The sequence below is a fragment of the Streptomyces racemochromogenes genome (genome assembly GCF_044129415.1).
GTDB lineage: Bacteria > Actinomycetota > Actinomycetes > Streptomycetales > Streptomycetaceae > Streptomyces > Streptomyces racemochromogenes_A.
Window position 1 is genome coordinate 1 of the sequence record NZ_JBBDHD010000032.1, and the last position, 57,671, is coordinate 57,671.

49 protein-coding genes and 6 pseudogenes are annotated in these 57,671 nt (G+C 69.9%); 30 read left to right on the top strand and 25 right to left on the bottom strand.

The features are described from left to right. A partial coding sequence (locus WDV06_RS15035; protein WP_395510240.1) for a phospholipase A2 occupies positions 1–1,456 on the bottom strand: 1,456 nt, incomplete at its 3' end. 228 nt (positions 1,457–1,684) lie between these two features. Between WDV06_RS15035 and WDV06_RS15040 the strand changes: the two genes are divergently transcribed. The 3 genes from WDV06_RS15040 to WDV06_RS15050 all read left to right on the top strand — a co-directional run bounded on the left by WDV06_RS15040 (position 1,685) and on the right by WDV06_RS15050 (position 5,690). Next, entirely contained in the window at positions 1,685–2,908 is a 1,224-nt protein-coding gene (locus WDV06_RS15040; RefSeq protein ID WP_395510241.1) for a hypothetical protein, read from the top strand. 141 nt (positions 2,909–3,049) lie between these two features. Then, positions 3,050–4,507, top strand: a complete 1,458-nt coding sequence (locus tag WDV06_RS15045) for an NF041680 family putative transposase (RefSeq protein ID WP_395510242.1) — start codon at positions 3,050–3,052, stop codon at positions 4,505–4,507. Between the two features lie 631 nt (positions 4,508–5,138). Next, the gene (locus WDV06_RS15050; protein ID WP_395510243.1) at positions 5,139–5,690 is read left to right on the top strand and encodes a DUF4232 domain-containing protein; all 552 of its coding nucleotides are present in this window, start codon (positions 5,139–5,141) and stop codon (positions 5,688–5,690) included. 470 nt (positions 5,691–6,160) lie between these two features. Here the strand turns inward: WDV06_RS15050 and WDV06_RS15055 are convergent, their stop codons facing one another. Beyond that, positions 6,161–6,295: a hypothetical protein gene (locus WDV06_RS15055; protein WP_395510244.1), complete on the bottom strand. Its 135-nt coding sequence runs from the start codon at positions 6,293–6,295 to the stop codon at positions 6,161–6,163. 62 nt (positions 6,296–6,357) lie between these two features. Here WDV06_RS15055 and WDV06_RS15060 point away from each other — a divergent pair, with 62 nt between their 5' ends. The 5 genes from WDV06_RS15060 (at position 6,358) to WDV06_RS15080 (ending at position 10,971) form a co-directional block, all read left to right on the top strand. Next, entirely contained in the window at positions 6,358–6,435 is a 78-nt protein-coding gene (locus WDV06_RS15060; protein ID WP_395510298.1) for a hypothetical protein, read from the top strand. Between the two features lie 23 nt (positions 6,436–6,458). Then, positions 6,459–6,686: a hypothetical protein gene (locus WDV06_RS15065; RefSeq protein ID WP_395510245.1), complete on the top strand. Its 228-nt coding sequence runs from the start codon at positions 6,459–6,461 to the stop codon at positions 6,684–6,686. A 716-nt stretch (positions 6,687–7,402) separates the two neighbouring features. Beyond that, positions 7,403–7,999: an SRPBCC family protein gene (locus WDV06_RS15070; protein WP_395510246.1), complete on the top strand. Its 597-nt coding sequence runs from the start codon at positions 7,403–7,405 to the stop codon at positions 7,997–7,999. 36 nt (positions 8,000–8,035) lie between these two features. Then, positions 8,036–10,348 (top strand): FdhF/YdeP family oxidoreductase, encoded by a 2,313-nt coding sequence (locus tag WDV06_RS15075; protein ID WP_395510247.1) that lies wholly within the window; start codon positions 8,036–8,038, stop codon positions 10,346–10,348. Positions 10,349–10,527: 179 nt separating this feature from the next. After that, entirely contained in the window at positions 10,528–10,971 is a 444-nt protein-coding gene (locus WDV06_RS15080; RefSeq protein ID WP_395510299.1) for a S26 family signal peptidase, read from the top strand. Here WDV06_RS15080 and WDV06_RS15085 read toward each other — a convergent pair. The 4 genes and pseudogenes from WDV06_RS15085 to WDV06_RS15100 all read right to left on the bottom strand — a co-directional run. Next, positions 10,971–11,261, bottom strand: a pseudogene (locus WDV06_RS15085) (helix-turn-helix domain-containing protein); the annotation flags it as partial. The gene WDV06_RS15080 and the pseudogene WDV06_RS15085 overlap by 1 nt on opposite strands. A gap of 54 nt (positions 11,262–11,315) precedes the next feature. Beyond that, positions 11,316–11,741, bottom strand: coding sequence for an SMI1/KNR4 family protein (locus WDV06_RS15090; protein WP_395510248.1), 426 nt, complete (start codon positions 11,739–11,741; stop codon positions 11,316–11,318). A gap of 165 nt (positions 11,742–11,906) precedes the next feature. Beyond that, positions 11,907–12,482, bottom strand: a complete 576-nt coding sequence (locus tag WDV06_RS15095) for a hypothetical protein (RefSeq protein WP_395510249.1) — start codon at positions 12,480–12,482, stop codon at positions 11,907–11,909. 64 nt (positions 12,483–12,546) lie between these two features. Next, positions 12,547–13,827: a tannase/feruloyl esterase family alpha/beta hydrolase gene (locus WDV06_RS15100; RefSeq protein WP_395510250.1), complete on the bottom strand. Its 1,281-nt coding sequence runs from the start codon at positions 13,825–13,827 to the stop codon at positions 12,547–12,549. A 346-nt stretch (positions 13,828–14,173) separates the two neighbouring features. On the opposite strand from WDV06_RS15100, the gene WDV06_RS15105 reads away from it, so the two are divergent. Next, positions 14,174–15,136, top strand: a complete 963-nt coding sequence (locus WDV06_RS15105) for a sensor histidine kinase (protein WP_395510251.1) — start codon at positions 14,174–14,176, stop codon at positions 15,134–15,136. Beyond that, a complete protein-coding gene (locus WDV06_RS15110) occupies positions 15,133–15,765 on the top strand; it encodes a response regulator transcription factor (protein ID WP_395510252.1) in 633 nt (210 codons plus the stop codon). Before WDV06_RS15105 ends, WDV06_RS15110 begins: the two co-directional genes overlap by 4 nt. 901 nt (positions 15,766–16,666) lie before the next feature. Here WDV06_RS15110 and WDV06_RS37330 read toward each other — a convergent pair. Both WDV06_RS37330 and WDV06_RS15125 read right to left on the bottom strand, forming a co-directional pair. Beyond that, positions 16,667–17,731, bottom strand: a pseudogene (locus WDV06_RS37330) (IS630 family transposase). A gap of 81 nt (positions 17,732–17,812) precedes the next feature. Beyond that, entirely contained in the window at positions 17,813–19,147 is a 1,335-nt protein-coding gene (locus WDV06_RS15125; protein ID WP_395510255.1) for a NucA/NucB deoxyribonuclease domain-containing protein, read from the bottom strand. Positions 19,148–19,344: 197 nt separating this feature from the next. Here WDV06_RS15125 and WDV06_RS15130 point away from each other — a divergent pair, with 197 nt between their 5' ends. Further along, positions 19,345–20,607, top strand: a complete 1,263-nt coding sequence (locus WDV06_RS15130) for a hypothetical protein (RefSeq protein WP_395510256.1) — start codon at positions 19,345–19,347, stop codon at positions 20,605–20,607. 249 nt (positions 20,608–20,856) lie between these two features. Further along, on the top strand, positions 20,857–21,912 hold the full coding sequence (locus WDV06_RS15135) for an alpha/beta hydrolase (RefSeq protein WP_395510257.1): 1,056 nt from the start codon (positions 20,857–20,859) through the stop codon (positions 21,910–21,912). A gap of 765 nt (positions 21,913–22,677) precedes the next feature. Here WDV06_RS15135 and WDV06_RS15140 read toward each other — a convergent pair. Both WDV06_RS15140 and WDV06_RS15145 read right to left on the bottom strand, forming a co-directional pair. Continuing rightward, positions 22,678–23,733 carry an SMP-30/gluconolactonase/LRE family protein gene (locus WDV06_RS15140; protein WP_395510258.1) on the bottom strand — a complete coding sequence of 352 codons (1,056 nt, stop codon included), beginning with the start codon at positions 23,731–23,733 and terminating at the stop codon, positions 22,678–22,680. Between the two features lie 105 nt (positions 23,734–23,838). Continuing rightward, positions 23,839–24,696 (bottom strand): NmrA family NAD(P)-binding protein, encoded by an 858-nt coding sequence (locus WDV06_RS15145; RefSeq protein ID WP_395510259.1) that lies wholly within the window; start codon positions 24,694–24,696, stop codon positions 23,839–23,841. A 162-nt stretch (positions 24,697–24,858) separates the two neighbouring features. Between WDV06_RS15145 and WDV06_RS15150 the strand changes: the two genes are divergently transcribed. Beyond that, positions 24,859–25,401 (top strand): winged helix-turn-helix transcriptional regulator, encoded by a 543-nt coding sequence (locus WDV06_RS15150; RefSeq protein ID WP_395510300.1) that lies wholly within the window; start codon positions 24,859–24,861, stop codon positions 25,399–25,401. A gap of 242 nt (positions 25,402–25,643) precedes the next feature. Here WDV06_RS15150 and WDV06_RS15155 read toward each other — a convergent pair. Then, a pseudogene (locus tag WDV06_RS15155) lies at positions 25,644–26,148 on the bottom strand (transposase); the annotation flags it as partial. Between the two features lie 142 nt (positions 26,149–26,290). Here WDV06_RS15155 and WDV06_RS15160 point away from each other — a divergent pair. Beyond that, the gene (locus WDV06_RS15160; protein ID WP_395510260.1) at positions 26,291–26,599 is read left to right on the top strand and encodes a hypothetical protein; all 309 of its coding nucleotides are present in this window, start codon (positions 26,291–26,293) and stop codon (positions 26,597–26,599) included. 802 nt (positions 26,600–27,401) lie between these two features. Here the strand turns inward: WDV06_RS15160 and WDV06_RS15165 are convergent. Then, a complete protein-coding gene (locus tag WDV06_RS15165; RefSeq protein WP_395510261.1) occupies positions 27,402–28,250 on the bottom strand; it encodes a ribosome-inactivating family protein in 849 nt (282 codons plus the stop codon). 456 nt (positions 28,251–28,706) lie between these two features. On the opposite strand from WDV06_RS15165, the gene WDV06_RS15170 reads away from it, so the two are divergent. Then, positions 28,707–29,810 (top strand): helix-turn-helix domain-containing protein, encoded by a 1,104-nt coding sequence (locus WDV06_RS15170; RefSeq protein ID WP_395510262.1) that lies wholly within the window; start codon positions 28,707–28,709, stop codon positions 29,808–29,810. Between the two features lie 382 nt (positions 29,811–30,192). On the opposite strand, the pseudogene WDV06_RS15175 reads toward WDV06_RS15170, so the two are convergent. Further along, positions 30,193–30,297: pseudogene (locus WDV06_RS15175) on the bottom strand (site-specific integrase); the annotation flags it as partial. Between the two features lie 110 nt (positions 30,298–30,407). On the opposite strand from WDV06_RS15175, the gene WDV06_RS15180 reads away from it, so the two are divergent. From WDV06_RS15180 to WDV06_RS15195, 4 genes are all read left to right on the top strand, one after another. Next, entirely contained in the window at positions 30,408–30,611 is a 204-nt protein-coding gene (locus tag WDV06_RS15180) for a cold-shock protein (RefSeq protein ID WP_395510263.1), read from the top strand. Between the two features lie 1,158 nt (positions 30,612–31,769). Next, positions 31,770–32,849: a polyprenyl synthetase family protein gene (locus WDV06_RS15185; protein WP_395510264.1), complete on the top strand. Its 1,080-nt coding sequence runs from the start codon at positions 31,770–31,772 to the stop codon at positions 32,847–32,849. Between the two features lie 91 nt (positions 32,850–32,940). Continuing rightward, a complete protein-coding gene (locus tag WDV06_RS15190) occupies positions 32,941–34,008 on the top strand; it encodes a terpene synthase family protein (protein ID WP_395510265.1) in 1,068 nt (355 codons plus the stop codon). 109 nt (positions 34,009–34,117) lie between these two features. Continuing rightward, on the top strand, positions 34,118–35,272 hold the full coding sequence (locus WDV06_RS15195) for a Rieske 2Fe-2S domain-containing protein (RefSeq protein ID WP_395510266.1): 1,155 nt from the start codon (positions 34,118–34,120) through the stop codon (positions 35,270–35,272). On the opposite strand, the gene WDV06_RS15200 is transcribed toward WDV06_RS15195, so the two are convergent. The 5 genes from WDV06_RS15200 to WDV06_RS15220 form a co-directional block, all read right to left on the bottom strand. Then, positions 35,238–35,693: a hypothetical protein gene (locus WDV06_RS15200; protein ID WP_395510267.1), complete on the bottom strand. Its 456-nt coding sequence runs from the start codon at positions 35,691–35,693 to the stop codon at positions 35,238–35,240. The genes WDV06_RS15195 and WDV06_RS15200 overlap by 35 nt on opposite strands. Before the next feature lie 461 nt (positions 35,694–36,154). Continuing rightward, complete coding sequence (locus WDV06_RS15205; protein ID WP_395510268.1) at positions 36,155–36,844, bottom strand: hypothetical protein; 690 nt, start codon at positions 36,842–36,844, stop codon at positions 36,155–36,157. 1,011 nt (positions 36,845–37,855) lie between these two features. Continuing rightward, on the bottom strand, positions 37,856–39,361 hold the full coding sequence (locus WDV06_RS15210; protein WP_395510269.1) for a serine/threonine-protein kinase: 1,506 nt from the start codon (positions 39,359–39,361) through the stop codon (positions 37,856–37,858). After that, positions 39,358–41,448, bottom strand: a complete 2,091-nt coding sequence (locus WDV06_RS15215) for a WD40 repeat domain-containing serine/threonine protein kinase (protein ID WP_395510270.1) — start codon at positions 41,446–41,448, stop codon at positions 39,358–39,360. The genes WDV06_RS15210 and WDV06_RS15215 overlap by 4 nt, the downstream gene beginning before the upstream one ends. Positions 41,449–41,670: 222 nt before the next feature. Further along, entirely contained in the window at positions 41,671–42,522 is an 852-nt protein-coding gene (locus WDV06_RS15220) for a helix-turn-helix domain-containing protein (RefSeq protein WP_395510271.1), read from the bottom strand. Between the two features lie 471 nt (positions 42,523–42,993). Here WDV06_RS15220 and WDV06_RS15225 point away from each other — a divergent pair, with 471 nt between their 5' ends. After that, complete coding sequence (locus tag WDV06_RS15225; protein WP_395510272.1) at positions 42,994–43,419, top strand: DUF3592 domain-containing protein; 426 nt, start codon at positions 42,994–42,996, stop codon at positions 43,417–43,419. Between the two features lie 19 nt (positions 43,420–43,438). On the opposite strand, the gene WDV06_RS15230 is transcribed toward WDV06_RS15225, so the two are convergent. Both WDV06_RS15230 and WDV06_RS15235 read right to left on the bottom strand, forming a co-directional pair. Next, entirely contained in the window at positions 43,439–43,627 is a 189-nt protein-coding gene (locus WDV06_RS15230) for a hypothetical protein (RefSeq protein ID WP_395510273.1), read from the bottom strand. 58 nt (positions 43,628–43,685) lie between these two features. Continuing rightward, complete coding sequence (locus WDV06_RS15235) at positions 43,686–43,919, bottom strand: hypothetical protein (protein ID WP_395510274.1); 234 nt, start codon at positions 43,917–43,919, stop codon at positions 43,686–43,688. Positions 43,920–44,084: 165 nt separating this feature from the next. Here WDV06_RS15235 and WDV06_RS15240 point away from each other — a divergent pair, with 165 nt between their 5' ends. From WDV06_RS15240 to WDV06_RS15260, 5 genes and pseudogenes are all read left to right on the top strand, one after another. Beyond that, entirely contained in the window at positions 44,085–44,624 is a 540-nt protein-coding gene (locus tag WDV06_RS15240) for a hypothetical protein (protein WP_395510275.1), read from the top strand. Between the two features lie 325 nt (positions 44,625–44,949). Continuing rightward, positions 44,950–45,186: pseudogene (locus WDV06_RS37335) on the top strand (IS5/IS1182 family transposase); the annotation flags it as partial. A gap of 181 nt (positions 45,187–45,367) precedes the next feature. Further along, positions 45,368–47,131 (top strand): S8 family serine peptidase, encoded by a 1,764-nt coding sequence (locus WDV06_RS15250; protein WP_395510276.1) that lies wholly within the window; start codon positions 45,368–45,370, stop codon positions 47,129–47,131. An 8-nt stretch (positions 47,132–47,139) separates the two neighbouring features. Next, positions 47,140–47,409, top strand: coding sequence for a hypothetical protein (locus tag WDV06_RS15255; RefSeq protein ID WP_395510277.1), 270 nt, complete (start codon positions 47,140–47,142; stop codon positions 47,407–47,409). A gap of 473 nt (positions 47,410–47,882) precedes the next feature. Beyond that, positions 47,883–48,578, top strand: a complete 696-nt coding sequence (locus WDV06_RS15260) for a hemerythrin domain-containing protein (protein WP_395510278.1) — start codon at positions 47,883–47,885, stop codon at positions 48,576–48,578. 1,074 nt (positions 48,579–49,652) lie between these two features. On the opposite strand, the gene WDV06_RS15265 is transcribed toward WDV06_RS15260, so the two are convergent. From WDV06_RS15265 to WDV06_RS15275, 3 genes and pseudogenes are all read right to left on the bottom strand, one after another. Beyond that, positions 49,653–50,018, bottom strand: a complete 366-nt coding sequence (locus WDV06_RS15265) for a hypothetical protein (protein WP_395510279.1) — start codon at positions 50,016–50,018, stop codon at positions 49,653–49,655. Beyond that, positions 50,015–50,578 (bottom strand): DUF6232 family protein, encoded by a 564-nt coding sequence (locus WDV06_RS15270; RefSeq protein ID WP_395510280.1) that lies wholly within the window; start codon positions 50,576–50,578, stop codon positions 50,015–50,017. The genes WDV06_RS15265 and WDV06_RS15270 overlap by 4 nt, the downstream gene beginning before the upstream one ends. A gap of 337 nt (positions 50,579–50,915) precedes the next feature. Then, a pseudogene (locus WDV06_RS15275) lies at positions 50,916–51,570 on the bottom strand (transposase); the annotation flags it as partial. A 2-nt stretch (positions 51,571–51,572) separates the two neighbouring features. On the opposite strand from WDV06_RS15275, the gene WDV06_RS15280 reads away from it, so the two are divergent. Continuing rightward, entirely contained in the window at positions 51,573–51,662 is a 90-nt protein-coding gene (locus WDV06_RS15280; protein ID WP_395510281.1) for a helicase, read from the top strand. Positions 51,663–51,791: 129 nt separating this feature from the next. Here WDV06_RS15280 and WDV06_RS15285 read toward each other — a convergent pair whose 3' ends face one another. Further along, positions 51,792–52,211, bottom strand: coding sequence for a hypothetical protein (locus WDV06_RS15285; RefSeq protein WP_395510282.1), 420 nt, complete (start codon positions 52,209–52,211; stop codon positions 51,792–51,794). Positions 52,212–52,739: 528 nt separating this feature from the next. Between WDV06_RS15285 and WDV06_RS15290 the strand changes: the two genes are divergently transcribed. Both WDV06_RS15290 and WDV06_RS15295 read left to right on the top strand, forming a co-directional pair. Further along, positions 52,740–53,156 (top strand): hypothetical protein, encoded by a 417-nt coding sequence (locus WDV06_RS15290; RefSeq protein ID WP_395510283.1) that lies wholly within the window; start codon positions 52,740–52,742, stop codon positions 53,154–53,156. A gap of 193 nt (positions 53,157–53,349) precedes the next feature. Further along, positions 53,350–53,826 carry an AbfB domain-containing protein gene (locus tag WDV06_RS15295; RefSeq protein WP_395510284.1) on the top strand — a complete coding sequence of 159 codons (477 nt, stop codon included), beginning with the start codon at positions 53,350–53,352 and terminating at the stop codon, positions 53,824–53,826. Positions 53,827–54,383: 557 nt separating this feature from the next. Here WDV06_RS15295 and WDV06_RS15300 read toward each other — a convergent pair. After that, positions 54,384–56,072: an IS701 family transposase gene (locus tag WDV06_RS15300; RefSeq protein ID WP_395510285.1), complete on the bottom strand. Its 1,689-nt coding sequence runs from the start codon at positions 56,070–56,072 to the stop codon at positions 54,384–54,386. On the opposite strand from WDV06_RS15300, the gene WDV06_RS15305 reads away from it, so the two are divergent. After that, entirely contained in the window at positions 56,032–56,202 is a 171-nt protein-coding gene (locus WDV06_RS15305) for a hypothetical protein (protein ID WP_395510303.1), read from the top strand. The two genes, WDV06_RS15300 and WDV06_RS15305, sit on opposite strands and share 41 nt — an antisense overlap. Positions 56,203–56,504: 302 nt before the next feature. Beyond that, positions 56,505–57,218 (top strand): DUF1963 domain-containing protein, encoded by a 714-nt coding sequence (locus tag WDV06_RS15310; RefSeq protein WP_395510286.1) that lies wholly within the window; start codon positions 56,505–56,507, stop codon positions 57,216–57,218. Positions 57,219–57,671: the final 453 nt, after the last annotated feature.

Below are 57,671 nucleotides of genomic sequence, written 5' to 3' on the forward strand. Positions count from 1 at the left end.
ACTCCTCGAAGATCACCTCGTCCATGCGCGAGCCGGTGTCGACGAGCGCGGTGGCCAGGATGGTCAGCGAGCCGCCGACCACGACCGCCGCCCAGATCTCGCCGATGGCGCGCTGGCATTCCATGTCGTAGCCGGGGGGCTTCGGCGGGCTGTAGATGCCGGTCCTTTCCGGGCCGTCCGCGCAGGCGCGCTGGAGGTCCTGCTGGAACACCGCGTCGACGCGGGCCTTGGGGCTGTCGGTTCCGATTCCGGTGACGCCGGGGACGCCGTTGCGGAAGCCGTCTTCGCCGAGGGTGTCGCGGTAGTTCTGGTAGCCGAAGTCGTGGCGGTTGCAGGCGCTCTTGAAGTGCATGCCGAACTGGCCCAGCGAGTCGCCGATCACGTTGCAGCCGTTGGCCTCCCAGCGGAACTTGTACGGGTCGGGCTCCCCCTTCTGGTGGCTGTGCGCCAAGCGCACCCACGTGCTGGTGGTCTTCTTGTCTCCCTGGTCGAGCTCGGTCAGCTCGTGCAGCCGCTGAAGGGTCTGCGCCACGGGAAGGAGCGATCCGGGAGCGAAGTCCGCCAGCGGGAGCCAGGCGCCCAGCGCACCGCGGCGCGACACCCCGGAGCGGTCGGGCCAGACCCCGTAGATGATTCCGGTCGAGGAGCTGAGGAAGGTGGCGCCGGGGCCGCCGGCCCCTGTCCAGTCGCGGTTGTCGTAGGAGAACTCGGCCACGTCACCGCGCCCCGGAGTGGTCGCCAGCAGTGTCTTGCCGCCGCTGTAGAGGTGCTGCGCGGCGTCTCCCGCGTGCCGCCACCCGTACTTGGGCGTCCATTCCTCGACCTCGGTCCGGTCGGTATTCAGCCGGTACAGGGCGTTGTTCGTGACGGCGAACTCGGCCCCCGGGCCACCGATCCGCTGCCAGGTACCGTCCGCGTACCAGCTGACGTCCCCGCTGCCGCGGGCCGTCGCGAAGACTCCCGCTCCGCCGCCGTAGAGGTGCTCGAAGCTGCCCTCGATCGTCACCCACCCGGTTTCTTGCGTCCACTTGTGGACCGAGCCCAGGTCGGGTGACAGCCCGTACAGGGCGTCGCTGGTGACGGCGAACTCGGCCCCGGGGCCGCCGATGGGCTGCCACTGCCCGTCCTTGTACCGGGCGATGTCGCCCTGGCCGGGCAGGACAGCGAACAATCCGAGCCCTCCGCCGTAAATGCGCTGGGCGCCGTCGCTCTTGACCGGCACCCAGGAGTCCTGGCCGGTCGCCCGGTAGACCGCGGAGCCGTCCTCGGCCAGCGCGTACACGTCGTCGACGGTCGCGACCATGGATCCCACGTGGGAGGCGGATGTCTCCTGGGCAGGGCTCTCGCTCTGCGAGGGGGCCGCGTTCGCGGCGACGCCGATGGCGATGACACCGACGACGAGGAAGCAGAGCAGGCGAATGACGCCGTGGATGCGCTGCCCCCAGCTCGTATTCACAGGCCGTCGAGGGGTCTGTCGGTCATGTGTGGCTTTCACGGTGGTCCCTTCGCCGTGGTGGATTCCGCTGTCCTGGTCGGCGGAAGCGGTGGAACACCACGCTGGAACCTGATCTGATTATCCGTTGGACCGTGAACACGTCAGCGCAGGTCAGAGCAGCCGCGAAGACCGGACATCCGCGAACTTGCGCGAACGTCCGCGAACACAGGGGTCGCTGAAGGGGGAGAAGTGAACCGACCAGGACGCCTGCCCGGGCCGTTGAAGGGCCGCACAGCCGAAGCCAACGCACTCGCACAGTTCCTGCGGGACCTGACGTCCGAGTACACGGTCAGCCGGCTGGAGGAGCGCTACGGCCTGAGCCGGAGTGTGTGGAGCGAGTACCGCTCAGGCCAGAAGATCATTCCGTTCGCTCGGCTCAACCAGATCATCGAGGACCGCTTCGCCCGCGACCCGCGCACCAGGGGACCCAAGCTCCAGGAAGCACGCCGGCTGCACACCGCCGCGACTGCCGCCGCGTCAGCCCCCGGCCAGTTCCCGCCCCGGGACGCGGGCGGCCGTCCGGCAGGAGCGGTCCAGGCCTCCGCATCCTCGGACCCCGCCGTCGATGTTTCCGGTGCTGTTCCGGAGCCGGCCGAACTCCGAGGCGAACCGGCAGGGTTGTCTGCGGACCGGGACGGCCGGCCCGACGCCGACCTCGTGCCCCCCGGCGATGCGCCCGCAGAGCCACCGCAACCCGGCCCACTGCTCTCATCGCCCCGGCCCGCAGGATCCGCCCCGGGCCCGAAGCCGCCGACCGACCGGCTCCGGCGCTGGAGGACGCCCGCACAGTGGGCGGCACTGGCAGCCCTGGCCTCGGTACTCGTCATCGCCAACCAGTCCGACCGATCGACCGGCCAGTCCGACACATCACCACCAGACGTGCCCAAGCCCAGCCGGCCTGCACAATCCGCGGGCCCCGAGCCTCTCTCCAGCAGGACGGCAGAAACCGGCAAGAATCAGCCCAAGCCAGGAACATCACAGGACCCGGCAACGCCCGCCTCCAGAGCACCTGAGTACGTAGTCACCATCGAGAAGCCCGCCGACGGCCCGGTTCCGCGCTGCATCGACGTCTCCGGCCAGGGGCAGCCCGCCCAGGGACACCAGCTGTGGATCGGCATGCGCGTCGACAAGGAGTTCTTCATCCTCAGACCAGTGAGCCAGGACAGCACGGCCGGCGCCGGCCGCTGGAGCGCCAAGTCTGTGACCGTGGGATCCGAAGAGGGAGCCGGCGCCGACTACGCCATCGCGGTCCTGGACGTCACACCCGATCTGTCCACGACTCTGACCGGCATCACGGTTGACGGCCAGCCTGACAGCCTCTGGCGCATCGCGTTCCCCTCCTACCCCGCCGGAACGGTGATCAAGGCGGAGAGACCGCTCCATCGGAACGCTTCCGAGCAGGCCGGCTGCTAGCTTGATCTTTAACGTTCGAGGTCGAACGATGCCTCGTGCTTGATCACTCGGTTCGGTATCCGCCGCGCACGGAAGCGGCCTTCGTCTGGATGATGTGCTCCGACCAAGGAAACACTCACATCCAGCGCGAAGGCCGTGGGGATGAGTCTGCTGCATCGTGATGCCCGGCGGGAGCCGCTGGCGGAACTGTCACGCTTCCGAGGCGAGTTCTACTGCTGTCTCACTGCCCGTTCGGATGCACTGTTCGATCTGGCAGATGCGGTTCTGTGTGGTGACGGGCCGGTGAGATCACTGGCCGAGCTGTCGCTCGTGGGCGAGCACCGCCGCGGTCACGGAGGCCTCTATGCGGCGCTCGCCCGTGGCCGGGTCGAGGCGGATCGGATGCGGCGGGCTCTGGCCGCGGTGCCGCTTCCTCGGGCTGTCGACAGCCGGCTGGTCCTGGCCGTCGATGTCACCTGCTGGCTGCGGCCCGACGCGCACACCTCGCCCGAGCGGATCCTGTGCCACACCTATGGCCGGGGCAAGGACCAGCACATCCCCGTCCCCGGCTGGCCGTATTCGATCGTCTGCGCGTTGGAGCCGGGCCGCAGCTCGTGGACCGCGCCGCTGGACGCGCTTCGCCTGGTGCCCGGGGACGACACCGCCACGGTCACCGCCCGGCAGCTGCGTGAACTCATCGAGCGGCTGATCACCGCAGGTCAGTGGCAGGTCGGCGAACCGGACGTCCTGGTCATCGCGGACGCGGGATACGACGCACCCCGCCTGGCCCACCTCCTGCGGGACCTTCCGGTCCAGGTCCTGGCGCGGATGCGATCGGACCGCGTCCTGCGCCGGCCCGCACCCCAGAGGCAGCCCCACACCATGGGCCGTCCGCCCCGGCACGGCGGCGAGTTCGTCTTCGGGCAGCCCGACACCTGGAACACCCCGGACACCGAAACCATCACCTGCACCCGCCTCTACGGCACCGCCCGAGCACGCTCATGGGACCGACTCCACCCCAAACTCACCCACCGCTCCTCCTGGGCCGCAGCCGATGGCACCCTCCCGCTCGTCGAGGGGACGGTGATCCGCCTGGACATCGACCACCTGCCCAGCGGAGCCACACCGAAGCCGGTCTGGCTGTGGTGGTCCGGCACCGACGCAGACCCCGCCGGCGTCGACCGCCTCTGGCAGGCCTACCTGCGACGCTTCGACATCGAGCACACCTTCCGCCTCTTCAAACAGACCCTCGGCTGGACCTGCCCGAAGATCCGCACCCCGGAGGCGGCGGACCGCTGGACCTGGCTGATCCTGGCGGCCTACACCCAACTCCGCCTCGCCCGACCGCTGGCGGCAGATCTCCGTCGGCCGTGGGAGAAACCGGCACCCGTCGAACGCCTCACGCCCGCCCGCGTCCGCCGGGACTTCCGGCACATCCGCCCGAAGACCACCTGCCCGGCCGACGCACCGAAACCTTCCCGCCCTGGCCCCGGCAGGCCACCAGGCCTCAAGAACACCCGGCCCACCCCACGACACGACGTGCACACAGTCCGCAAAACCGACACCACGAAACCGAAAGCGAAGAAGTCCACGACCTCTCGCCCACGCCGCACAGGTTAAAGATCAAGCTAGCCGTCCAGCTGCAAGACGTCGAAGACAACGAAGTAGGCCGGCCACCGGACGGCCAGCCCGGCAGCACCGCGGGCGCGGCGGCCCGTCGCTGCAAGGCCGTAAACGACAACCGGCCTTCCTCGGCGTCCCAGACGACCAGCGTCTGTACCACCACCGCGCCGCCCGGGCCGGCCGGGGTGAACAGCAGGGCCCGGTGCCCGTCCAGCTTCTGCTCGTACGCCACCCCGGCCCGCACGGCAGCCGGGCCGGGCACCGACTCGGCGGCCTGCGCCAGCATGGGCTCCACTGGGGGCCTGAGCATCATCCCGGGGGCCTCCCTTCGGTCACCTTTCGTATTCCAGGGGTCGGACAGGCCGGCTCGGGGCAGCCCGGCCAAGGGCCCTGGCATCATCCATCCGACGGGAGCCACGGACCCGTCGTAGGCGCTCTCGGGCCCCGCTGTCCCGTGCCACTGGATCTTGACCGTTTGCCATCGGAGTTTGACCGTTCCGTCACAGGTAGTCGCCACACGGAACCCTGCTGCTCTCCCGCCCATATCTTCACTCACGTACCACGCGTACCGCGGGGCAACAACCGACGACCGAAACCCGCGGACGAGACAACTCAGGGGGACGACAGCATGCGTCACAGCAACGGCATTCGCAGGGCGGCTCTGGCGACGACGGCGGTCACGGCCGTCGCGGCGGCGGTGACCGGCATCCTGCCCGGCACCGCCATGGCGGCGAGCGCCACCACCTCCACCCCGCCGCCCGCCTGCCCGGCCTCCGCCCTCCAGGTCAGCGCCTGGCAGGCCGCCCACCCGCCCGTCGGGACCGGGACCGGGGCGGCGGTCGTGCAGTTCACCAACGTCTCCCAGAAGACGTGCGTCCTGAAGGGCTATCCGACGGTCACGGGCGCCGACAGCACCCCGCTCAAGGTCACCCCCACCGGCAAGGCCGCCGCCGTGACGGTCCGGCCGCAGGGCAAGGCATGGGTGAAGCTGACCTTCGTCCAGGTCCAGGGGGAGGGCGACGGCTACTGCGTCTCGGGCAATACCCCGGCGGCGTATCCGACGATGGTCATCGGGCTGCCGAACTCCGGGAAGCACCAGGTCGCCCTGAAGGACGGGTGGTGGGCCCAGTGCGACAACAAGGTGACCGCCACCCCGGTCTCGGCGGTCGAGCCTTCCTGACCCCCGTCCTCACAAATCGAGCAGCCTGCATGCCGATCGCAAGGCTCTGACCCACACGTCTACGAGGAACTGCACACAAGTCCAGGTCAGCGACCCAGCGTGCCTTCGGTGCGCTGGGTCGCTGACCTGCGGTGATCAAACTCCGATGACGCAAACTCGCGTCCGCCAAAGTCCTATGGCAAACAGTCAACTCGCCCCCAAATTCGAACATGCGATCTAATGAGATGGGCATCCTCCGCACCAGCCCCGGGAGCTCCCGTGACCACCCCCGCACCCGCACCCTCCCGCCCCAGACTCGCGAGCTCGGCACCCAGCCAGGCCGTCCCCTGCGCCCGCTGTCATCGAACCTGCGCGCGATACGGGGCCCCGGCCAACTCCCTTCTGCGAGACCTGCCGCGAGGAGCGACGGGCGCAGTACGGAACCTGAGATGGACCAGCACTCCCCCGGTGCCGCCTCCCGACTGGAGCAGCTACGCTTCCTCGAACGCGTCCAGCTCCAGGACCTGCGGCGTACCCGGGACTGGATAGCCACCGAGGAGCAGCTGGCCGCCGCGCAGGCCGACCGGTGGCCCGCGCCGCCGCCCCCGCAGTGGCTGATCGAGCACGGCATCGGCACCGGCGGGTGCTGGGAGCCCGCAGCCGCTGCGAACCCGCCACCGCCGACACCGTGCGGCGGGCGCTCGCCGAAGGCGTCCCCGCCTGCCCTCAGTGCCTCCCGGACACCGCACTGGGCATGCTCGAATGACCCGCAGCCCGCAGGGTGGAGACATGAGCCCCGACCTGCGCGTGATCGTCTACCCGCCGGATACCGAGGGCGGACGCCGCGTCCGCGTGGACGGAGAGATCCTCGGCCGCGCCACCGGCCCGAACGACATCTTCGAGTTCCTGCGGCGGGCCGGCCTCGACCCCGACGACATCAACCTGGACGACCAACTGCTGATCGAGTGGCGCGGCGGCGGGCCGGCCGTCTGGACCCCGCCCACCAGCGACGGGTAAACGAACCGGCCAGCCTCGCCCACCGGCCAGGAGGACGCGCACCCCTCCGGGCACCTGATCGAATCCGCAGGTCAGGCGGTCGGAGATCCCTTTTAGTCGTGAGCTTGGTATTCGTGGTCGTCCCTGTGCCAGTCCAGGAACAGCACCAGGTTCCCGTATGCGCCACCGCCTGGCCCGGTGGCTGATCACCGGAGTACGCCACCTGCCGTCGCGGTCCACGCCCTGAGGGCGGCGCGCACCGGTGGGGCCGAGGCCGCCGTCCCGACCGCCCGGAGGGCGCCGCAGGCGGCTGCCACAGCGTGGCGAGAGCGACGTAATCGGTGGTGTCCGGCAGCTTGGCGTAGAGCTCGTTGACGAAGGAGTTCAGCGTGAGCACCGCCCCGTCGGCGGTGGTGAGGCCGCCCCCCGCCGCCCCGCGCGCGTGAGGTCGGCCGGGAAGATCGCGCACCGGCCTGGTGGTCGCGCAAGGAGAAACGGGATCGAGGGAGGACCATGCCCGGGTGCGGTCAGTGGCGGGTGGCCGGGGCAGGGCTGAAGCTGGAGGTGGCGGCCGGGCGCCGAGAGAAGCCGGCGAACTTGCCTTGGGGCCCCTGCGCAGGCGTCGGGGGTACGGTCTGGTGATTTGAAGCCCGGGATCGGGGAACTGGATGTGGTGCCCTGGCCCACCAGGGGGCCCGGGCGCGCGGATGCCCGGCTTTCTCACCGGAAGAAGGACCATGATGGCGCACGAAAAGGACGACGGGCGCACCGGCGGCGACGGCGTCGCACGCCGTCGGCCGCTGAGCGAGCGGCACGTCGAGGAGACCGTCGAGGTCGCGGTGCCGGTCCGTACGGCCTACAACCAGTGGACGCAATTCAAGACGTTCCCGCGTTTCTCGGCCGTGGTGCGCGATGTCGAGCAGGTCAGGCCCACCGTCACCGCCTGGACCATCGGCTACGGCCCGGTGCGCCACCGTTTCGCGGTCGAGATCGTGGAACAGGACCCCGACGCCTACCTGGCCTGGCGGGGCCTGGAGCAGCATCCCACCCATGAGGGCGAGGTCGAGTTCCGGCCCACGGAGTCCGGGGGCACCGCGGTCACCGTCCGGATGCTCCTGCGGCCGCGCGGCGCCCTGAAGGTCCTCGCCCGCTCCCCCAGGGTCACGGCGCTGGCCGCTCGGCTGGTGCGCGGAGAAATCGTCAGCTTCAAGGACTTCATCGAAGGGCTCGGCCAGGAGGGCGGCGCCTGGCGCGGCACCATCCGCAACGGCCGTGTCCAGCACGACACCCCGGAACCGCCAAGGAGCCGTGTCGCCCAGTGGCCCGTCGGCTGACCTGCCCGCCCGACACGGCAAGAGAAAGGCCAAGCGATGCAGAACCCGCCCGGTGAGGAGCCGGAGACCTCCCTCTCCGTGACACCGCCGAAGAAGTGGGCGGCCGGGGTCCCCGCCGTCGTTCACGCATTGGAGTACTCCCTGGAGCAGACCTCCCCGCGCAAGACCGGGGTCGACCTGCTCACCATGAATCAGGTGGGCGGGATCGACTGCCCCGGCTGCGCCTGGGCGGACCCCGCCCCGGGCCGGCGCCATCGCAACGAGTACTGCGAGAACGGTGCAAAGCACATCAACGACGAGGCCACCACGCGCCGGATCACCGCAGACTTCTTCCGCGAGCACAGCGTGTCCGACCTGGCCGCCCGTTCCGACATGTGGCTCAACCAGCAGGGCCGGCTCACCGAGCCGATGATCAAACGGCCCGGATCGGACCACTACGAGCCCATCGGCTGGAACGCCGCCCTGGGAGTCCTGGCGCAGGAACTCAAGGGGCTGGACTCGCCCGACGAGGCGGTCTTCTACACCTCCGGCCGGGCCAGCAACGAAGCCGCCTTCGTCTTCCAGCTGTTCGCCCGCGCCCTGGGCACCAACAACCTGCCAGACTGCAGCAACATGTGCCACGAGTCCAGCGGCTTCGCCCTGAACGAGACCCTCGGCGTCGGCAAGGGCACCGTGAGCCTGGACGACCTCCACCACGCAGACCTGATCTTCCTGGTGGGGCAGAACCCCGGCAGCAACCACCCGCGCCAGCTCTCCGCCCTGGAAGAGGCCAAGCGCAACGGCGGCCGCATCGTGGCGGTCAACCCGCTGCCGGAGGCGGGGCTGCGGCGCTTCAAGAACCCGCAGAAGCCGAGCGGGATCGTGGGGCGGGGCACCCAGATCGCCGACCGCTTCCTGCACATCAAGCCCGGCGGGGACCTCGCCCTGTTCCAGGCACTGAACCGGCTACTGCTGGAGGCGGAGGACGCGCGCCCCGGCACCGTCCTGGACCACGACTTCATCGACGCTCACACCTCCGGATTCAAGGAGTTCGCCCGGCACGCCCGCACCGTCGACTGGGACGACGTGCGCGCGGCGACAGGACTGACCCGCCAGGAGATCGAGAAGGTCCGCGATGAGGTCCTCGCCTGCGAACGCGTCGTCGTGTGCTGGGCAATGGGCATCACCCAGCACAAGCACGGCGTGCCCACCGTCCGGGAGATCGTGAACTTCCTGATGCTGCGCGGCAACCTGGGACGTGCCGGCACGGGCGTCTGCCCGGTGCGCGGCCACAGCAACGTCCAGGGCGACCGCACCATGGGCATCTGGGAGCAGATGCCGGACAGTTTCCTGGACGCCCTGCAAGAGGAGTTCGGCTTCGACCCGCCCCGCCCCCGCGGCCTGGACTCGGTGAACGCGATCAAGGCGATGCTGGAGGGCCGCGTCAAGGTCTTCCTCGCCCTGGCCGGGAACTTCGTGCGCGCAGCGCCCGACAGTGAGGTCACCGAGAGGGCGATGCGTACGTGCCGGCTGACCGCCCACATCTCCACCAAGCTCAACCGCTCGCACACCGTCTGCGGCGACACCGCCCTGATCCTTCCGACGCTGGGGCGCACCGAGCGCGACGTCCAGGCCGACGGCCAGCAGTTCGTCACCGTCGAGAACTCCATGAGCGAGGTGCACACTTCCCGGGGACGGATCGAACCGGCCTCGCGCATGCTGCTCAGCGAAGTCGCCATCCTGTGCCGGCTCGCCCGGCTCAGCGTCGACGGCACGGGGGACATCCCCTGGGCAAAGTTCGAGGGCGACTACAACGCCATCCGCGACAGCATCTCTCGGATCGTGCCGGGCTTCCACGACTTCAACGCCCGGGTGGCCCGCCCGGGAGGCTTCCAGCTGCCGAACCCGGTCAACGAGGGCGTGTTCCGGACCGAGACCGGAAAAGCCCGCTTCACCTGCAACGAGCCGGTGGTCCCCCTGGCTCCCGAGGGACACCTGCTGCTGCAGACCCTACGCTCGCACGACCAGTGGAACACCGTCCCGTACTCCAATAACGACCGCTACCGCGGCATCCACGGCAGCCGCCACGTCGTCCTGGTCAACCCGGCCGACCTGTCCGCGCTCGGTCTCGCCCAGGGCGACCGGGTGGACCTGGTGAGCGTCTGGAAGGACGGCACCGAGCGCCGGGCCGAGAACTTCGAGGTCGTGTCCTATCCCGCGGCCAAGGGGTCGGCGGCTGCCTACTACCCGGAGACGAACGTCCTCGTGCCGCTCGACAGCGTCGCCGACCTGAGCAACCAGCCCACCTCCAAAGGCATCATCGTCCGCCTGGAACCCACAGGCGACCGGTGCAAGCCGGCACCCGTCTGACCAAGACCGGGCCCGAGGCCGGGGCCGGGAACATCGCGCCCCGGCGGGTCCCCCGCACGGGTGGAGATGCCGCGCAGGCCGGCCGCGAGCCGGGCGGCGACATGAAGGTGATCTCGCCGGCACTCGTACTGCTCATGGCCGGGCCTCACATGGTGGTCGGCAGTGGGCTGCTGCCCAGGATGCTGTGTCGGGGCGCGACGTACTCGGCGTCGGCCATGGAACCCACACGTTCCGAAGGTGATCTGCTGCTGTTCCGCAAGGGCCCGGCAGAGGTCCGGCGCGGGGACGTGGTCCTGGTGACAACGGGCCCCATGGACGGTGGTGCGGACCCCCGGCGTCCAGTGGTCGAGCGGGCCGTGGCCGTGGGTGGCGACACGCCGCGGGTACGCGAGGCGACAACCGGGACGGTCGTCGTGACGCAGCAGGGAACCTGCTCGCCTCCACCGATCGACGACCGCCCCGGCCCCGTCTCCGCCTTCGCGGCGCGGGCCACGGTTGTAACAGGGGAGGGTGACGGCGGCCCCGGCCGCCCGCGAAGGCAGCGCGCGACCCGGCGGACCCGTCGCGACGACCTGGGACGCGCACCGTCAGGTCCCAAGATCTACTTTCGCCACACGGCCTAGGCGAACCGCTTGCGGGGCTGGAGAGCGAGCATCGGTCCGAGGTGGTCAATGATGCGGCCCTCTGCCGACTTGGACACCGAGAACAGCGGGGCGAGCTGTCGCAACGTGAGGTTCGTTCGCCAGTACGCCGCGACGAGAGGGGCACCGTCCTCCAGTGGAAGGCTCCATGGTCGGCCCTTGCGGACCGTGTCCGCACCCTGGCGCCGCAGAACCGTCACCGGTTTCCCGAAGGCGCGAGGGCTCAGCCCGGAGAACGGGGCTATCCACGACGGCTCCGACGCCTTGATCACACCAGCAACGCCAAGATCATCCCATGGGTGACCAGGTGGTCATGAGACGTGGAGCTACAGCTCGATCCGCCCCGTCAACCACCATTCGAGGTACGTGGCCAGGCTGGGCGCCACCCAGGTACGGCTGTCGTCCTCGTGATTCCAGACGAAGACGTCGGGCCGGTCGATCCTGGCCAGGAGTGCGAACAAGTCCCCGTTACCCGCGTCGGCGAAGAACAGCAGCGGATCGAACGGCATGTACAAGGCGGCGAGCTCGGCATCCGCGCGAAGGGTCCGGTTCTCGGAGGCGATGCGCTCGGCAGACCAGATGAGCCCGTCGCCGTACTCGCCCTCGATGCCGTTGCTCTCCCGGAGGAGGGCGGCGAGGTCCGCAGGCAGTGGATGGCCGAGGACCGTAGCACAGAGAGCCAGCGACTCCTCCGATGCGGGGGGCTGAAAGAGAGCCGTCCCGGGCAGGGCCGTTACAGCTTCGGTCCACACGTGGAATCGACCTCCATGAGCCTGGCCACCGGTCGCGCCGGACTGCGGCCCGTCGCCACCGACAGGGGCCCACGGCTCGGCCAGAGGCGCGACTGATCATCAGCCGAACAGTACGGCCCTGGCCGAGTCAGCCACTCACTGCCCCGAGGCGATGCGGGACAGCCCTTAGGCGTCGAGTGCGGGGGCACGTCGGACCAGGCTGAGACCGAGCAGGCCGACGCCGACGGCCATCACCAGGAGGCCGGGAGGGAACACGGCGGTGGGCAGGACACCTCGCAGGGCCACCGGGACGGCGCCGAGGACGTAGGCTGCGATCGCCGGGCGGGAGAACCCGCCGGACTTCCACATGGCCGCCCCGAGGGTGGTCGCGCCGACCAGGAAAAGTATCGACGAGACGGTGAAGACGGTGCCGGTCAGGCCGTTCAGAAGCTTGCTGATTTGCGGCTTCGCCAGCTCGGGGAAGACGAGGTTGAGAATGAACTCCACGCCCAGCAGGCCGGCCATCCCCAGCGAGTTCAGGGCGTAGCCGACCGTCCCGAGGCTGCCGGTGCGGCGCCGGTCGGCGAGGAACAGCCCGGTGACCAGGAACAGTCCGAGGGCCTCCGCCAGAGGCGCGAGGGCGTGGGTGACGGCCAGGTCGTCGGGGATCAGGGAGCCACGCCGAGCGGCGTTGAGCAGAAGGATGGCTGCGCATCCCAGGCCGGCCCAACCAGCAAGTTTGTAAAGGGACTTCGATGACATGGTGTCTCCAGATGCGGTGGACAATGAATGAGAAGGGGTCGTGGCTGGGCCCGCCGGGAGGGGGTCACGAGCGGCTGGTCGGCCTCGTCCAGGCCTCCAGTTCGGCGAACGCCGCGACAAAGGACGGCAGCATCGGCCTGTACGCCTCCTTGTCGATCGCGACCAGTCCGTCGGTGTGGGCCCCCCCGGGGACGTGCACGTAGCGGTGCTGCGAGGCGCGCCCGGCGTCGGTGACCATCCGGTCGTACACGTCACCGAAGGTGGCCGGCGGGGTCAGCGCGTCGAGCGTGCCCTGGATGCTGATCAGCGGGCGCTGGATCCTCCCAGTCAGCGAGATCCGCTCGACCGCCCGGTGCACCGACTCCGGTCGCGCGGCGAAGTCGTAGTCCGTGTCGCAGCCGGGGCCGGTCCCCTCCGGACAGAACGGGGTACCCCCTTGCCGGGCCCCGTCGTAGCCGGGGTCGACCTCCTCGCGGACGACACGCTGCAGGAGGTCCCACTGGTTGTGGTAGTGGTAGCCCCACTGCTTCTCGGAACCCTTCGGATAGCCTGCGGCGATGATCTCGTCGTGCGCCGCCGGGTCGCCCTTGGCGAAGCGGGGGAAGGCGCGCAGTGCCGACGGGAGCGTGGTGAGCAGGCTGCCCTCCCTGGTGAAGGTGAGGGCGTTCCAGTCGATGCCGCCCGTGTAGAGATCGGGGTAGTGCTCCAGCTGCCAGCGGACGAGGTAGCCGCCCGCGGACAGCCCGGCGGCGTACGTGACACGCGGTGGGTGCCCGTAGTGCCGGTCGGCGGCCTTCTTGGCCGCCACGGTGAGCTGCGCCACCCGGCGATGCCATTCCATGATGGCGTCGCCGGGGCGGTGGCCGTCCTTGTAGAGCTGGTCGCCGGTGTTGCCCTTGTCGGTCGCGGCGTAGGCGTAGCCCTTGGCGAGCACCTGGTCGCTGATGATCGGGTCGTTGGCGTACTGCTCACGGGTTCCGGGCGGGCCGGCAACGACGAGCCCGCCGTTCCAGTTCTTGGGCAGCCGGATGACGAACTGGCTGTCGTGGTTCCAGCCGTGGTTGGTGTTGGTGGTCGAGGTGTCGGGGAAGTATCCGTCGATCTGGACCCCGGGGACCCCGGACGGCGTGAGGGTGTTCTCCGCCACCAGGCCCTTCCAGTCCTCCTTGTCCGTGTGCCCTGTTCCGATGGTTCCCGTGGTTGTCAGATCGGTCAGGCAGCTGGAGACCGAGTATTCGGCTCCCGGGACCCGAACGCCGGAGCAGCGATCCTCCCGGGTGCTGTCCGCCGGAACGGTCAGGGCGGTCATAAGCAGCAACGGGGCGATGGCGAGATGGCGTAGCACGCGCCCTCTTCTCGATGGGAAGTGTGACGCCTTGAAGCTAGAAGCCGCTGGTCATCACCGGTAAGTGAGAGATGACCCGCTCGGCTGTGGCCAGAGGTCACATGACCTCCGGCCACACTGTGCGCCCGTTTCCGGAGCGGGTATGGATGCGCGACATGGGCCGCGTACGCTGCGGGGAAGAGACCCCCCTGGGCTTTCATGAGCCGTTGAGGAGGTCCGATGTCGCGGCCCGTGCCCTGGATACCCGCCGTCCTGTACGGCGCCGTGCTGCTCGGGGGTGTCTACTACGCCTTGATCGGTCCGGGCCCAAGGGCCCACCGCCGGGTACGCGGGCCTGCTCGGCGCCTTGATCGCCCTGGACGGGCCGGAACGGTGGGGGCGGATCGCGCCGGGCGCGTTGTTCGTACTCGGGGCTCTACTGCTCTGCGCGGTCGCGGCCGTCGACGAATCCGGACTGTCGCGTGTGCTGTTCGTCCTCGTGCCGTTCCTGGCGTTCTTCGCGTACGGATCCACCGTCGCCATCGGACTCGGTGTCGGCTGCGTGGCGGAGCTGGCGGGCGCGTTCACCCTGTGGGTTCCGCACTGGCAGGTGCGGGCCGAGTACATCTCGGACCTGCTGATGTTCGCCCTGGGGGTGGTCCTGGCCCTCGCGATGGCCGCGGTGGCCGTGCGCGAGCGGCAGGCCCTCACCCGGCTGGAGGGCACCCTCGCCCAGGTCGCCGAGCTGTCCGCGGCGCGCGAACGCAACCGGCTGGCCCGCGAGATCCACGACAGCCTCGGCCACCATCTGTCCGCGATCGGGATCCAGTTGGAGAAGGCCGAGGCGTTCGCCTCCCTCGATCCGCGCGGTTCGGCGCAGGCGGTGTCGCATGCCCGCTGGTCGGCGAACCGGACTCTGGACGAGGTACGGGCATCCGTGCGCACCCTGGGGCCTGGGTCGGAGTCCGAACCGGCCGGTCTCTCCTGGGCGCTCGCCGACCTCGTCCATCACCTGGGCGGTGGGAGCCGCCGCATCTCCCTCGCGATGTCGGGCGTCGAGCGCAGGCCGCTACTGGTGCTGTACCGGGCCGCGCAGGAGGGACTGACCAACGCCTGCCGGCACTCCGGTGCCACCGAGATCGGGGTGGAGGTCGCCTACGACGAGCGCGGAGCCCGCCTCAAGGTGGCCGACAACGGCACGGGGTTCGATACGGCCGACGAGGGGTTCGGACTGACCGGACTACGCGAACGGGTCCGCCTTGCGGAGGGGAGCATGGCCATCGACAGCTCGGCCCACGGCACGGTTCTCACGGTCGGTGTCCCGTGGTGACCGGGGACGCGGGCGCGGACACCCGTGTCTTCGTCGTCGACGACCAGGCCCTCGTGAGGGAGGGCATCGCGGCACTCCTCGGCATCCAGCCGGGCATCGAGGTGGCGGGCAGCGCGCGCGACGGCGCCGAGGCGGCCGAGGCGGCCCCCGCCTGCCGCCCCGGCGTGGTGCTGATGGACGTCCGGATGCCCGGGATCGACGGCGTGGCCGCCATGGCGCTGCTCCGCCGCAGTCTGCCCGCATGCAAGATCGTGATGCTGACGACGTTCAATGACGACGAGTACGTCACCCGGGTCCTGAAGGCCGGCGCAGTGGGTTATCTCCTCAAGAACCTGCCCGCCGCCGAGCCGGCGCGGGCGGTACGTCTCGCCCACGCGGGGGTGGCCCAGTTCGACCAGACGGTCGTCGCCAACCTGGCGGCCGGGCTCCCGACCCCGGAGCTGCTCACGCCCCGGGAGACGGAAGTCCTCCGTCTCATCTCGGCAGGTGCCACGAACAAGGAGATCGCATCCCGCCTCTACCTCAGCGAGGGCACCGTCGAGAACCACATCTCCCGCGTCCTGAGCCGGCTGGGTCTGCGCGACCCTACCCAGGCCGCCCTCTACGCCAGGGACAACGGACTGGTCTGACGCCCCGTCGAGGATGCGGATGGGCGTCCTCGGCCGGGACGGGGTCCACCTCCCTCATCAGCCCGCGGTGCTCCAGCTCGACGCGCAGCCCCGGCGCGAGCGCGAGCGCCCGTGTCGGAACCGGTGCAGCCCGGACTCCCGCCGCTCGTGCCGGCCGGCACGAATCCGGGCCTGGGCCGCGCGGCGCCGTGCGCCCCGCAGCAGGGCCGGTTCCTCCCGCCGGGCCTCCTGGGCACCACCGCATCTCGGCGTCCTGGTGGCCGCGTACGAGGGCGTCGAGGCGTTCCAGCGCGGTCTGGAGCAAAGCGGAAGACCCCGAGGCCTTCTTCGGGCGGCAGTGGGGGGCTGGAGCCCGTACCGGCTCCGGGGCCCGAACCGGAGCCGATCTCCGCGCCGGGACCCGCAGCGCGGCCGCAGGCGGGCCTGCACCCCCGGGCGGTCGAACTGCTCGCCGGGCTGCGGCAGCACGACCAGCGGCTGCTGCTGGGCGAGCGGACGTACGGTGGCTCGCGCCCGAGGTCTCGACCTGGCTGGAGCGGGGGGGCCGACCCCGAAGCGGTGGGGCAGGTCCTGGCCGGGAACCTGCCGGAGCATGCGCACCCCGGCCTCCCTGCTCGCGTACCGGCTCGCCACGCTCCGCCCGCCGGATCTGCCCCCGGCCCCACCGCGGCCAAGCCGTTCAGGCGGCCGGATCCGCTCCAGAACTGCGACGGCTGCGGCCGCGCCTCCGTGCCCCGAGCCGGGCCGCTGCCGCGACCGCCCGCCCCCGGAGGCGCGCGCGGCCGATGAACGGCCCCTTCCGGGGTCGAAACCGCGCCGGAACGGCGAAATGGCCGCATCAGGTCTCCCCCATGAGCGCCGCGCGCGCCTGCTGAGGTTGATCGTGATGTTGTGCTGCTGATCAGGCGGGTCTGATGGTCAGGCCGGTCTCGGCGAGGCAGCCGTCAATGGGGTGGCTGCGGTACTGGATGTGCCGTAGGCCGCGTCGGATGCGCTGGACGAGGTGTTCGGGGGTGCTGAAGGCGACGTTGGAGAGCCAGCCCCGTCGCAGAAGGGACCAGATCCCTTCGACGGGGTTGAGGTCGGGTGCGTAAGGCGGTAGGTGGTGGATGGTCAGCCAGTCCTGGGCTGCGGCCCATTCCCTCAGGTCGGCGGCTTTGCGGACGTCGAGGTGGTCCCGGATGATCACGATCGGGCCGCCGAGCTGCTGATGTGCGGCGATCAACAAGTCCCGGTAGTCGCGCCAGGAGAAGCTCATGCGCCCGTCGCGCCGGCCGTCGTCCCGGCGGGGCCGGTAGATCAGCCGGGACCGTCGACCGGGCTTGTAGCAGGTCAACGCGGCAATGGACACCCGTCTGCGCGACCGGCCCCGCACCCGCACCACCGGGGTCCGGCCGCGCTGCGACCAGGTCCTCGCCTGCGGCGGCGTCATGGAGAAACCGGCTTCATCCTCGAAGACGAGCCAGGCTCCACGGGCCGCCGCGAGTCTTCCGCGCCGGGCCACACCTCCCTGACCCAGCCGGCCACCGCCTCGTCGTCCCGCTCCATCGCGCGGCGGGCCGATACCTGGCAGGACCAGCCGTTGCATACCGGCAGCTTCCGAACGCCCTGGATCGAGTAGGTCAGGTGGAAGCGCCGGCCGATCACGTCTTGACCCGCGCCAGCGTCCACCGCTGGTCCTCCCAGCCATGCGCGGCCGGACCCTTGACCAGCTCCGCCTCCAACTGCGCGAACCGCTTCTCGCTCAGCCTCGGAAGCGACGCCGGCCCTTGCGACTCCAGAGCCCGCGGACCGCCCTCGTTCCACGTCTGCCGCCACCGCGCACTGACCGGACGCTGACCCGCAGGTCCTTGGCGATCACCGTGCTCGCTCACCACAGGGCGAAACGCTCCGCCGCCTGGAGTCGTAACCCCTCGCGGAACTGATGCCGTTCGACGGTCAGCCCGCCCCCTTGTGGATACCGCATGACCCGGTGATACCGCAGCGGACGACCAGCCGTCAGCCCCTGCGACACCACGAGTTCAGCCTCAGTAACCGTAGGGTGAGGTCAGTCGACGTTCACCCAGTACGGGTCCTCTACCGGCCAGGCAAGGATCCTGTCATCGACATAGAAGTTGCCGAGTTTTGTGCCAGCCGAACGGTTTTCGCCGTTTGCGATATTGCGCACCGAAAAGTCCCAATCGGTCGACGATGCACCCTCATAGGTGGAACTGAAGGGGTACTCATCGCAATCATCGACCGAGGTGTCGTACGGCGGAAGGCCAGTCGCGGCGTTGTAGTCGGGGCCCCACGGGTTGACCCCGCCCGTCTGCCCGCATGCCGCCTTCTTCACCGCCTCGTTCGCCAGTGCGATCGCTCCGCCCTGGCCCCGGCTTGCCACGCGGTGCAGCGACGCGCCCCGAGCCCCGGCGGTCGACGACCACTTGCCGGGAACCTTCTTGGGGTGGCCCTCCTTGGGGTAGGTGACGCTGTCGGTGGCCGGGGCGTTCTGTGCGTCGCGGATGTGCCGGCGAATGTTGGGGTGATTGTCGTCGTAGGTGAGAAAGGGCAGTGCCCCGGTGTAGACGCAAGCGCGCGGGTAGCGCTTGACGCCTTGGGAAAAATAGTCGGCCGAGTCGCAGCGAATACCGATAGGCGAGCTCTTGCCGCGCTGGATCTGTTCGTATCCGGGGCTCGCGCCGTTCTCGTCGAAGCGCCACTGATGGAAGGCGACTTGGTCCACGCCCTCGCTGCTGGTGGAGGAGACGTCCCAGTAGACCCAGTCAGGGAAGTTGCTCCACTGGGCCCATTCCATCTTCGCCGGAGACCGCCCGACACCGCACGTGGCAGTGGTGGGCTGATCGGCTCCCGGCACGCATTCTGGGGAGATTTCCAGCTTCAGGTTCGGGGCGACAGTCCGCTTCTCGATGAGGTTCCACCCGTCGTAGCGGACCTGCCCGGTTTTGGCGCGGAGGAATACCCGGGTGGCACGGGTGTCGTTGTAGCCAATGGCGGCGGCCAGCAACCTGATCGTATTGGTGCCCTTCAGGACGGACTTGCCATTCTCGATCTTGTAGTACGCGGCCTTCAATTCGAAGTCGCTGCACCACTTGAACCGGTTGTAGACACGGCCGCTGGGGTCTTGCGCTTCAGAGGAACCCAGGCAGTCGTTCAGCCACTCGGTGCCTGCGGGATTGTCGGGGGATATCGGCATCTCCGCCGTCCCCTTGCCGTTGCTGCTGGGCTGAGCAGCGTCGCCGAGCGTGGCCGTGTACTCGATGCCCGGGGCCGACGCGGCGGGCTTAGGGCTTGCGGCGGCGGCCGGTGAGTTACCCAGGGCGAGAAGGGCTGCGGTGAGGGCGAGCGAGGTTATCGGCGCCATGCCGCGCCTGACGTGTTTCACAAGATGGTCCCTTCCATCCGTGGCCCTTTGGCGGGCACACCGAAGGTATGGAACCGGTCAACTCCCTTTCATGCCAACCGAGAACGCGACAGTTCTTGATTTCTTTTGGCCAGTTGCGGTCTAGACCTGCCGCTCCCGGTGGCGCTAATTTCACTCACATTCACCTCACAGACCACGCACAACAGGGGGAAACAGCGATGCGCCGCACCACAGGAACCCGCCTGGGCGGAGGGCTCGGAGCACTCATAGCCACGGCGACGGCCGCCGTGGGCCTGGCCGCCACCCCGGCCGCCGCCACCCCGGCCGCGCCCGCCGCCTCCGGGCAGACGGTCCAGGCCGGTCAGGCCTGTACCGCAGCCGATCTCGGCAAGCGCCACCCGATCATCAAGAGCACGGAGGTCACCCCGACGATCACCCACTTCAAGGGCTGGTACGTCACCCAGGGCTCGACCGGCTACCAGAACGTCACCACAAGCACCCAGACCACCATCTCGGTCTCCGTCGGCCTCAACGGCGAGATCAAGGGCGATTTCGCCGTCGAAGCCCTCGGCACCGTCGGCGCGATGCTGGGCCTGAACGTGCAGGTGAACTACTCCTCCACCAGCAGCGAGTCGACGTCGGTCAGCTGGAACTTCAACGACCCCGGCTACTACGGCGTCTACAAGGGCACGAAGAAGGTAACCGGCACCTACGGAAGCCTCAACTGCAACCGCGTCCAACAGAGCGACGGCAGCTGGGCGCTGAAGTGGATCGAGGGACCCGACAGCGGCAGCTACACCACCTACACCACCCTCGAAGAGGGCGCGGTGCGCTGCGAGGACAAGGTGCCCGCCAACAGCATCATGCGCAAGGCGCAGGGTCTCCTGGACTGCGAGACCCCGCCCCGGGCCGGACACGCGCCAGGGCCGGTGGCCTCCACCGAGGCCACCACGGACAGGAGCGCTGCAGCGAAGAGCACAGCGGGCAAGGCGGCCACCGCGCGGACCAATGCGCCCGCCACGCGGGCCGCTCTGAACTGCCAGCCTGACGTCTACAGGATCCACGTCCCCGGCAAGCCCCTGAACTGGAGCGCGCCGCTCCTGGCCAACGACGGCATCCGGCTGCGCGAATCCAACTGGACCAGTGCCCACCTGGACAACTGGCGGCTGTGCAACGTGACGGAGCACAACGGGGTCATCGAGGCGTCCCTGTGGAACTGGGGCAATGGCGGGTGCGCGACCATCCCGGCCAACATCGCCAACCAGGAGCAGGCCTACCTCACAACGGCCACCTGCGGCGAGGACGACCTCCAGCGGTTCTACATCTATCGCGACGTACCCGGCAGCTCGAAGATCGGCCTGCAGAACAAGTACACCGGCTCGATGCTGGGCCATGACCGGTACGCGGACGGGGAGTTGATCCGCCAGTACTCCAGCGGCAGGCAGGACGGCACGGGTACGTACGACCTGGTGAAGGTCTGACCCTTCCCCGTCTGACGCGGTCCCCTCCGGCCCAGGTCGCCCCACTTCCATCTCGTGTGAACCGAGGCCGGGCGACCTGGGCCTACTCCACGGACATGCCGTAGGCGCCTGAGCGGCTCTGAGTTCCCGGCGGGCGCCGAGCGCGCCCGCACCCACCTCTTTCGCCAGAGAGACCTCTACTTGAGACCTTCAAGATCATCCTCATTCGGTGCGCGTGCACTCAGCAGGCTGGCCGCCGCCGCGACCATCGTGACGACGTCCCTGGCCCTGCTCACCGCAACGCCCGCACACGCCGACACGCCGACCATTCCGAACCTGACCGACGGCCGTGGGCTCACCCAGGTCGGCAAGGCCGAAGGCACCCCCACCAACTTCGTCATCACCGTGACGACCCCCGCAGTCGCCGGGCAACACAAGATCCGGATCATCGTCCCGGACGACTACTACACCGACCCCGGCAAGCGCTACCCGGTGTTCTACTTCCTGCACGGCGCCGGCGACGGACCCGGCAACCCCTACATGGCCTACCCCGCCCTGCTCGCCACCCAAAAGATGATCACCGTCCTCCCGGACGGCGGCGCCCGTGGCTGGTACACCGACTGGGTCCGCCAGGACACCGCGGCAGGCGCCCAGAAGTGGGAGACCTTCCACATCAACCAGGTGATCCCGTTCATCGACGACAACCTCCGCACGATCAACACCAAGAACGGCCGGGCCATCGGCGGCCTGTCCATGGGCGGCTTCGGCGCCCTGAGTTACGCCGAGGACCACCCCGACCTGTTCAGCCAGACCGTGTCCCTGTCGGGCGCGATCGACTTCAATCTGTACTGGGTCCGTACGGCGATCCGCGGCATGCTGTCCAACAGTGGGTTCACCATGTCGGGAACCTCCGGCTCCGGCGACACCGCCGCCGGGAGCGGCTTTGGCGCTGCCGTTCCGACCGACTCGGTTTTCGGTCCGCTCGACGAGGGCGGTGACATGTCCCAGGCCCTCTCCCACGGACCGGTCGCCAAGGCCGCCAGGCTCAAGGACGTCGGCGTCACCCTGTACACCGGCGCCGGCGACGGCAACCTGATCAACTTGATGTTTGACCAGGACGCGTTCAAAGAAGCCGTCACCCTGGGGGCCCAGAACAACATGAAGGCGACGCTCGACAAGCTCCAATACCCCAGCGGGGCGGTCAATTACGGCAACGGCAGCGGCTGGGGCCCCAACTGCCAGGGCAAGCACACCCACGGCTGCTGGGCACAGGACCTGGTCGACTACATCCCACGCCTGGAGCAGGCCCTCACGCACGCGGCCTGACGCACCACCTCGCGCTCGCCCCAACCATGACGGCCCGACCTGATCCGCGAACCCGCCGCGGCCCGCCCACCGGCTCGTGCCGGCGCGCGGGCCGCACTCATGTCCACTGTAGGAAGGGTCACCACGCCGCGACATGTGGTCGAAGCCGCGGCTGTCCATGACAGGGCGGGACGTGCGGTTGTCCCGCATGCGGTGGTCGGTGGCCACCAGGAGTGGCCAGGTCGACCTCGCAGTTCGCCCTGTCACCGGGATGGGATACTGAACCGCGCGCGTCCGGGATCTGAGTAGTTGGGCGGCTGTGGGCCGCCCGCGGCTCGCCAAAAACGGCCTCCCTCACCCGCCTGAACGCCGCGGCCGCCACGAGACTGGGCGTCAACCCAGGCGCATACACCCACTTGCTCGGCTTGACCCCGGAACACCTCGACGGCGACCGCTACCGCATACCCGCCTCCACCAGCGTCCGCATCTGGGAACTCATGACCCTCCAGGTTCCCTGGCCGAGCGTCTTCTGCGCACCACTCGCACTGATCGACCCACTCGGACTTCCCCGAAATCTCTCCTGTGAGGCAAAGGGGGAAATTCAGCATTGATCGACTCACGCTCACGAGATGGACACCCTGGGTAGTCACGGTGGCACATTCCGCCCTGGCCGGAGCGGTCGCCGGGCCCTCGCCCGGTGGATGACCGGCGTTGCCTGCAGGGCATCCTGTTCGTGCTCTACACCGGCAGCCCGCGCCGCGCGCGTCGGGCGTCCCCGACCGGGCCTCAGCGCAGCGGCAGGCTCTCGATGGTGAAGGCCGGGCTGGTCAACGGTTCGCCGTAGAGGTAGGTGTCCATCTGGGAGTTGGTCACCAGCAGCCGGCCCCCGCTCACGGCGACGCCGGTGGTGGTGTCGGCGCCTGGGAAGGTGCGTGCGGAGACGACGACTGCCCGGGTGCTCCCGGCGGACAGTCGCAGTTCGGTGACCTCGTTGTTCACCGAACGCGCGACGTACAGGGTGTTTCCTTGCCGGACGATGCCGTCGGCGCTGGGCAGCGGCGGTGCGTCGATCCTGCGGACACCGCCGGTGGTGAGGTCGAGCCGGTAGAGGGCGCCGCTGTACCAGTAGCCGATGATCAGCGACGTGCCGTCGGGGGCGGTGGTGATGCCGTTGCCATTGGACTGGCCGGCCACGTAGTCCGGCAGGTGGTAGGCCACCCGCAGGGTCCGGTGGGCGCCGGTGGCGGGGCCGTCCACCTCGGCGGCCGGAATCCGGTAGACCACGGCGCGCAGCGAGTCGGTGATGTAGACGTCCCCGTTGGGAGCCACGGCCGCGTCGTTGACGAGGGTCTGTGCGCCGGCATCAGGGACGGTGTAGGCCGCGACGAGCCTCCCGGAAGTGCTGTAGACGAAGAAGCGCCCGGTGAACGCGCCGGCGACCAGCAGGCGGTTGCCGGTGATCTTGATCCCGGTGGCCTGGGTGCGGCCGTCCTGGCCGGCCGGCAGGAAGGGTTCGAGCGTGGTCGCCCCGGGGCGTCCCCGGTAGACGGTGCCGTCGCCGATGCTGCCGGCGTAGACGAAGTGGCGGTCGGCCGCCACGCTTTCGGGGAACGCGCGGCTGCCGTCGAGGGTGATCGCCTGGTCGCCGTTCCCGCCCTGGGAGGTGTGGGCGGGGGCGGGGCCACCGGGGGTGGCGGCGGTCGCGGGAAGCGTGAACGCGGTCAGGGCCGCGGAGGTGGCGGTAAGGGTGACGAGGGCGCGCCGCCCCAGGACGCGGACGGTCGTACGGGCGGACGCGGCGCGGGTGGACGCGGTGTGCGGGGGAACTGTGCGGGAGGACATGGTCGGCAACTCTCCGGGTGATGGCAGGGTCGTACAGGGTCATGGAACGACGGGTGAGCGCCTCGCGGCGGTCCGGGCACGACGGCCGAGGGGGCGAGCGGACGGTCAGCGCAGCGCGGCGGCGATAGCGTCGGACAGGGCAGTGGCCAGCCGGCTGATCAGGCGGCTGAGGTCGCCGGATCCCGTGTACAGCTCGCCGCGGCTCATCCCGAGGTCGGCGTCGGCGAGGACGTGCGCCGGTTCGGCGGGCAGGCCGACCCCGGTCAGCTCCTCGCTGAGCCGGTCCGCGGGCAGATCGGTGCAGGCGATCGGCTCCCCGGTGGCCGCCGAGACCGCCTCCGCCGGCTCGGCCAGGGTGAACGCCTCGTCCGCACCCAGCTCGTGCACCGCGCCCGCGTGGCCCTCGATGGTCAGCACGACGGCGGCGGCCTCCGCGTAGTCGGCGCGCGCCGCGGCGCTGATCCTGCCCTTGCCCGCGGCTCCGATCACCGTCCCGCGCCGGCGGAGCAGGGGCAGTTGGGCGGTGTGGTTCTCCAGGTACCAGCTGTTGCGCAGCAGTGTGCTGGGGACCTCGCGTTCGCGCAGGTACTCCTCGGTGGCGCGGTGGGTGCGGGCCAGGATTCCGGTCGCCGTGTCGGCCTGCGTCATGCTCGTGTACGCCACCAGCGACACGCCGGCCGCCACTGCCGCGTCGACGGCCCGGCGGTGGTTGGCCGACCGCTCATCCACGGCGGTGGTGGACACCAGCAGCAGCCGGTCCGCTCCCTGGAACGCCGCCGCGAGGCTGTCCGGCCCCGCGAAGTCCGCCCGGCGCACCACGACGCCGCGGTGGCCGAGGTCTTCGATGCGCGCGGTGTCCCGTCCGGTCGCGACGATGTCCGCGGCCGGGACTCCGCGCCGCAGCAGCGCCTCGACGGTGAGCCTGCCCAACTGGCCTGAGGCTCCGGTGAAGACGATGGACATGAGATCGCCCCTTCCTGCCGCGAACTCTCCTCGCGGCGTGACGAACCCCAGATTGACCTGCTCACTCTCCATCGGTAAGTAGCCACTTGCTGGTAAGTTGACCACCTGCGGGAAAGTATCGAGGTGAGTGGAATGGCGACCGCCGAGAATGTGACGGAGCCCATGGCGTCATGGGACCCGTACACGCGCGGCTGCCCCTCGCGCGACCTGCTCGACCAGATCGGCGGCAAGCGGGCGGTGCTCGTGCCGGAAAAACTCGGCAAGCACGGAGCCTGCCGGTTCACCCGGTTGCGGCAGCGGCTGGCCGGAGTGAGCGAGAAGATGCTCACCCAGACGCTGCGCACGCTCGAACGCGACGGCTGGTCCGGCGGACCGTGTATCCCGAGGTGCCGCCCCGCGTCGAGTACGACCTCACCCCCCCCTCGGCCAGACCCTGCGGGGACCACTGCGCGTACTCACCCAGTGGTCGGTGGAGCACGTCGGCGAAGTCCTCGCCGCACGTCAGGAGTACGACGTCCGCGCCGAGGGCACCGCCTGAGCCTCGCGCCCTACGGCCGCACCCACGCCGCGCAAATCGCCGACATGACCGGCTCCCGGCCCGAGCTCCTGGCGAGTACACGGCGTGGAACGCCCCCACGACCGCCGGCTGCATCGACAACCGGGCGGGCATCCAGTGGACCGCGACCCACGCATGGGTACCGGTGAAGACGCCCGCCGCACCGGAAGTCGTCCGCGGCAACAACATCGACTTCACCTACGACATCGTCACCCCATACCGGTGGCACCGGCGCTGACTTCGGCGACGGCACCCAGAACTCGACGCTGTCCGGCAGCACCGTCACGCAAACCGCCGCCAACGGCGTCAACATCGGCGAGGCGGACGACCACCACCAGTCGTCGACGGCTCTGATGACGCTGAACGACACGGTCACCCGGAACAGGATCACTATGAGGGCATCGTGCAGGTCGAAGCGCCGTTCCCCCCAGCGGACGGCGAGTCGCTTGAACGGGTGGAGCTGGGCGGAGGTCTGCTCGACGACGTAGCGGAGCTTGCCGCCGCCGTCGCTGATCAGGTGGTGTTTGCTGCCGGTCTTGCGGCGGTCGACCGGTGACGGGCCGGTGGCCTCGCCCCCTTTTTCGCGCGTACGTGGGAGGCGTCCACGTAGGCGCGCGTCCAGTCGATCAGTCCGGCCGCGTTCGACTGGCCAGCAGTATGCGGTGCAGGCCCTCGAACACTCCAGCCTCCTGCCAGCGGCCGAGCCTGCGCCAGCAGGTGTGCCCGGAGCCGAAGCCCCACTCGGGCGGCAACTGCTGCCGGGTGATGCCGGTGTGCAGCATGAACAGGATGCCCTGCAGGCAACGCCGGTCATCTACCGGGCGAGGGCCCGGCGACCGCTCCGGCCAGGCCGGCAGCAGCGGCTCGATCCGGGCCCACAGCTCGTCGTCCACGATCCACGGCTTGTTGCTCACTCCCTCACGCACGGACGAATCGTCACATCGGTCACCCCACCAGCAACGATCACCAAGATCGTGTTACGAGTTCTACGGGTGACTGGATCAACCGGTGATCGTTGCACCGACTATGACTCCTCTTATGCAACGCGCCGCTATGACGGTCACCCTGCTGACAGCCGTTCTGGCTGTCGCCGCCCCCGCCACCACCGCTGCCGCCACCGACTGCCGGAGCACGAAGGGGTGCATGAACAAGAGCATGGCCCACGGCAAGGCGTCCTTCTACAAGGGCGGCATGGCCTTCATGGACGGCAACCAGGCAGGAGTCAAGGGTTTCCAGCAGGGCCTCAACAAGGGACAAAACCAGTTCCAGAAGCAGATGGGCCCGAAGAAGGGCCGGGGCGGGGGCGGCGGCATGCCAGGCATGCCGCAGGGCATGCCTGGCAGGTAACCAGCCGCCCCAAGCAACCCAGGAGTGAGCGGCTCCACTCTGGCAGCAGCGGTTCGCCGCACTCGGAGGTACAGGCGCTGGCCGCCGCCACGGGGCGCGAGCCCTGGGAGGAGTACCTCGCCCTCGACGACCTCCTCACCCGCCTCGGCACGGACGCCCCCCACCGACTGGCCCTCCAGCGGGCTCCAGCCGGTCACGTCGAGCAGCCGGCTATCCAGCGGGCCGCCCGCCAGCTCCACGTAGACGCGGCCCGGCACCGGACCCAGGTCAGGGTCATCCGGGTCCGACCCGTACACCCGCCGGCTCACCCACACGCGGCTAGGCTCCCGCAGCCTGCCGCTCGCCGGCACTGCGCAGCGCTGTGACCAGGTTCCAGGCGAGGCCGTCGGTGAGCACGCCCTCGCCCTGGATGTAGCCCAGGTAGGCGTCGATCGTCTGGCTCCCGATGTCGGTGCTCTTGTCATCGGTCTTGGCTCGGAGTCTGCCCCACGCGGGCCGGCCGCAAAGGCCGGATCAGGGGCGTGCGGCTGCTGGGGTGCGCTGCGCGGCCAGGGCCGTGCAGCGCGGGCCGCGGCCGGGATGCCACTCCCTCGCCGGAGCCGGCGCGGTGCCGTGTTCGGGGGACCAGGCCGTCGCGGTCGTGCCGGGCGCAGGCGCAGCCCTGTGCCGGGCCGGCGTACGGCACACCGTGACGCACCACCCCGCCCGCCGACCCTTCCGCGGCGGCGCCCCGTACCCGGGTGCCCGCCCCGGCCGGGCGAGGAGTCAGGCGGGGCTTTGGCCGCCGATGGGTGGAGTGGTGTCAGGGCCGCTTCTGGAAGATCGCCCCCTGGACTTCTATGAACGACAGGCGCTGGCGCAACTGTTCGAGCGTGGTGATGATCTGGCCGCGGTAGTTGAACTGCGCCTGATGGCCGCGGTGCCGCTCGCGGATGAAGTCGGCGAGGTGGCCCCACTCGTTCTCCAGCCACCGGTACTCCCAGCCCAGGGCGTTCTCGCGGTGGTTGTAGATGTTGTCGTAGACGCGTTCGAGGATGCGGCCGAAACGGGCCGCTTCGGAGAGGACCTGGATCATGACGAGCAGGGAGCGGCCGACCTGGTCGGTGTAGCCGTTCGCGTGTCCGAGGGTGTAGGCGGCGTTGTAGATGCTCGACGGGGTGAGGACCAGGTTCTCCCGGCTGCTGCCACCGGGGAGGGCGTCGTAGTTACCGTTGCGGCCCAGGAACTGGGCACTATCGATACCCAGCACCCCGGCGAAGCCGGCTCGGTTGTCGGAGAACTCGAAGTGCCTGACGTCGGCGGTGCTGCGGGGGGCGTAGAAGCCGGCGACGTAGAGGGTGTCGGCCCACAGGTAGATCGACACCAGGTCGTTGCCGCCGGTGTCGCGGATCCGTACCTGGATGATGCGGTCCTGTTCGAGGGTGGTCTGGGTGACGCCCTGCTCACCGGTCACGTCGCCGTAGCTGAGCTGGTGAATACGGTCGATCATGCGGTAGTAGTTCAGGGCGTGTTCCTGGCCTCCGGCGGTGATGTCGGAGATGTTCCAGTCGATGACCTGGTAGTTGGCCGCGTGCGCGGTTCCGGAGAGTCCGCTGACGAGTCCTAGGGTCATGGCGAACGCCAGCAGTGTGGAACAGAGCTTTCTGGTCATGGATTTTCCGTCGTCTTCTCGTGCGGTCGAGTGCTGGGAAGGGAAGCCATCGCACCGTGCGGTGTCCCCCGGCGGCTTCCGGCGCTCACCGTAGAAGCCGCGCCGTGGCTCGGATATCCGCTCCGTGCAGAACTACTTGCCCACGCGTGCAGAGTTCGCGGCGTCCGGGTGCGGACGGTCGTGCAGGCCCGGGTCCGCTTGAGCGCGAGTGGGGCCGGCGCGTGGTCGGCGCGCGCGGTCGCGTTGGACAGATGCGGAGGGGCAGTGCCCGAGGGGGGCGACTGCGCAGTCGGCTCGCGTGTGTATGCCACCACGGCGCGTGCATGCCGGTGTCCGTCGGCGGTTGCTCGGCTCAACTGCGCCCCGTTGAGGGCCAGATAGGTTACTGGTGAGTTTTCAGTTGGCGTGCCCGATGACATGCTGTGGCTCAAACATCCAGGTCAAAGGGGTGGAATCGTGTCCTTGCAGATATCGGAGACGGACCTCGGGGGTGCGGCATCCCACTACACGACCGAGGGGCTGCCCGCCGCCCGCAGGCGTACCTACTGGCGTGACGCACTCTCGAACACGTTCGGGTCCGTCGACATGAAGGTCCCCGACGAGGTCGAGTACGGCTTGATCCGCACCTCGTTGGTGGGCTCGCTCCAGGCGGTCACCGTGGAAGGGGAGCCCCATCAGGCTCAGCGGACCCGTCGCCTCATCGCCGGCAGCAACAACGACGAGTACGTGGTCGTCAAGGTTCTCAGCCGGGTGGCGGTCCGCGTCGAGCAGGACGCCCGGGATTCGTGCCTGAGCGCGGGCCAGCTCTTCGTCTACGACATGTCCCGCCCCGTCCAGCTGACCGTACCCGAACGGTTCCGGACCAAATCCCTGGCCTTGCCCCGCCGGGCGCTGGGGCTGCGCGAGTCGGACCTCCAGCGGCTCACCGCGACGCCACTCGGCGACCGCTCGCCGCTCGGCCGGCTGGTGACGCCGTTCCTGTCCCACCTCGTCGACACGGCCGGCACGTACCAGCCGCGGACGGGGGAGTCTGTCGCCCGTCACGCCATCGATCTCATCCAGACCCTGGTGGAGGAACACCTCGGCTTCGACCTCCAGGAGGCTCCCAACGCCGCCCGGATGACGTTGCTGAGGGTCCAGGCCCACATCGGCGAGCACCTCACCGACCGGGAACTCACCCCCGAGGTCATCGCCCGCCACCACAACATGTCCGTGCGCTCCCTGCACAAGCTCTTCGAGCTCGAAGGACTCACCGTCAGCCGCTGGATCCAGCAGCGCCGCCTGGAACAGTGCCGCCGTGCCCTCAGCGCCGGCCAGACACGGGGCAGGACCGTCGCGGCCATAGCCCACCACTGGGGCTTCGCCAGCGCGGCGCACTTCAGCCGTTCATTCAAGGCCGCCTACGGCATGTCGCCGGTGGCCTGGCGTAACGCGGCCCTGCACACGCCGGACGGGCCGGGCAGCTCGAACGGCACGGTCTCGGCCGCGGAGCTGCCCGTGTCGCCGGGGCGTGGTCAGGCCCCCTCGACAGGGCGGAAGCGGATGCCGGCACCGGCATGATGCGCCGCCGTCACCCGATGTGACGGGGTGGCTCTGTTCACGAGTTGTGTGTTCTGTTACCGCACTTCAGGAGGGTTCTGGTGGAGCAGGTGTGCACGGAGTGCGGTTCTGGCCCAATTCTTGTGGTGCCACCACGCTGAGTGACAGCTGGCGAGCAGAGCATTGCGAGTCCCCGTGTCAGAACGACGGGTCTTCGGTGCCACCGCCGATCCCGTTGTGTACCGACCAGTAGTCAAGGTCGCCCAAGCGCGCCTGCAATTCACGGGATGCGATGTCGTGAATGGACCGCCCAGTACGCACCCCGCAGCTGAACCAGGAACGAGAAGCCGCCAACTGCCAGAAGACACCGGGCCCGACCTTCTTCACCGCCCGCTGCCCCCCCCCCCGGTGCGAGGAGACAGGTGGCGCCCTCGACGGCTTCGGGGGAGGGCCTGACGTAACGGCGGACGTTCTCCGGCTTCCTGCGCCGGGATTTCGCCATCAGCATCGGCATGGGCCTGAGAGTGAGGCTTCCGGCTCCACCCCCTGAATGGCATGATCATTTGGACTGTGGGTCGTCCCGGCCTTACAGCGCGTTGACATCCTTGGGAGGGGTACATGGCCACCGGCACTGTGAAGTGGTACGACGACGCGAAGGGGTTCGGCTTCATCACCCCAGAGGGCGCCGGTAACGATCTCTTCGCCCACTCCAGCGAGATCCGGCGGGAAGGCGTCAAAACCCTGAAGGAAAACGAGAAGGTGGAGTTCGAAGTCAAGAGTGGCCCCAAGGGTCTGGAGGCCGCCAACATCAGGCCTCTGTAGCCCACCAATGCGGCGTCTGCCCCTCCTGCGCAACAATGAGGGGCAGAGCTCGACCGGCCAGGTTGCCGACGGGGGGAATGCCGAGGGACAGGGCGAGGTCGGCTATGTCCGTGTCCTCCTCGTGCTGGGCCCGGTTGAGCATGTCCTCACGCCACAGGCAGGGTGCGTCGGCGACGCTCGGTGCGGTCGTTGCCGCCCAGGATCCAGACGGCCGTGGCGAAGTTCTCCAGCGCCCCCCGCATCAGGGTCCACGGGCTCTGCGGGCCTACCCTCCCCGGCGTGCACGAGCCTGCGCAGCGCATCGGCGTGGGCGACCCCCGCGCTGTAGGAGTTCCGGATGAACGTGGACGCGGAGTACATGCCCAGCGGTGCATCGTCGGTCGCGAGGCTGCTCGACGGCTGCGGTGCCGGCAGCTGCCGGCAGGCACCCTCTCCACGCAGTCGCTCCACGTCCGCGAACAGCGGCTGCAGGTAGGCGAACTCGAACTCAGACCGTGTCACCACGCCAGGGTAGAGACGACCCCTGACAGAAGGCAGCACGAAGGTGGGCGTGACAGGTTGCCCGGCTCGCCGTTGAGCGGGGAGGTCAGCGAAGTGGAGGCCCCGAGGCGTCGTGACCCCGGGGCCTTCGGGTTCTCCTCCGGCACCAGATGGTGGTGCAACACAAGCTGCAACGGGCATCCCTCGCCGGGCGCCCCTTTGGGCTCGCCGGTCAGGCTGCCGTCCCTGTCGGTCCAGGCTGATCCCGCCTCCCGGCACCGCGTAGCAGGATCCTGGGGGGCGACCAGCGGTATCGGCGGTTGAACGAGCGGCCGCGTCCACGGATTGCCGGGGGCGCTGGGAGGCGCACGGGGCGCACTGTTGTCATGCGCATTACCGTCTGGCGATTCCGTGCGCCCCTGCAGGGCGGGGAGTGGCAGTCGAGATGACGGGGAGGCTGACGGCGTGTGGGGGATTCATCGCACGGTCGAGCCTTCAGCCGGGGTTGGGTGTGGCGGGTGTGGCCGGACAGGCCCTCGGCCCTTCACCGGCCTTGGCACCGCGTGCACCGTGGCCCCGTCTTCGAGAGGATCCGATGCTCAGGACTGTAGACAGCAAGATGGAGGAGACGCCGCGGCGCACCCGGGGTGTCCCGGCTGGCGCCGTCGGGGAGGCAAGATGGCCGCAGTAACCGCCGGGCTGCCGCATGCGGAAGCCCTGCGCCAGGGGGTCACCACCACGTTGGACGCCTTCTTGGAACACAAGGCCCGTGCCGCCGTGAGCTTGGGGATGTCCCCGGAGGTGGCCCAGAGCCTGGGGGGCTTCCTGGCCGCCGGCGGAAAGCGGCTGCGGCCCCTGATATGTGCGACCGGCTGGCAGGCCGGAGGTGGCCGGGCCATCCCTGAAGCGGTGATTCGGACTGCGGCGTCACTTGAGATGTTTCACGCCTTCTGCCTCATCCACGACGACATCATGGACGACAGCGACAGCCGGCGCGGCGCCCCCACGCTCCACCGCCGTCTCACGGGACTGCAGGGATCCAGCCAAAGACCCGCTGCGGCGGAGCGTACGGGAGCCAGTTGCGCGATCCTCATCGGCGATGTGGCGCTGGCCTGGTCGGACGAGCTCCTGCACACCGCCGGCCTCACGCCCCGCCAACTCGGCGCGGTGCTGCCGCTGGTCCACGAGATGCGCAGCGAGGTGATGTACGGCCAGTACCTGGACGTCACCACTGCTGGCCGCCCCACCACGGACGTGGAACAGGCGCGGCGCATCATCCGGTACAAGACGGCCAAATACACTGTGGAGCGTCCTCTGCAGATCGGTGCCTGCCTCGCCGGGGCTTCGCTCGCGGTGCGCGAGGCGCTGAGTGCTTACGCTCTGCCCGTCGGCGAGGCGTTCCAGCTGCGCGATGATCTCCTGGGTGTCTTCGGCGCCCCCGAGGTGACCGGCAAGCCGTCGCTGGATGACCTGCGTGGGGGCAAGCACACGGTTCTCGTAGCGTTGGCGCTCCAGCGTGCCGATGCCGGCCAGCGGCGTGTTCTGGACGCCCTGCTGGGCATGGACGGTCTTGGGGAGGCGGGGGCGGACCGTATCCGTGAGGTGCTCACCGCCACCGGTGCCCGGGCCGAGGTGGAGAACATGATCGCCGCTCTGCGGGCGCGAGCGCTGCGGGTGCTGGAGAGCGCGCCCTTGGCACCGTACGCCACTGCCGGCCTGCGTCGGCTCACCGAGGTGGCTACGGCGCGGGCCCGGTGAGACCGGCTCTGTCTCCTGACCTCGTTGCAGAGCCATCCGAACCCGCAGGTTGCGGGGATGCCGTCCAGACCCACGCCGTAAGGAGCCCTTCATGCCGTTCGTCCCCGACTTCACCACGCCTTTCCGGTACCGAGTGAATCCGCACCTGGCGGACGTCACCCTCCGGGCCAGGCGGTGGATGCTTGAGTCCGACCTGGTCGACGACGCGCACGTGATCGAGTACGAGATGGCCAGGATCCCGGAACTCATGGCCGCCGCCTACCCCAGAGCCTGTGCCGACGACCTGCTCCTGTCCTGCGACCTCATGGGCATCATGTTCGCGATCGAGGACGAGGACTGCGGCAGTCATCCCCAGCACTCCGTGGCGGGCATCGCCACCCGCTGCAAGGCGATGGTCCAAGTCATGGACGGAGTGGATCCGGGCGCCGATGACCCGGTCGTGCTCGCCTTCAGCGATACCTGGCACAGGCTCTGCGACGGCATGTCCGATACCTGGGTCGCGCGACACCGGAGCAACTGGAAGGACTTCCTGGACAACCACTACACATGGGAACCGGTCGTCGTGGCCGAGCACGGCATGCCTGATCTGGGGGACTACCTGCGGGAACGGGCGTACGCCTCCGGGATGTACGTGCTCTACGACTGGTCGGAACGTTTCAGCGCGGATCGGGCCGAAATCCCGCGGCCGGCACTTGAAGACCTGCGGCTGACCACTCTGCACCGAGACTGCATTCACACCATCATCGCCATCAACGACACCCACTCACTCGAACGGGAAATCAGGCGCAACGACCCGGTGCCCAACCTGCTGAAGGTGCTCATGCACCACGAGCACCTCAGCGTTGAGCAGTCCGTGGAGCGGGCCAAGAAGATGCTGGCCGATGCCATCGAGGAATATCTTGAGGTGGAATTCGACTACCTCGCCCACTGGTGGCGATCCGGCCTGCCTCCCCGTCAGATGGGCGCAGTGGAACAGCGGCTCCGCGACATGAGGAACTGGATGAGCTCGAACTGCCGCTGGCACTACATCGCGCCCCGGTACGACCACGTCGCCCGCGACCCGGAACGCGACAGGCCCGGCTTACCGACACAGCTCAGCGGACGTCAGGGTATGGACACCCAGTGCCCGCATCCCCGCTCTTCGGGAAGGCGGCCCTGACCAGGGGGCCGCAGTCAAGGCGTCCGCGACGCCACCTGAGTGGTCGCGTTACGAGTTCGCGACCCGCTCGGACAGACAGCGACCGCCCCTGCCCCAAGGAGCTGATGGCATGGCCTTGTCCCACTGGCGGCTGGTACGGCATCTGCGACGCGCGGTGCGCCGGTCCGACGACAGCGGCACCAGATTACTTCACTACTACGACGAGCACCCCGAGAAAGTGCCGTTGCCGTACCCCAGCGGCTGGTTCGTGATCGCCTGGAGCGATGAGCTGAAGCCAGGTCAGGTGACCACTCGCCGGCTCTGCGGTGAGGACGTGGTGCTGTACCGCACCCGCGGGGGTACGCTCCATGCCGTCGCGCCGTACTGCCCGCACCTGGGCACGCACCTGGGATCGGGCGCGACCGTTTGCGACGAGCAGATCGTGTGCCCGTTCCACCGCTACCGCTTCGGCCCGGACGGCACCTGCATCGCGACACCGGGTGGACCGCCCCCGCCGAGTATGGGCAGCCTGCGCCACTACCCGCTGCGCGAGCAGGACGGCACCGTCTACCTCTGGTACAGCCACGACAACTCACCGCCCGGCTGGGAATTGCCGCCCCCGGTCACCGGTCCGCAGTTCTGCCGGCCGGTGCACTGGACCGGCGACTTGCGAACCCATCCCCAGCAGACAGCCGAAAATTCCGTGGACTACGCGCACTTCTCGGCCCTGCACGGTTTTGTGGAGGTCACCGAAACCGCGCCGGTCGAGTTCAAGGGGCCGACCGCGCATGTCCACCTGAGATTCTCCCTGCGCAGGTTCCCCGTGCTCGGGATGCTCACTGCCGAAAGTGGCGCCGACCTCATCGGGCTCGGCATCATTTTGTTCAAGGTGGAAATTCCGAAGGTCGGCATCCAGGGGCGGGGCTGGGCGCTCACGACCCCGGTCGGCCCGTGGCGGGCACGGATCGGGCTGGCGTTCAGCTGTGCGGCAACAGGTTTTCGGTGGCTCCCCGCCCCGGTGCGGCCTCTCGTCACCGCGCCCCTGACACGGCTGGCCGCGCGGCTCTTCCAGCTGATCCTGAAACGCGACCTCAGCAACGACTTTCCGATCTGGAACCACATGAGATACCAGGAACCGCCGCGCCTGACTACGTATGACGGTCCGATCGGCCGGCTCCGGCGCTGGGCCCGTCAGTTCTACCCTCCCACGGGAGAATCCGAGCAGCGGCGCGGGAGCGACCCGGCCGACGTCAACCCGCCCGAGCAGACCCCGAAAGGCGAATGACACAAAACAACGAGGGGTATCCGTCATCCTCGGGAGACGAGCTCTCGGTCCAGGAGCCCACGGTTCCGGTGCGGGTGTTCACGAACCTCCCGGAGAAACCGTCCCTCTCCGCGGAGATCGGCACCCACTCCCTACGCCAGGACGGATACTCGGGGTGCTCGGACGGCTGCATCCCCTCCGTGTTGATCTTGTGGAGGTAGACGCGTTCAATGTCCCTGAGACCGAGGAGGAGTCCGCCGTCGGGGAGGACGCCCGGGCACCCCAGCGTCACCAGGCACGACGGCATATCAGGTTGCCTGCCGGAATCGATGTCGTTCGCCAGAAGCCACTGCCGAATCTCTCCCGGCAGTTTCAGGCCCATGCGCAGTTCCGTCTCGCCGATGCCTGCCGGGCTCCCCGGGCCACCGAGGGCAGCGAACACGGCGGGGGCATGATGTTCAGCAACGACCACCCAGCAGACCTCATGTCATGCGCGGCTCAGGAACAGGTACTGCCACGGGGGGCTACTGGAGCAACCAGCCCCACGTCCAGGCCTTTCGGGCAGGACTGACCGCTGGGGCCCGGTCCCGCTTCAGGACGCTGCACAGCGCCGACCTGAGGCCCTCGAAGAACGCGCCCGGCACGCGGTCCACATCGCCACGAGCGGCGACGTCGTACGCGCCGCCCTCGACCGGGTGATCGGGGAGTAGGCGGCCCGGTGTACTGCCCCCAAGCGCACTGGACGCCAGGACACCGGGCCTCCCCCGCACACGCCATGCCGGCACGGACCACAGCTCCCCCGCCCCGCCGGCCGGCCGCCGACTACGGGACGTCGCCCCGCCACACGAACCGGCCGGCTCGCACTCCTCGCCGGTCACCGCGTCCCCGCCCGTCCACGACTCCTCAGCCGGTGCGGGTGATGGTGAACATTCCCGGGCCGTCCTGGGTGATGCTCAACGTCTTGTCCAGCGGCTCGAACCGGTCCAGGACCACCGTGCGGTTGCGCGTGTCGTAGGAGAAGGCGATCTGCCCCGGGTCCTCCTCGTCGAGCCCGAAGTCATCAACGACGACCTGGATCCCGCCGGGGATGTTGAGCGAGAAGGGATCGTTGTCCTGTTCCGGCGTCACCGGTGCGGGCTTGGTGTCCTTGGCCACCAGGTTGGCCCTGCGGCTGGTGTGGATCTCCGACTTCAGGACCTCAAGGCGGTGGTAGACATCGGCGGCGGCAGGGATCTCCTCCTTCCAGTAGGGCGACCTGACGTCGGAGAACGCGAGCTTGCCGGTCTCCCCGTCCCTGAGGGTCGTGTCGCGGTACCGGATCAGCACAGCCATCGCGTGGACGTCAGCCGCCCGCAGCCCGACGGTCTTGGTGTTGCGAACGTTGGGGGTGTCGGTGGTGAAGAACGCGATGCCCTGGTCCTTGTCACCGACACGCGCACCCCAGACCTCGGCGACGACCCCGTCTCCGACCTTCACGGAGCGGACCGGCCCGAGCTCGGAACTGGAAACGTTCCGCTGTTCACCCGCCCTCAACGTGACGCTCTTACCGGTGTAGTTGTCCCCGTCATAGAAGATCACTTCGTCGGCATACATGAGGTAACGCAACTCCCATCAGGTCAAGACCATCGTCAACTCGCACGCCATCCTCCACAACCAACCCCACCGAAGATCACAAGATCAGCCCGCCCCTCCCCTCACCGACTCCAAAATGGCCGAGTCAAGCCCACCCGTGGCGTGATCCCCCTCCCTCGACCACCCGGGCAACCCCGCAACCAGGCCAGGTGTGTGTCGATGTCCCATCACCACGACCCTCGAAGCGCCGCGCGGAGCCCAGGACGTGCCCCACACGAGCAGGTCGGCCCGGTGGTACTGCTTCCCAATGCGGCAGTCAAGCGACCGTGGCCGGGGTCCGTCTTCGAAGCTTGCCTGACCTGCACACCAAGGGCCGGTACTGTCCCTCGGATGGCTTCAATACGTTCCGACGTCCTGTCCCGAGCCCTTGACGTCCCGGCGGAGCCGCCTTTGAGGCCACGACGTCGCGGTGGAGCTGGCCGACTGGGTTGGGAGACCGGTACCCGGAGCCGGCCGCCGCCACGGGGCGCGAGCCCTGGGAGGAGTACGTCGCCCTCGACGACCGGGGCGGCCACCTGGTCCGGGTGGACGTCGCCGACGGGGCCACCGCCCCGGAGGTGCCTGCAGCGGTACGCGACAGGCCCAGCTCGGCTGGCGGAGCCGGAGCCGGCGGAGTGGCTGACCTGCGACGGTTCTACCACTGCACGTATGCCGCGACGCGAGTGGGCACGAAGCTGCGGTGGGACCTGGCGGCCTCCCCGCCGAACAGCGGACCCGTGTCGCCTGCGCTCAGCGGGATGATCGGCAGTGGGCGACCTGACGGACTCAAGCCAGCGGTTCACGCCGGCGGGCACGGAGCGGATGAGTTCCGCTCTGCACCTCCTCGGCCGACTCGATCTCCCCGCGAACACCCGTCATCTCGCCGAGCTGCGCCACGTACTCGCCACGGGGCACAGGAACCACTACCGCAGCCCCGGTGCCTGGGATTCGCCCGGAACAGGGTGGCCCCGGAAGAGGTGTAGGGGCGCCACCTCATCCCAGCTTGGGGGCCAGGTCCTGGGCGAAACGGGCGCCGAGGACGCACGAGGCGCTGCCGGCGGGTTCGGATTCGAGGACGGCGGCGTAGCCGTCGGGGGTGCGCCAGGCGATCTCGCACCGGTCCTCCTCCTGGTTCACATAGGTGGCGGGGGAGGTGAGCTTGTCCAGGTGCACGTTGGCCGACTCCTTCGGGGTCTTGCGGTCCGTGATCATGTGGAACGGGGCGGTGGAGTAGGCCAGTGTCATCGTCCGGTCGTTGTCCACCGTCGCGGCTCCGACCTTCCAGGTGCAGGTCTTCACGCGGTCGGAACCGTTGGTGAAGCCGCCCGCCTGACCGACGCTGGTGAGCTGATTGTCCTGGATCAGGGTGTAGTCCGTGACATCGCACGGGTCCCCGCTCCAGGCGGCGGCCTTCGCGGTCGCCGCCGACCCCGACGTCCCGGAGCCACCCGTGGCGTCGAAGGGGTGCAGGAGTGCGACGGCGGCCCAGGCGGCCCCGCCGACGGCCAGGGTCGCGGCCGCCGCCATCGCCGCGCGGCGGCGACGCCGCTCCGGCCCGAGCTCCGGGCCGGAGCGCGCGCCGGAGCCCGCCCCGGCGCCGGCGGCCGGTTCGCGGTCGGGACGTTCGCGCAGGGCGACCGTCGCCGCGCGCCGTTCGCCGATCATCGCCGCGACCCCGGCCGGCAGCCACTGCGTGTCCTCGGCGGAGGTCGCCAGGTGACGCAGCGCGTCCGGCACCAGCGGACGCCTGTCCGGCTCGGGGGCCAGGCAGAGCCGGATGAACGGGGCCAGCCCGTCCGGCACCCCCTCCAGGTCCGGGGGCTCGTGCACCGTCCGGTAGAGGATGACGTCGGGGCGGCCCAGCCCGTAGGGGCTGTGGCCGGTGGCGGCGAAGGTCAGGACGCAGCCCAGCGCGAAGACGTCCGACGCCGGCCCGGTGGGTTCGCCCCGCGCCTGCTCCGGCGACATGAAGCCGGGGGTGCCGATCACCGTGCCGGTGTGCTGGCCGCCGTCCAGAGCGCGGGCGATCCCGAAGTCGATGACCCGCGGACCGTCGTCGGCGACGATGACGTTTCCCGGCTTCAGGTCCCGGTGGACCAGGCCGGCGGCGTGGATGGCGGCCAGGCCCTCGGCCAGGCCGGAGCCGAGCACCCGAAGAGCCCGGTACGGCAGGGGACCGGCGCCGCGCACCACCTGGTGCAGCGACGGGCCGGGGATGTAGGCGGTGACCAGCCAGGGCCGCACCGCGTCGGTGTCGGCGTCCACCACCTGCGCCGTGTAGAAGCCGCCGACCTTCCGCGCCGCCGCGACCTCCAGGGCGAAGCGCCGGCGGAAGTCGGCGTCGTGCGCCAGCTCGGCGGCCACCACCTTGACCGCCACCAGCCGGCCGCCCGGAGAGCGCCCGAGGAACACCTGCCCCATCCCGCCCCGGCCCAGCCGCCGCACCAGCTCGTACGGCCCGACCTGACGGGGATCCTCCTTGCCCAGCGGCTCGATCATCCCACCGACCACAACTGGACGGCGCCCAGCAGCTCGCCGGTGTCGGTGGTCGCGGCGAGTGTCCTGCCGTCCGGTCCGAAGGCGACCTGCCCCCCGCCGCTGCGCCCCGTCGCCACCGGTGTCCCCTTGCGGGAGGCGAGGTTCCACACCGTCACCCCGCCGCCCTGGGAGTAGGCGCTGGTGGCGCCGGCGATCAGCTTGCCGTCGGGGCTGAACGACACCGACTGGTAGTGGGAGTTGACCCCGGCGAGGGTCGCGGTGAGCTTCCTGCTGGTCAGATCCCACACGGCGACGCCGCCGAAGGAGCCGGCCAGTGTCGTGCCGTCGGGGGTGAAGTCCAGCGAGGTCACACCGAACGCGTCGGCGTTGTCCAGGGCGAGGGTCGCGACCGGGGCGAAGGACGAGGAGACGTCGAACAGGTCCACCGCACCCTTCAGGTCGCTCCCGTATCCGACGGCCAGGCTCCTGCCGTCCGGACTGAACGCGACACTGCGCGCCGCGCCCAGGGTGCCGTTCGAGCCCGGGCCGACGACGAGGGAAGCGACCTGCCTGCCGGAGGCCACCTCCCACACCAGGGCGGTTCCGATGCTGTCGCGACCGTCCCTGCCGAGTGCGACCAGCCGCCCGTCCGGGCTGAACGCCACCGCGTTCGGCTGCGCCAGCATATGGCCCTGGGAGGCGGCGACCACCGTGATCACCTCCCGGCGGGAGGCGACGTCCCACAGGGTGACGGCAGCCCGGCCGTGCTCACGCTCCTTGTCGTCGCGGCTGCGCAGGTCCGGGGGCAGCGTGTAACTGGCGGCGAGGAGGCCTCCGCTGCGGGAGAAGGCGACGGCGGCGGCGGCGCCCAGGGCGCGGTCCACCGTCAGCACGCCCACCTGCTTCCCGGCCGCCGGGTCGATCAGGACGACCTTGTTCTTCCCGCCGGTCGCCAGGAGCCTGCCGTCCGGGCTGTAGGCGATCCCCCTGCCGTCGCCCTGGTCACGCCCCACCTCGACCAGCGCGCCCGCCGTCAGCTTCACGATCCCGCCGGTGGAGCCGGAGCCGGCGGCCGATCCGCCGCCGGTGGACCCCGGGGTGCCGGCGGTGGGCCGGTCGTCGCCCGAGGCGGCCCAGATCCCCACCGGCACCGCGACGGCGGAGAGGGCGGCGACTCCGGCGGCGGCCAGCAGAGCCCGCCGCCGCAGCAGCCCTGGCTGGGCCCGCGTGCCGGTGTGGGCGTCGGCCTCCGCCTTCCGCTCCCCGACCATCTCCACCAGGGTGGGTGGCAGCCAGTCGCCCGGACCCGGCCCGGCCAGGCCACGCAGCAGCTCACCGAGGTCCGGGCGGGCCTGCGGGTCCTTGGCCAGGCAGGCGGCGATCAGGCCGTGCAGCGGCTCGGGCACCCCCGTCAGGTCCGGCTCCTGCGTCACCACGCGCATCAACGCGTCGGAGCCGAGCGCGTCCCCGAAGGCGTTGCGGCCGGTGGCGGCGTACACGAGCACGGCCCCGAGGGCGAAGACGTCCGAGGCGGTGACGGCTGCGCCGGTGCGGATCTGCTCCGGTGCGAGGAATACGCCGCCGGGTGCCGCACCGACCGTCCGCGAGGGATGCGCGGCGTCCCACAGCCGAGCGAGCGCGAAGTCGGTCAGCCGCGGACCGTCGTCGGCCAGGATCACGTCGCCCGGGGTGAGACCGCCGTGCAGCAGCCCGGCCGCGTGCACCCCGGCCAGGGCCTCTGCCAGCCCGGATCCCAGCGCCCGCAGCGCCTCCTCGGGCAGCGGTCCGTGCGCCGCCACCGCGTGCCGCAACGACGGGCCGGGGAAGTACTCGCTCGCCACCCACAACACGTTCCCGTCGGCGGCGGCGTCCACCACCTGCGCCGTGTAGAAGCCGCTCACCTTCCGCGCGGAAGCGGTCAGCTCCGAGAAGCGGCGCTGGAACTCCGCATCGGCCGCCGGCTGCGCAGCGACCACCCTCACCGCCACCAGCCGGCCGCTGCGGGAGCGGCCGAGGAACACCGTGCCCAGCTCCCCTCCGCCCAGCCGCCCGACCAGCCGGTATCCGCCTACTTCACGCGGATCGTCCGCCTGCAGGGGTGTCGTCATCGCCGTGTTCCCTCCCGGATCGTTCCCGTGGCGCCCAGGTCTGTCCGGCTGCCACGCCCCGTGCTCCACGCCCCCGTAGGCACCGGACCGCTGCTGGAGCGCGGGCGCCACCGGTGCGCTTCGGTTTGTTCGGGTTGCGGTGGTTTGCTTCGGCCGGCGCCGTACCCGCTGCTGAACGTAGCGGCGGTGGGACGGTCCGGATTGGACGAATGTGACCTCTCCCTAGAGGGCGAGGGCCTCCTGCACCGGGCGGGCGGTAGCCGCCATCCGGCCCGGTGTGAGACCGGCGAGGGCTCGGAACTCCCGGGTGAGATGGGCCTGGTCGTAGAAGCCGCAGGTGGCGGCGATCCCGGCGAGGTCGACGGGACCGCCGGTGAGCAGCTGAGCGGCCCGGCGGAACCGCAGGACCCGGGCTGAGGCCTTCGGCGTGAGCCCGACCTGTTCGGAGAACCGGCGGCCCAGGTAGCTGCGGCTCCATCCCACCTCTTCGGCGAGCCGGGCGATGGGGACCGTGCCGGCCGAGTCCGTGAGCAGGCACCACGCGTGTGCAACCTCGGGTGCGGGTTCCGGGCCGCGCCCGAGCCGCTCCAGCAGCACGGCGTCGAGCAGGTCGAACCTGTGGGCCCAGCTGGGGGTGGCGGCCAGACGCTCCACCAGCACACCGGCCGCGGGGCCCAGGACGTCGTCCAGCTCGACCACGAGGTTGGTCAAGTCACGCATGGGCAGGGCGAGGAAGCGGTAGGCGCCGAGGGGGGTGAACTGCAGGCGGATCACCTCCTGCCGGCCACCGGGATGCGCACACCACGCGGGCCGGTCCTCGATACCCGCCACCACCGAACCGATCCGGCCGGTACCCGAACCCGGCATTCCGAGGCGGCGGATCTGGCTGAACGGCTCGGCAAGGCTGACGGTCACGATGACGTGGCCGGTCGGAACCAGCCGCACCTGGTAGGGCGGGGCCAGGTGGGAGAAGCCGACACGGCTGACCAGGTAGGGCCGCAGTGCCTGGTGGAGGGGGCGGGTGACCCGGCGCAGACCTCCGGCGCCGCCGGAGACCGTGACGTCCCGATCCACTCCGCCTCCCCGTCCGACCGCACACTCCACGAGACATCCCCTTCACCCGCCCAGGACCCTCCAGGCGGGCCGCGTTGGCTTCGCGGCGCGAGCTTAGACGTCGATCGTGTGGTGCGAGCGTTCGTTGAACCGTTCGTGACGGAACCCAGATCACCCCCTCGGCGCTCGGGGTGGTCCGCTTCCACGGCCAGTGCGGGAGGGGGCCTGCTGGACCGACCAGCCCGACGCCCGAGCCGCCCCACGTGCCCGGCCCGAACGATGCGGCCCCTGGCGACCGTGGTGGTCCGCTCGTCGCCGAAGTCGACGCGGGCCGACTGGCGATCCGCAGGCCGTGACGCCCCTCGGTGCTCCGAAGTGATGGGCTGAGCTGGGCGCACACCGATCGGGGGCTGCGCGCGAGGCCACTCTGCTCTGCCGGTGGGGCCGGGTAGACTCCTGCGACCCGTGAGGGGACCGGTGGAGGGGGCGGCGGTGGATCGGGTTCTGGTCGTGGTCGGTGTGGTCCTGGTCATGGTGGGGCTCGCGGCGGTGGTCTTCACCGTGGGGAACCTGGTCGAGTTCCTGCGGCTGCGCGCCCTGGAACGGCGTGGGGTCGAGGGCGAGGCGGTCTCCGTCGTCCAGGACTGGATGAACCACAAGTACCGCGTCCACTACCGGGTGTGCCTCCCCGAGGAGGGCCGCGACGAGCGGTTCTATGAGCTCAGCGTCGAGGAGCCCGAACCCATGGGGACCGTGTTCCCGGTGGTCTACGACCGGAAGAAGCCGAGCCGGGCGAGGCTCGGGACGCGACAGACCATCGACTTCACCACCGAGGGGCTGATCGTGAAGTTCGCCTGGGGCACCGGCGTGCCGGCGATCGCCCTGGGGGCGCTGCTCCTCCGGTTCTTCGACTCCTGACGGCGGCGGAGGGTGGGGTTCAACCGTTCAGCGCGTTCCAGGCCCGTTCGGCTTCGGCGGCGGCCCTGCGGGCCTTGTCGAGGGCACGGTCGGCCTGCTGGTGGCGGCGGGAAGCGGTTTCCTCGGCTGCGTGGGGGCCGGCCCGTTCGTCGCGGGCCCGGGTGAGGTCGTCCTGCAGAGCGCTGATTCGTCCGTCGAGCGCGGCCACCCCGGCCGGGTCTTGCGCGGTTCCCGTTGCGCCGCGGCCAGCTCCTTCTCGGCTGGTCTCACACCGAGGTCGGCTGGCGGCGCGCCAACACCGGGAGCGGCAGGAGCGGGGACGGTGGCCGGGGCTCGACGCCCGCTCCTGCGGCGTGCGCGTCCACGACGACGGGAGCCACGTCGAGGCCCCGGGCGTCCAGCCGGCCCGTCGCGGCCACGATGTCCGGCCAGGCCGGAGAGGCCAGGATCGCGTCGGGACCAGGCTGCCTGGCATCGTCGCCTTCAGGAGGTCCGCCCACTGGTCGGTGCCCCCGCCTTCGTCCGGGCGGTGTTCACCGCGACGGCCTGGTGGACTCCGGCCGTCATACGGCTCATCTGCGGCAGGCACCGACGGAGAGACAACACGGTCGGCTGTGGCCGATGTTGGTGCGCGGTCGGGGCCGTACAGCGTAACGTGGCGGGGTATGAGTGGGGTTGTGGACGCCAAGGGCCCGATGGTTCCGCCGAGTTATCCTCCCAAGTCGCCGCCGCCGCAGAAGAAGCCCGTGGAGGCGCCTCGGCCGCAGCCGGCGACGAAGCCGAAATCGCTCACCGGGGTGCCGCCCCGTCTGGTCGTCACGAACCGGCGGGCAAGAGTGCTGACGTTCCGCGCGGATCAGTGGGCGGCGAAGAAGGCCGCCGCACAGGCTGCGCTGGCCGCCGCCGACTGGGACTACCCCCTCCTGGATGAGCACGACTTCCTCAAGACGGTCCACGGCTTGGTCCGCACGGCCGTGGCGGCCGGCGGAAAACGCGTCAGTGTCCACCTCGCCGACCAGGACGACAAGATCCTCGTCATGGTCCTCAACCACCAGACCGACGGGCAAGACGAGGCGGGGGCCGTTCCGGCGGAGGTGGTGGTGCTGCGCACCGTCGACGCCTGCGGCACCCACACCGATCACGACGGCCACGCCTGGTGGGCGCTCCTCGACCCCCACCCCCAGCCGAAGAAGCATCTGGCGTAGCAGCACGCACCAGCATGCACAGGACGTGATCGCACGTGGGACGGGAAACGGCGCCGGCGCGGGTATCGCAGTGCCGTCTCGAAGAGTCGCGACGTGTCGGGGGCCCCTCGAAGGCCATCGCCTGGAAGGGACTTTCCCGATGAACTCGCCCCCTTCCAGACCGCCCGCAAACGGCTGATCAGATGGGCGGTCGACGGCACCCGGGAAGCGATCCTGACCGCCGTCCCGGCAGCAGCGGACGCAGCCGACGACATCGACTGGACCGTGTGGGTGGACTCCACCCTCGTCCGGGCCCATCGGCACGCTGCCGGCGCACGCAGAAGCGGGAATCCGCGCAGTCATCCCGCAGCCCTCCGACCAGATCGGCCACTGCCTGCGCCGAGGCCGCCGACGGCCGCCCTCCGGGGTTCGACCGCGAGGCATACGAACAGCGAAACAGCGTCGAGCGCTGCGCGAACCCCGGCTCAGGCAGTGGCGGGGCCTGGCCGCACGAACCGACAAACCCGCCCTCACCTACCAGGCCGCACTCCACCTCGCCAACAGCATCCCCATCTGGACCCGACGCTGGCCACAGACACGGAACCTAGGCCGGGCGGCGGTCCGGGGAATGGTTTTTTCGCCCATCGATGGAGTGACGCCCCGCGGCGGCGGGCCTGTCGGCCGTCCGCGCCGGCGGTCCGCCGCCGAGTGTGGAGGGGAATCCGGCACGTCCGGTTCCCGGCGACTCCGAGGGAGAAGCGGCCATGGACTACACCAAGCTCGCACCCCAACTGGCGGCCATCTACACCCGCTACCAGCAGGAGGGCCGCAGACGCTCCCCGCTGGCGGCGACGGGACGGATGCTTGGGCTCGTCTCGCTGCGGGAGCGGGCCAAACCACTGCGCGTGGTGGTCTCGCTCGTCTGCGATCCGGAGGTTCCCCTGGACGGCGACCTCGGGGAGGGCGTCGAGGTCAACGCGGGCGGCAAAAGGATCCGCACAGCCATCGTCCCGCTGGACTCCCTGGCGGACCTCGCCGCGCACCCGGGCGTCCGGCGCATCGTGCCGGCCACCCGGCTGCGCCCCCTCCTCGACCGGGCGCAGGCCAAGGTGCACGTGCCCGACTTCCGGACGCGCACCGAACTCACCGGCAAGGGGGTCGTCGTCGGCATCGTCGACACCGGTATCGACCCGAGGCATCCGGCGTTCACCGGCCGGATCGACAGGATCTGGGACCAGACGGTCCAAGGCGGCGACGGAGTGCCCGAGGGCGGCTACGGCGTCGAGTTCACCGGCATCGGAGCGACCACCCCGTCCCGGGACACGGAGGGTCATGGGACGCACGTCGCGGGCATCGCCGCCGGCAAGGACGGCTTGGCTCCTGGGGCCCGGCTGGTGATGGTCAAGACCGACTTCCAGGACGCCCACATCACCGACGGCATCCAGTACATCTTCCGCGTGGCGCGTGACCTGGGCCTGCCGGCGGTGGTGAACCTCAGCCTGGGCGGGCACCACGACGCGCACGACGGCAGCGACCCGATGTCCCAGGCGATCGCGGAGGAGTCGGGACCGGGCAGGATCGTCTGCTGCGCCGCGGGCAACGAGGGCGAGGACGACATCCACGCGCAGCTCACGGTCACCGAGGACGCCACCGTCTCCGTCCCCTGCCACCCGGGCGTCCTGCGGGGTGAGCCCGACGTGTTCCTGCTCAACGGATGGTACGCGGGCACGGACCGGTTCGAGGTCGCGATCGCCGCGCCGTCGGGAGCCTCGACTCCCTTCCAGCCCGTACGCGGGCCAGGGGAGGAGACGGTGCAGTTCGACTTGCCGGAGGGCAGGATCCAGATCACCACTCCGGGCCCCACCCCGGACAACGGGGACGTCAACTTCTTCGTGGAGGTGGCTCCGAACGCCGCCGGCCCCCACGTTCCGCACACCCCTCCGGGGACGTGGCGCCTGCTGGTGAGGGGTGACTCGGTGAACGGCGACGGCAGGGTCGACGTGTGGATCCTGGGGGACTCCGAAGCCCGGCCCCAGCCGCAGTTCAGCGGTCCCGCGGTGCACGACACGATGAAGATCGGCTCGCCGGGAGCCGCCGCGTCGGCGATCACCGTGGCCGCCTTCACCACGCGCACCGACTGGAAGGACATCGACGGCGTCGCCGAGCAGGCGCCGTCGCTGCAACTGGGGAAGATCGCCGGCTTCAGCAGCGAGGGACCCCTGAGGGACGGATCCCAGAAGCCGGACATCACCGCCCCCGGTGCCATGATCGTTTCCTCGCTGTCCCGTGAGGCCGTCGACCAGCCGAGGGCGCTTGTCATCAACCAGCGCGAGGTGGCCATGGCAGGGACCAGCATGGCCTCGCCGTTCATCGCGGGGATCGCCGCCCTCCTCCTCCAGCGCGATCCGCACTGCGACCCGGCCGCGTTGAAGTCCCTGCTGAACGCCAACGCGGCCATTCCCGGCGGCCCCCAGGGCGCTGTCGACCACAAGTGGGGTCACGGGCTCCTGGACGCCACCGAGCTCTAAGGACGGACGTGGACTACCGCAAGCTCGACGCCGCGCTCGGGCGGGCCGTCGGCGCCGCGGAAGGCGACCCCGGGGCCCGGGACCTGCTGGTCCTCGTCCGCCTCACGGAACCCCCGACGCCGGCGCAGCTGGACGAGCTGCGCCGGGCGGGGGTGGACGGCACCGATACCGGGCGCACGATCCTGACGGGCACCCTCTCGCGGCAGGACGTCGAGACGCTCTCCGAGCAGCCCTGGGTCCGCTCGCTCTCCCTGTCCGGCAGCAGACGCCCGCTCTAGTGCTGTGACGGGGAAGGTTCACCGGGTTGGGCAGTCAGGCCGCTTTGGGTAGGGGCCTGCCGCCCCATCGGGACGCGCCCCTGGGCGTACGGCCGGATACCCCCGGACGGCGGCTTGCCGTCGCTCCGCAAGGTGCCCAACCCCCTCATTCGGACAGTCTGGGCCGTAGGGAGTTGTGCATCGCGTTCCCGTGCCCGCTGCCATCGGGAGGCACCCTGGTGGTGACTGCTGGTTTCGTGCCGGTGCTGGTCGTGCTCATGCCGTTCGGGGCTGTTCGGGCTGGACGCCCTGGAGAGCCTTCTTCTCCCGCGGCAGGCACAACAGTCCGGTGCCGACCCGGAAGACCTCTGAACGCGTGTCTCCCGGCCCCGGTGGCGGGTGACCGGCTGGAGGTGATTGTGGGGGGCGGGGCCGGCGTCGCTAGGCTGCGGGTCCCCGCATTGATCACTGTTCCCTCACAGAAATGGGGCCTGATGCCCACCACCGCCGACCCGGCTGCCGCAGGCGAGCGTCTGGACCCCCAGGAGATGGTCGTCCTGCACCGCGTCTTCCGCCGCGAGATACCGCTGCTGGCCGACCTGATCGAGGCTGCCGCCCCCGGCGACCGGCGGCGCACCGTTGTGCTCGCCGATCACCTCGACCTGATCCTCGGCGCCCTGCAGGAACACCACGAGGGCGAGGACCAGTTGCTGTGGCCCAAGCTGCGCGAGCGTGCCGTCCCCGACACCGACGTCGTGGCGCGCATGGCCGACCAGCACGAGGCCATCGCCGGCGCGCTCGCCACAGCCACCGAGCTGTCGCGCCGGTGGCGCACCCAGGCTGACCGTGCCACGGCCGTGCGTCTTGCCGCAGCGCTGCGCACGCTCGACCGGCACGCTGCCGGCCATATGGACGACGAGGAGGAGCACCTCCTTCCCCTGATGGCCGCCCACATCACGCCCGGTGAATGGGCCGAAGTCGGCGAACGCGGACGCCGCAGCGTCCCCAAGGCCAAGCTCTTGGTCTTCCTCGGTGCGATCCTGGAGGACGCGACCGCTCAAGAACGCCAGCTGTTCCTGTCACAGATGCCCGCCCCGGCCCGCCTGCTGTGGCGCACCCTCGGCACCCGCCTCTACGACCGCACCACCGCCAGCGTCCGCCGGAGCGACGCCGCAGTCGTGCAGGCGTAACGCCCGATCCCACCTGTGAGAGGCCGGCATTCCCCGCCCCCCACCCACAACACCAGCAGGGCCGCCCACTCGGGCATGGCCTGGCCCCGCAGCCTGTGCCGAGTGCGGTGCGGCGACCGCAGCGAGGGCGCAGGCAGCGGCGAGCGTGGTCACCGCCTGCTGCACCCCGACGGACCTGTTCATCGGCGGCCGCGTCACCGCCCTGCTGTGGCCGCGTCCAGGAGCCGGAACGCGTCGAGCAGCGCTGCCGGGTGGGCGTCGTGAGCTGTGCGAACGAGCATGTCCGGTCCAACTGTCAGGCCGTTCCGGACCGGCCGGACCGCCGACCCTCCCCGGCCGCGCCGCGCACTCGGGCCGGCCACGCCAGCGTCCCCGCAGACCGTCCGACCCCGACCGGCCCCGCGCCCGGCGCGGGTGATTGAGGGGCGCATACCCCGGCTGGCCCTTATCCCGGGCGGAGCCGGCGTGCCCGTGGCAGGGTGGCAGGGCGACGAGAGGTCCACACAGGGCGGGCCCGGCCGGTCGACAGCGCCCCCGGCCGGGGCCCGACGCGGGCCTCTCGGCGCCGGCCCGGCACCCGGTCGGCCTCCGTCGGCGGCGTCTGGGCGCGGGTCTGGGCGGGTGACCTGCGTGGCTACGCGGCACGTCCCGCCCGGGGCGGCCGCCGTCCCCAACAGCCGCACCCACACCTGAACCGCCACACCCCCGCGCTGCCGCCCCGGCTCGGTGCCCCAGGCAGCGGCGCTCCAGGGTCACCACATGGGTGATCCAGGCGAGGTGCTGGTGGCCCGGGTGCGGGCAGTCCTCGCTGACGCGGGCCTCGAACCGCCCCCGGAGCCGGGGGAGTCCACCTCATCCGCCATGCCCAGGGCGTCGTGGTCGGCTGGATGCCCGGGACCACGTCCGTCAGGCCGCCGGCGCCCGGCCGTCACGGACGTGAAGAGCGCCAACGCGCTCGTCATCTCCAACAGCCACTCCAGCCGATGCGGTCGCGGGTGACCGGGAGTGGTCCGGTACCCTCCCCCACCGACACCTCGCGCCGACCGGCCGATTCGCTCTCGCGGCGGCCGCGGATCAGCCGACGGACCGGCCTATGAGATCCAGCAGCCGCCCCAGCGCCTCCCCGACAGGCTGGCCGACCGCGCCGACGACGGCGGCGATCTGCGCCACGCGCGCCAGCACGAGCCCGCGCTCGCGCAACGCTTGCCGGTCCCCGGCGAGTTCGGGCAGGACCTCCTCCACGGTCCGCACCTGCTCCGGAGTGAGGTGCCCTCGCAGCTCCACGAGGAGGCGGGTGAGCTCCTCTACGCGGGCACGGAGCTCGGGGTCCTGGACGGGGGCTCCGACGACCCCGTAGTTGATGCCCACGTTCCCCTGCCCGCCGTCCATGAAGGCCTGCGGCCCGTAGTTGTTCGTCGTGTGGTGCGTCGCGTCGCTCACAGCTTGATCCCCGTGTTCCCCTGGCCGCCGTTCAGGATGGCGACAGGACCGTGGTTGTTGGTGGTGTGGAACTGCTTCACGACGACCGTGAACTCGGCGTCGGGGTAGTTGATCGCGTAGACGATCCGCCCCGCGATCTGCCGCAACTCGTCAATGCTCGGCAGTGTCACGGCCAGGAGGGAGCCGCCGGCCGTCTCGACGGCCAGCACCGGCCTCGCCGCCCTGAACGCGCCCGCGAGGGCGGTTGCCGCCACGACGACCACGACGGTCAGCAACAGGCGAAAGCCGCCGCCCCCGATGCTCACCTCGGTCCCGGTCACCAGCCGGTCCACAAGGCCGGTCGCCACGATGAGCACGGCACCGAAGAACAGCCACTTCAGCACCCGCAGGAGTGCCGTCCCCCAGTCGGGCTTCACCTTGAAGGCATCGACCGACGCGATGTTGTGCAACGGAACGGCCTTCGAGCCCAACCACAGCATGCGGCCGCTGACCCGCAGGACGAGCCTGCCCCGGCTGAGCGACCCCATCAGCTCGTCGGGCGGCACGAACGGCGGCGGCACCGAAAGCTGTGGTGGCGGCCCCAACGGGGGCGGTGGTGGTGGCGGTGGCTCCGACGGTGGTGGTGCCCCGGCATTTCCCATGACGGCCATGCGCGCTCCCCCGTAACCCTATGGATTTCGCCAGCACAGCGCTGGAACACCATTAGGCGCTCGCGGCCGCTCGTCGGGGGAGACCTGATGCGGCCATTTCGCCGTCCCGGCGCGATTTCGACCCCGGAAGGGTCCGTTCATCGGCCGCGCACGCCTCCGGGGGCGGGCAGTCGCGGCTTGTCTCCTGTCCCCCTGCCCCCCGGCGGCGGCTGGGAGCCGGCCTCAGGCAAGCGGCACAAGGAAGTGGCTACGTTGCCGGGGCCGCGACGGTGCAGCAGCGGCGATCATGCAGCAGGGCCCACAGGACGTTGACGCATCGTCGGGCAAGGGCAAGGGCAAGGCCAAGGGCAAGGGCAAGGACCGCCTGGACGGGGCGTTTGCCCTCGGCTCGCTTGCGGTCGTAGACGGCTCGTGAGTTGGGGTCGCGCTGGATGCTGAACAGCGCCGACGCATAGAAGACGCGTTGCAGGCCGCGGTGGTAGCACTTCGGCCGATGGAAGTTTCCGCCGATCTCGCCCGAGTCCCGCGGGGCAGGTGTCACCCCCGCGAAGGCCGCGAGCCGGTCAGGGGTGGCGAAAGCGTCGAGGCTTTCCGTCGACGGCGGCGAGGAACTCGGCCCCGGGCACGGCCCCGATGCCGGGCATCGACTCGATGATCTCGGCGAGCTCGTGCGCGCGGAATCGCTCCTCGATCCGGCCCTCGACCTCGGCGACCTTCTCGTTGAGGGACACGAGTTCACCGACCGGGGTGCACACCCTACTCGCGATGGCCTGCTCCCCCGCGACCGCGGTGTGCTGGCTCTCCGCCGCCTCCACGGCCTTGGCGGCGAGGGCCCCGGCGTAACTATCGCGTCGTGGCCGACCTCGTCGACGCCGACGGCCACCCGGGCGCGGTATAGCTGGGTGTGTGGGTCTCCAACACCAAGAGCCGCCTGGACAAGCTCACCACCGACCAGCTCGTCGCCCTCGCGAAGCTCGGCGTGGACTGGGCGTGACAAGCCACCTCGCTCGTCGTTCAGCGGGGCGGCGACGGGTTCCGTGAACGCTTCCCGTTCACGGAACCCGTCGTACGGGCTGGGGGAGCTCCGGCCGGGCCGCTGGGGTCATGCGGCCGGCTCGTGGTGTCAGCCGTTGAGCGGGGTGTCGTAGTGGATCCACCCGGACCAGTTGCCGTCGTGGTCGCGGTTGCGGCCCCAGTACTCCGCCTGCTGGTCGTAGTAGAACATTCGGAAGGACCAGGGGTCGCTGGTGTCGTAGTCGTAGGTGTACACCTTGCTGTAAGCCTTGCCGCCCATGGAGATCCACCGAGACCAGTCCCCGTCGGAGTCCGTCCAGCGGGTCCACACCGCGCGGTCGGAGCCGACGACGAAGTCCTGCTTCGTGCCGTTGGGCAGGACGCGGGTGGTCGGCGAGTATTCGCAGAGGTAGACGCCGCCTCCGTACGAGCAGTAGGCCGCCCCCGCCTGGGCCGGTGTGGCCATCACCGCGACGCTCGCCACCGCGGTGGCCGCGACCGCGGCTGCCTTCAACTTGCGGACCAGCATGTCTCTCCTTCGTGCGTGCGTCCGTCCCCTTCGGGCACGGACGCGTTTCCTTCCGGCCGCCGGGGCGGTAGGGCGCCCCTGCGGCAGGCACAGTCGATCACGGTGTCAGGGCACGGTCCCAGGCAATTCCACCCGCAAAACAACGGCTCGGCGTACTTTTGCCGGATCTACCGCCGACCGTTGCCGTCCCGGCCTGTGATCCGCGGCCGGGCCCGGCCGGGGAGCCGAAGTGGGACGGATTCCGAGCTCTGATCTCAGTCGACGGGCCGGGTGGTGCCGCGTTCGAGGCGCGGCTCTGAGATGGCCCCGGCGTTTCCGCAGATCGCAGCCGGGGCCGCGCAGCCGCCGGATGCGACCGCGCGGGATGTCTGGAGTCCCTGTTCGCCGAACGGCGGTGGACGGTGCCGTGGGTGCTGTGTCCGTACGGCCCGGCGTGGCGCTTGCGGCTCGGGCCGCGGGCGAGTTCCGGACAGCAGCACCACGTCGAACGCGACGAAATGCGCCGGCGGTGCGCGAGTCTTCAAGCGGATGGACGAGCCCTATCGTCCTGCCGTGCGGGGCTGGCAGAAGTACCAGACGCGCGTCGCCGGGGCAACTGGTACGGCTCTCGCGCGGCAGTTGCACCGGTCCCGGCACGGCCACCCATGGACGGGCTGGTCATTCTCCGCCGGGTGGGGAAGCAGCGAGAAGCCGGCCGTCACGCTGGTGGAGCCCAAGCCGGTGGTGGAGGTCGGTATCGACGTCGCCCGCGATGCCGAGTCGGCGCTGCTCCACTTCTCCAGCCCCAACCCTGCGTGCCTGGACTGCAGGAGCAGGAAGACAGTCGTATTTTCTATTTTCAGAACGTGGGACCCGCTGAGACTCTCATTGTCCATCGCTCACATATCACAAATTCAATTGAAATTGCGACTGTTGTCAACCTCTGCCGATCGGCCCTACATTTGAGGAGCAGGACCTCCAACCGGATACGATTGCCAGTGCACCACACATCGAACATCCCACCCCCGGGGGCAAATCGAGCAGTTTACCGCACGCAAATCAAGTGTGGAACCCAAGCATCAGTGGCGCATGGCGACGGGGGCGTCCGCGACATCATTACCGGAGAACGTCACCGCCGATTCGAGAAAGGCAAATCACCATGTCACTCCCTTGGAGCCAGTGGTACGCATCCATCGAATCAGTAAATTTCCCTGACCGCTACATAAGGCACTTCAACTTCCTGGGACGCATAGACGTCATCCAAGCCGGGAATAATCAAGACTCAAAAGACGGCACATTCATACTCGTTGAAGGTCTTGCGGACCCCCGCCACTTTTCTATCATGTCCGTCACCGCGAGCAATTTCTTCCTGCGCCATCAGGACTGGCGAATCAAGCTCCAAAGAAACGATGCGTCGGATCAGTTCGCAGCCGACGCAACTTTCCAAATCACTCCACCCCTGGCATACAACAGGACATCGGCACCATCCGGAATTTCCTTCAGATCATACAATATCCCTGAATGTTTCATACGCCATTCAAACTTTGAGCTGTGGCTGGGTAAGGCCGAGTTCACGGATCAGTACGCCCTCGACGCATCATTCAACGTGCGAAAGGCCTTGCTCCCGAACCCGTAATTTAACCTCTCCCGGATTTAGCGCTGCAGCAGCGGCATGCAAGCACTGCAAGTATTCCGACGAAGGAGCAGGTTAGCCGCGCTTGACCAGGACCGAACGAGAAGCCCTGCGCGCTCTGTCCGGCGGTTTCAGGAGCGACCGTCCAGATTCAGGTTCTCGCACAGCCGACAGCAAGAAATCTAGTCCGTGAAACGGTGTAGACCACGCGCGCAAAGCGAAGCTCGGTCTGCGACAGATGAACGTCGAGGATGTACGTGCCGGGCCGTCCCAGATCATCCTCGGGGTAGTAGCTCGTATGCGCGCCAGGGAGTCGTGGCGGAACTGGTCGACCCGGGGTCACGCCCGATCGGCTCCAAGACCACGATCACCTTCCACCACCGCACCATCGAGCGCAGGCCTTCGCCGAGGGCCTGCCACGCGTCGCCTCCCGCCTGCACGCCGTCGACCCCGTCCGGTACCCCGCGAAGAGGACGAGGTGTCCACCCTGGTCGTGCCGGTCTTCCTGGACGCTGACGAGAATCCAGAGGACATCTGCCGGATCGGTCGATCCTGCAAGGTCACGCGGTGGTGGCTCCTGCGGTGATCAGGTCGCGGACTCCCGGCAGGCCGGCTTCCGCCAGAGCGCGGCGCTGGCGGTCGGCCGCCGTGCCCCGCTGGCGCAGCCGGTGGACGAGCGAGGTCACCTCGCGGTGATCACCGTTCTCTTCGAGAGCGGGGCCGATGTACCGCAGGAGCGCGTTCAGCACGTCCCCGCTGCTCCGTAGCCGGCCCGCCGGGTCGACCAGCGTGCTGCCCAGCCCGTGTCTGGCCGCATGCCATGTCGCGGCCTGTAGGAGCTCCGCTCTGCAGGGCGCAAGAGCGACTCCGGCCTTCTCCTCGGCGAGCGCGGTGGCGGCGAGCCCGCGGACGACACCGGCCAGTATCACCGCGTCGTCCGCCTCCAACTGCACGTCACAGCAGCGCACCTCGACCGTCGGGTAGCGCTCGGAGAGGCGGGCGTGCCAGTACAACTGCCCCCGGTCCGGGATTACCCCCGGTTTCACCAGCGCCTCGGCCCGCGCCTCGTAGTCCGCCAGCCCCGCGAAATGCGGTGGCGGGCCGCTGACCGGCCAGCGGCCGAAGACGATCGTGCGCCAGCTGGCGAAGCCGGTGTCCCGTCCGTCCCAAAGGGGCCCGTTCGCGGACATCGCCAACAACGTCGGAAGCCAGACGCGCAGCCGGTTCAGGACGGCCACCCCGGTCTCGCGGTCGGGCACCCCCACATGGACGTGTATCCCGCAGATCAGCTGCTCATCGACCAGCAACCGGGCCTCTTCCTGCATCTTCACGTACCTCGCCGTGCTGGTGATGGGTACGGGCGAGGCGCTCCTGACCGGCGCGGTGGCAGAGACGGCGATGCGGCAGCCGTTCGCCTGCGCAGCGGCGGCGACCGCCTGGCGCAACCGCAGGAGATGGCCTCCCACCTCCACAAGGGCCGTACACACAGGGGTGGCGACTTCGATCTGAGCCTGCAGCAGCTCGTCCTGGACCTCTCGCTCTCCCGCGATGGGTGTCAGACAGGCTGTGGCACGTACCTGCTGCACGAGTGGGGTAGGAAGGAGCGTCAGCGGGTTGACCAGCAAGTACTCCTCTTCGACCCCAACAGTGATCATGCTGGGTGGTACCCCGAACCTGATGTGATCACCCAGGTGAAGGCCGGTTACCACACAATGAGGCGCATTCCAGTGCTCCTCGCGTGTTTGTTCGACCGTGGCTGCGGCTGGCGGCTGGCGGCTGGCGGCTGGCGGCTGGTGAGGTTCGGCATCCTCTCCGTAGGCGGTCATCTCGGCTTTGACCTGCAGCACCCGGGCCTGGCCGCGGTCTTCCGGGCCGCGACGCAAGTCGGCGTGGGCGCCGTATCGGGTGTCCGCGGCCAGGACGGCAGGCCGTACCCCGTTCCCGTCGAGTTCATCGAGCATGTCCAGCGCCAGCTGCCACTTGGCCCGGGGGTGGGCGGTGTCGGGGATCTTGCAGGCCCGCCTGCCGGCTTCGGCGTCGGGGCCGTCCCAGGCGGCGGCCAGGAAAAGCCGCCAGGACAGCGGGCACGAGGCGGCGTCGGAGGCGGCGTGGACGCTGACGCCGATCTGGCCGTTGCCGACCGTGCCCAGGGTGCCCGAGTACTGCCGGGCCACCCCCGGCGAAGCGGTGCCGTCCTTGGGAGACCCGGTGTCGTCCACCACCCACACCTGCGGCCGCACCACCCGCACGGCCCGCCATGACAATCCGGCCCGGACATCCTCGACCGGCCAGGTCGGCGTCCTCTACACCCTCGCCCCTGACCGCCTCGGCCAGATCGCCACCGCCCCCATCACCCTCGCCCCCAGGCCCGATGGCTGAGCGAACGCTGGGGCAAACCCCCGGGGGCGTCGCCAGAAGCCATACTGGCGCTCAGCCTCTGGCTGGCTAGGGTTCCGTCCATGAATGATCATCTGATGGATTCGGTCCCCTGTGGAGGCGTGGCAAGACGGCGGACGCCGCCACGTCCTGTCGACGTGGCCGGATTGGTTCCAGGGCTCGCCACGTGGGCGCGGGACACGGTACGTATGCACCCCCGGAGGGGTGCGCCGTCGCCCACCGAGAGCTCCGTGGGCGGGCCGTTGTTGTGGCCGGCAGACGAAGCCTGGCCGGTCTGTACCCAAATGCATCACACCTTCGGCGACGGCCTGCCGAGCAGTTCCAGGGTGCCGATGGTGCCGGTCGTCCAGGCCTTCCGCTCGGACCTGCCCCCCGGTGTGGTGCCGTTCCCTGACGGGACGGACATCCTGCAGGTGCTCTGGTGCCCGTTCACCCATGAGTTTCCCGGATCACCGTGGCCCCTGGTGTTCTGGCGCGACTCCTCTACCGTACGGACGGTGCGCCCAGCGCCGCCGACGGATCCGGCCGCGTCCCGTCGGTATGTTCCGGCGCCGTGCGTGGTGCACCCGGAGCGGGTGACGGAATACCCCAGCTGGGATCTGCCCGAGGACCTGGCCGACGAGTGGCGGGACGACTTCCGCCGACTGCAGGCGGCGATCCCGCCGCATGGGGCGCTTCCGCTGCTGTCCTTCTCCGACTTCGCCGAGGCGCCGGGCATCAAACTCGGCGGCTATCCGTCCTGGTTCACCGGGGAGGGGTGGGTGGACTGCGAGCGATGTGGCCGCCGCATGGACCACCTGCTCACGGTGGCCAGCTGGGAGTGCGACGGAGCCTCGTGGCACATCTGGCTGCCTTTGGAGGACCGGGACGAGGACGGCGGCCGGGCAGTCCCCGTCGACCCCACGGGCCTTGCTCTAGGTGATGTGGGCTCGGTGTACATCTTCGAGTGTCGCGTCTGCCCGGATCGCCCCTTCGCTCACTGGTGGGACTGCAGCTGACGGGATCCCTCCGTCACCGGCCCCCCGCCTCGCCGCCGCTCGTGTTCCGCGGGCCGCGAAACGCTGCACCCGGATGAGCCCGAGCCGTACAGCGACGACTGCTGGGTCCAGATCCCCGAGGTCGCCCTCAAGTCCGGGAACGGGCTGCTGACGCTGCAAGAGATCGACACCCTGCCCGGCAAGCCGAAAGCGCCCGAGAAGGAACTGACGATGACCGAGCAGCTCATCCGTGCAATGAGCATGGAATGGGACCCGGCAGTTCCACGACACGTTCCAGGAAGGCCGAGGCTGCCGCCGAGTCGACCGGCGTCGTCGACCTCATCCAGCGGTGTGACACCACCGAAGCGATCATCGGCACCCTCACCCGCCCCCCAGCCCTCCGGGCCAGTCGCGCTTGGGCGGTCGCTGCGGACGGTGGTGGGCGCCGGCCCGATGCTGCACGCAGGGCGAGTC

Coding starts and splice junctions, on each gene's coding strand:
- WDV06_RS15045 (WP_395510242.1), top strand. CDS start 3,050: ATGAGTCTGCTGCATCGTGATGCCCGGCGGGAGCCGCTGGCGGAACTG.
- WDV06_RS15050 (WP_395510243.1), top strand. CDS start 5,139: ATGCGTCACAGCAACGGCATTCGCAGGGCGGCTCTGGCGACGACGGCG.
- WDV06_RS15065 (WP_395510245.1), top strand. CDS start 6,459: ATGAGCCCCGACCTGCGCGTGATCGTCTACCCGCCGGATACCGAGGGC.
- WDV06_RS15070 (WP_395510246.1), top strand. CDS start 7,403: ATGATGGCGCACGAAAAGGACGACGGGCGCACCGGCGGCGACGGCGTC.
- WDV06_RS15075 (WP_395510247.1), top strand. CDS start 8,036: ATGCAGAACCCGCCCGGTGAGGAGCCGGAGACCTCCCTCTCCGTGACA.
- WDV06_RS15080 (WP_395510299.1), top strand. CDS start 10,528: ATGCTGTGTCGGGGCGCGACGTACTCGGCGTCGGCCATGGAACCCACA.
- WDV06_RS15095 (WP_395510249.1), bottom strand. CDS start 12,482: ATGTCATCGAAGTCCCTTTACAAACTTGCTGGTTGGGCCGGCCTGGGA.
- WDV06_RS15130 (WP_395510256.1), top strand. CDS start 19,345: ATGCGCCGCACCACAGGAACCCGCCTGGGCGGAGGGCTCGGAGCACTC.
- WDV06_RS15140 (WP_395510258.1), bottom strand. CDS start 23,733: ATGTCCTCCCGCACAGTTCCCCCGCACACCGCGTCCACCCGCGCCGCG.
- WDV06_RS15145 (WP_395510259.1), bottom strand. CDS start 24,696: ATGTCCATCGTCTTCACCGGAGCCTCAGGCCAGTTGGGCAGGCTCACC.
- WDV06_RS15150 (WP_395510300.1), top strand. CDS start 24,859: ATGGCGTCATGGGACCCGTACACGCGCGGCTGCCCCTCGCGCGACCTG.
- WDV06_RS15160 (WP_395510260.1), top strand. CDS start 26,291: ATGCAACGCGCCGCTATGACGGTCACCCTGCTGACAGCCGTTCTGGCT.
- WDV06_RS15165 (WP_395510261.1), bottom strand. CDS start 28,250: ATGACCAGAAAGCTCTGTTCCACACTGCTGGCGTTCGCCATGACCCTA.
- WDV06_RS15180 (WP_395510263.1), top strand. CDS start 30,408: ATGGCCACCGGCACTGTGAAGTGGTACGACGACGCGAAGGGGTTCGGC.
- WDV06_RS15185 (WP_395510264.1), top strand. CDS start 31,770: ATGGCCGCAGTAACCGCCGGGCTGCCGCATGCGGAAGCCCTGCGCCAG.
- WDV06_RS15190 (WP_395510265.1), top strand. CDS start 32,941: ATGCCGTTCGTCCCCGACTTCACCACGCCTTTCCGGTACCGAGTGAAT.
- WDV06_RS15195 (WP_395510266.1), top strand. CDS start 34,118: ATGGCCTTGTCCCACTGGCGGCTGGTACGGCATCTGCGACGCGCGGTG.
- WDV06_RS15205 (WP_395510268.1), bottom strand. CDS start 36,844: ATGTATGCCGACGAAGTGATCTTCTATGACGGGGACAACTACACCGGT.
- WDV06_RS15210 (WP_395510269.1), bottom strand. CDS start 39,361: ATGATCGAGCCGCTGGGCAAGGAGGATCCCCGTCAGGTCGGGCCGTAC.
- WDV06_RS15215 (WP_395510270.1), bottom strand. CDS start 41,448: ATGACGACACCCCTGCAGGCGGACGATCCGCGTGAAGTAGGCGGATAC.
- WDV06_RS15240 (WP_395510275.1), top strand. CDS start 44,085: ATGAGTGGGGTTGTGGACGCCAAGGGCCCGATGGTTCCGCCGAGTTAT.
- WDV06_RS15250 (WP_395510276.1), top strand. CDS start 45,368: ATGGACTACACCAAGCTCGCACCCCAACTGGCGGCCATCTACACCCGC.
- WDV06_RS15260 (WP_395510278.1), top strand. CDS start 47,883: ATGCCCACCACCGCCGACCCGGCTGCCGCAGGCGAGCGTCTGGACCCC.
- WDV06_RS15285 (WP_395510282.1), bottom strand. CDS start 52,211: ATGCTGGTCCGCAAGTTGAAGGCAGCCGCGGTCGCGGCCACCGCGGTG.
- WDV06_RS15290 (WP_395510283.1), top strand. CDS start 52,740: ATGGACGAGCCCTATCGTCCTGCCGTGCGGGGCTGGCAGAAGTACCAG.
- WDV06_RS15295 (WP_395510284.1), top strand. CDS start 53,350: ATGTCACTCCCTTGGAGCCAGTGGTACGCATCCATCGAATCAGTAAAT.
- WDV06_RS15310 (WP_395510286.1), top strand. CDS start 56,505: ATGCATCACACCTTCGGCGACGGCCTGCCGAGCAGTTCCAGGGTGCCG.